The organism is Adhaeribacter rhizoryzae (assembly GCF_008629685.1).
Classification (GTDB): domain Bacteria; phylum Bacteroidota; class Bacteroidia; order Cytophagales; family Hymenobacteraceae; genus Adhaeribacter; species Adhaeribacter rhizoryzae.
Genome location: NZ_VWSF01000005.1, coordinates 1 through 57671, shown reverse-complemented (window position 1 = coordinate 57671; position 57671 = coordinate 1). Strand labels below are relative to the sequence as shown.

47 protein-coding genes (1 of these 47 running past the window's edge) are annotated in these 57671 nt (G+C 43.2%); 11 read left to right on the top strand and 36 right to left on the bottom strand.

What is annotated here, in order from left to right:
• The 6 genes from F0145_RS08860 to F0145_RS08835 all read right to left on the bottom strand — a co-directional run.
• Nucleotides 1–524 carry the 5' end (the start) of a M16 family metallopeptidase gene (locus F0145_RS08860; RefSeq protein WP_150088020.1) on the bottom strand. Its footprint begins 760 nt before the window's first position, so 524 of the gene's 1284 nt are visible here — the first part of the coding sequence; its start codon is at nucleotides 522–524; the stop codon falls past the left edge of the window.
• Nucleotides 525–545: 21 nt separating this feature from the next.
• Nucleotides 546–1679, bottom strand: a complete 1134-nt coding sequence (porV, locus tag F0145_RS08855) for a type IX secretion system outer membrane channel protein PorV (RefSeq protein WP_150088018.1) — start codon at nucleotides 1677–1679, stop codon at nucleotides 546–548.
• 34 nt (nucleotides 1680–1713) lie between these two features.
• Nucleotides 1714–5193, bottom strand: coding sequence for a type IX secretion system sortase PorU (gene porU / locus F0145_RS08850; RefSeq protein ID WP_150088016.1), 3480 nt, complete (start codon nucleotides 5191–5193; stop codon nucleotides 1714–1716).
• Between the two features lie 81 nt (nucleotides 5194–5274).
• On the bottom strand, nucleotides 5275–5526 hold the full coding sequence (gene purS, locus F0145_RS08845; protein WP_150088014.1) for a phosphoribosylformylglycinamidine synthase subunit PurS: 252 nt from the start codon (nucleotides 5524–5526) through the stop codon (nucleotides 5275–5277).
• Between the two features lie 12 nt (nucleotides 5527–5538).
• Entirely contained in the window at nucleotides 5539–6255 is a 717-nt protein-coding gene (gene pssA, locus F0145_RS08840; protein ID WP_150088012.1) for a CDP-diacylglycerol--serine O-phosphatidyltransferase, read from the bottom strand.
• Nucleotides 6256–6294: 39 nt separating this feature from the next.
• Entirely contained in the window at nucleotides 6295–6930 is a 636-nt protein-coding gene (locus F0145_RS08835) for an MBL fold metallo-hydrolase (protein WP_150088010.1), read from the bottom strand.
• Between the two features lie 84 nt (nucleotides 6931–7014).
• Between F0145_RS08835 and F0145_RS08830 the strand changes: the two genes are divergently transcribed.
• Together F0145_RS08830 and F0145_RS08825 are read left to right on the top strand one after the other, a co-directional pair.
• Complete coding sequence (locus tag F0145_RS08830) at nucleotides 7015–8085, top strand: NAD(P)/FAD-dependent oxidoreductase (protein ID WP_150088008.1); 1071 nt, start codon at nucleotides 7015–7017, stop codon at nucleotides 8083–8085.
• Between the two features lie 7 nt (nucleotides 8086–8092).
• Nucleotides 8093–11365: a PD40 domain-containing protein gene (locus F0145_RS08825; RefSeq protein WP_150088007.1), complete on the top strand. Its 3273-nt coding sequence runs from the start codon at nucleotides 8093–8095 to the stop codon at nucleotides 11363–11365.
• A gap of 129 nt (nucleotides 11366–11494) precedes the next feature.
• Here F0145_RS08825 and F0145_RS08820 read toward each other — a convergent pair whose 3' ends face one another.
• The 11 genes from F0145_RS08820 to murI all read right to left on the bottom strand — a co-directional run bounded on the left by F0145_RS08820 (nucleotide 11495) and on the right by murI (nucleotide 24967).
• Nucleotides 11495–13390, bottom strand: a complete 1896-nt coding sequence (locus F0145_RS08820) for an amidophosphoribosyltransferase (RefSeq protein WP_150088005.1) — start codon at nucleotides 13388–13390, stop codon at nucleotides 11495–11497.
• A gap of 4 nt (nucleotides 13391–13394) precedes the next feature.
• Nucleotides 13395–14921, bottom strand: coding sequence for an NADH-quinone oxidoreductase subunit N (locus F0145_RS08815; RefSeq protein WP_150088003.1), 1527 nt, complete (start codon nucleotides 14919–14921; stop codon nucleotides 13395–13397).
• 46 nt (nucleotides 14922–14967) lie between these two features.
• Nucleotides 14968–16665 carry a complex I subunit 4 family protein gene (locus tag F0145_RS08810; protein WP_150088001.1) on the bottom strand — a complete coding sequence of 566 codons (1698 nt, stop codon included), beginning with the start codon at nucleotides 16663–16665 and terminating at the stop codon, nucleotides 14968–14970.
• A gap of 36 nt (nucleotides 16666–16701) precedes the next feature.
• The gene (locus F0145_RS08805) at nucleotides 16702–18891 is read right to left on the bottom strand and encodes an NADH-quinone oxidoreductase subunit 5 family protein (RefSeq protein ID WP_223815907.1); all 2190 of its coding nucleotides are present in this window, start codon (nucleotides 18889–18891) and stop codon (nucleotides 16702–16704) included.
• A gap of 14 nt (nucleotides 18892–18905) precedes the next feature.
• Entirely contained in the window at nucleotides 18906–19220 is a 315-nt protein-coding gene (gene nuoK, locus F0145_RS08800; protein ID WP_150087999.1) for an NADH-quinone oxidoreductase subunit NuoK, read from the bottom strand.
• Nucleotides 19213–19674: an NADH-quinone oxidoreductase subunit J family protein gene (locus F0145_RS08795; RefSeq protein ID WP_223815906.1), complete on the bottom strand. Its 462-nt coding sequence runs from the start codon at nucleotides 19672–19674 to the stop codon at nucleotides 19213–19215. Before F0145_RS08795 ends, nuoK begins: the two co-directional genes overlap by 8 nt.
• Nucleotides 19675–19936: 262 nt before the next feature.
• Nucleotides 19937–20560, bottom strand: a complete 624-nt coding sequence (locus F0145_RS08790; RefSeq protein WP_150087995.1) for a 4Fe-4S binding protein — start codon at nucleotides 20558–20560, stop codon at nucleotides 19937–19939.
• A gap of 3 nt (nucleotides 20561–20563) precedes the next feature.
• A complete protein-coding gene (locus F0145_RS08785; protein ID WP_150087993.1) occupies nucleotides 20564–21667 on the bottom strand; it encodes a complex I subunit 1/NuoH family protein in 1104 nt (367 codons plus the stop codon).
• A gap of 113 nt (nucleotides 21668–21780) precedes the next feature.
• Entirely contained in the window at nucleotides 21781–23001 is a 1221-nt protein-coding gene (locus tag F0145_RS08780; protein ID WP_223815905.1) for a glutathionylspermidine synthase family protein, read from the bottom strand.
• A gap of 387 nt (nucleotides 23002–23388) precedes the next feature.
• Complete coding sequence (locus F0145_RS08775; RefSeq protein WP_150087991.1) at nucleotides 23389–23979, bottom strand: hypothetical protein; 591 nt, start codon at nucleotides 23977–23979, stop codon at nucleotides 23389–23391.
• A 169-nt stretch (nucleotides 23980–24148) separates the two neighbouring features.
• Entirely contained in the window at nucleotides 24149–24967 is an 819-nt protein-coding gene (gene murI, locus F0145_RS08770) for a glutamate racemase (RefSeq protein WP_150087989.1), read from the bottom strand.
• 250 nt (nucleotides 24968–25217) lie between these two features.
• Here murI and F0145_RS08765 point away from each other — a divergent pair, with 250 nt between their 5' ends.
• Nucleotides 25218–25634 (top strand): SPW repeat protein, encoded by a 417-nt coding sequence (locus F0145_RS08765; protein ID WP_150087987.1) that lies wholly within the window; start codon nucleotides 25218–25220, stop codon nucleotides 25632–25634.
• Between the two features lie 168 nt (nucleotides 25635–25802).
• Here F0145_RS08765 and F0145_RS08760 read toward each other — a convergent pair whose 3' ends face one another.
• The 5 genes from F0145_RS08760 to F0145_RS08740 form a co-directional block, all read right to left on the bottom strand.
• A complete protein-coding gene (locus F0145_RS08760; RefSeq protein WP_150087985.1) occupies nucleotides 25803–26000 on the bottom strand; it encodes a hypothetical protein in 198 nt (65 codons plus the stop codon).
• Nucleotides 26001–26085: 85 nt separating this feature from the next.
• A complete protein-coding gene (locus tag F0145_RS08755; protein WP_150087983.1) occupies nucleotides 26086–26484 on the bottom strand; it encodes a hypothetical protein in 399 nt (132 codons plus the stop codon).
• A 225-nt stretch (nucleotides 26485–26709) separates the two neighbouring features.
• The gene (locus F0145_RS08750) at nucleotides 26710–28548 is read right to left on the bottom strand and encodes a sialate O-acetylesterase (RefSeq protein ID WP_223815904.1); all 1839 of its coding nucleotides are present in this window, start codon (nucleotides 28546–28548) and stop codon (nucleotides 26710–26712) included.
• Nucleotides 28549–28728: 180 nt separating this feature from the next.
• Nucleotides 28729–29028 (bottom strand): helix-turn-helix domain-containing protein, encoded by a 300-nt coding sequence (locus tag F0145_RS08745; RefSeq protein ID WP_150087979.1) that lies wholly within the window; start codon nucleotides 29026–29028, stop codon nucleotides 28729–28731.
• A 66-nt stretch (nucleotides 29029–29094) separates the two neighbouring features.
• Nucleotides 29095–29700 (bottom strand): FmdB family zinc ribbon protein, encoded by a 606-nt coding sequence (locus F0145_RS08740; RefSeq protein ID WP_150087977.1) that lies wholly within the window; start codon nucleotides 29698–29700, stop codon nucleotides 29095–29097.
• Nucleotides 29701–29902: 202 nt separating this feature from the next.
• Here F0145_RS08740 and F0145_RS08735 point away from each other — a divergent pair, with 202 nt between their 5' ends.
• The gene (locus F0145_RS08735) at nucleotides 29903–31780 is read left to right on the top strand and encodes an ABC-F family ATP-binding cassette domain-containing protein (protein WP_150087975.1); all 1878 of its coding nucleotides are present in this window, start codon (nucleotides 29903–29905) and stop codon (nucleotides 31778–31780) included.
• A 158-nt stretch (nucleotides 31781–31938) separates the two neighbouring features.
• Here F0145_RS08735 and F0145_RS08730 read toward each other — a convergent pair whose 3' ends face one another.
• From F0145_RS08730 to F0145_RS08720, 3 genes are all read right to left on the bottom strand, one after another.
• Nucleotides 31939–32616 (bottom strand): hypothetical protein, encoded by a 678-nt coding sequence (locus F0145_RS08730; protein ID WP_150087973.1) that lies wholly within the window; start codon nucleotides 32614–32616, stop codon nucleotides 31939–31941.
• 118 nt (nucleotides 32617–32734) lie between these two features.
• On the bottom strand, nucleotides 32735–33487 hold the full coding sequence (locus F0145_RS08725; RefSeq protein WP_150087971.1) for a YebC/PmpR family DNA-binding transcriptional regulator: 753 nt from the start codon (nucleotides 33485–33487) through the stop codon (nucleotides 32735–32737).
• A 150-nt stretch (nucleotides 33488–33637) separates the two neighbouring features.
• The gene (locus F0145_RS08720) at nucleotides 33638–36106 is read right to left on the bottom strand and encodes a T9SS type A sorting domain-containing protein (protein ID WP_150087969.1); all 2469 of its coding nucleotides are present in this window, start codon (nucleotides 36104–36106) and stop codon (nucleotides 33638–33640) included.
• Nucleotides 36107–36558: 452 nt separating this feature from the next.
• Here F0145_RS08720 and F0145_RS08715 point away from each other — a divergent pair, with 452 nt between their 5' ends.
• Nucleotides 36559–37926 (top strand): DEAD/DEAH box helicase, encoded by a 1368-nt coding sequence (locus F0145_RS08715; RefSeq protein WP_223815902.1) that lies wholly within the window; start codon nucleotides 36559–36561, stop codon nucleotides 37924–37926.
• 21 nt (nucleotides 37927–37947) lie between these two features.
• Here F0145_RS08715 and F0145_RS08710 read toward each other — a convergent pair whose 3' ends face one another.
• The 3 genes from F0145_RS08710 to argS are packed head-to-tail and all read right to left on the bottom strand — an operon-like array spanning nucleotide 37948 to nucleotide 41336.
• Complete coding sequence (locus F0145_RS08710; protein WP_150087967.1) at nucleotides 37948–38862, bottom strand: 1,4-dihydroxy-2-naphthoate polyprenyltransferase; 915 nt, start codon at nucleotides 38860–38862, stop codon at nucleotides 37948–37950.
• 28 nt (nucleotides 38863–38890) lie between these two features.
• Entirely contained in the window at nucleotides 38891–39532 is a 642-nt protein-coding gene (locus tag F0145_RS08705) for a glutathione peroxidase (RefSeq protein WP_317133170.1), read from the bottom strand.
• A 16-nt stretch (nucleotides 39533–39548) separates the two neighbouring features.
• Nucleotides 39549–41336, bottom strand: a complete 1788-nt coding sequence (gene argS / locus F0145_RS08700) for an arginine--tRNA ligase (RefSeq protein ID WP_190277507.1) — start codon at nucleotides 41334–41336, stop codon at nucleotides 39549–39551.
• 269 nt (nucleotides 41337–41605) lie between these two features.
• Between argS and F0145_RS08695 the strand changes: the two genes are divergently transcribed.
• The gene (locus F0145_RS08695; RefSeq protein ID WP_150087965.1) at nucleotides 41606–43003 is read left to right on the top strand and encodes a type III PLP-dependent enzyme domain-containing protein; all 1398 of its coding nucleotides are present in this window, start codon (nucleotides 41606–41608) and stop codon (nucleotides 43001–43003) included.
• A gap of 72 nt (nucleotides 43004–43075) precedes the next feature.
• Nucleotides 43076–43231, top strand: a complete 156-nt coding sequence (locus F0145_RS26160) for a hypothetical protein (RefSeq protein ID WP_190277506.1) — start codon at nucleotides 43076–43078, stop codon at nucleotides 43229–43231.
• 38 nt (nucleotides 43232–43269) lie between these two features.
• Here F0145_RS26160 and F0145_RS08690 read toward each other — a convergent pair whose 3' ends face one another.
• Nucleotides 43270–43803: a D-glycero-alpha-D-manno-heptose-1,7-bisphosphate 7-phosphatase gene (locus tag F0145_RS08690; protein WP_150087964.1), complete on the bottom strand. Its 534-nt coding sequence runs from the start codon at nucleotides 43801–43803 to the stop codon at nucleotides 43270–43272.
• Nucleotides 43804–44025: 222 nt separating this feature from the next.
• On the opposite strand from F0145_RS08690, the gene F0145_RS08685 reads away from it, so the two are divergent.
• Both F0145_RS08685 and F0145_RS08680 read left to right on the top strand, forming a co-directional pair.
• Nucleotides 44026–44757: a polyprenol monophosphomannose synthase gene (locus F0145_RS08685; protein WP_150087962.1), complete on the top strand. Its 732-nt coding sequence runs from the start codon at nucleotides 44026–44028 to the stop codon at nucleotides 44755–44757.
• Between the two features lie 187 nt (nucleotides 44758–44944).
• Nucleotides 44945–45895 carry a TerC family protein gene (locus F0145_RS08680; protein WP_150087960.1) on the top strand — a complete coding sequence of 317 codons (951 nt, stop codon included), beginning with the start codon at nucleotides 44945–44947 and terminating at the stop codon, nucleotides 45893–45895.
• Nucleotides 45896–45959: 64 nt separating this feature from the next.
• Here the strand turns inward: F0145_RS08680 and F0145_RS08675 are convergent, their stop codons facing one another.
• Nucleotides 45960–47963, bottom strand: a complete 2004-nt coding sequence (locus tag F0145_RS08675) for a biosynthetic peptidoglycan transglycosylase (protein ID WP_150087958.1) — start codon at nucleotides 47961–47963, stop codon at nucleotides 45960–45962.
• Nucleotides 47964–48219: 256 nt separating this feature from the next.
• Here F0145_RS08675 and purB point away from each other — a divergent pair, with 256 nt between their 5' ends.
• On the top strand, nucleotides 48220–49569 hold the full coding sequence (gene purB / locus F0145_RS08670) for an adenylosuccinate lyase (protein ID WP_150087956.1): 1350 nt from the start codon (nucleotides 48220–48222) through the stop codon (nucleotides 49567–49569).
• 87 nt (nucleotides 49570–49656) lie between these two features.
• A complete protein-coding gene (locus F0145_RS08665; RefSeq protein ID WP_150087954.1) occupies nucleotides 49657–50772 on the top strand; it encodes a glycosyltransferase family 9 protein in 1116 nt (371 codons plus the stop codon).
• On the opposite strand, the gene F0145_RS08660 is transcribed toward F0145_RS08665, so the two are convergent.
• From F0145_RS08660 to F0145_RS08635, 6 genes are read right to left on the bottom strand one after another with little or no spacing between them, the layout of a single operon-like run.
• Nucleotides 50714–51877 (bottom strand): glycosyltransferase, encoded by a 1164-nt coding sequence (locus F0145_RS08660; RefSeq protein ID WP_150087952.1) that lies wholly within the window; start codon nucleotides 51875–51877, stop codon nucleotides 50714–50716. The genes F0145_RS08665 and F0145_RS08660 overlap by 59 nt on opposite strands.
• A 4-nt stretch (nucleotides 51878–51881) precedes the next feature.
• The gene (locus F0145_RS08655) at nucleotides 51882–52853 is read right to left on the bottom strand and encodes a glycosyltransferase family 2 protein (RefSeq protein WP_150087950.1); all 972 of its coding nucleotides are present in this window, start codon (nucleotides 52851–52853) and stop codon (nucleotides 51882–51884) included.
• Nucleotides 52854–52858: 5 nt separating this feature from the next.
• Nucleotides 52859–53401: a DUF4199 domain-containing protein gene (locus F0145_RS08650; RefSeq protein WP_150087948.1), complete on the bottom strand. Its 543-nt coding sequence runs from the start codon at nucleotides 53399–53401 to the stop codon at nucleotides 52859–52861.
• Nucleotides 53402–53427: 26 nt separating this feature from the next.
• Complete coding sequence (locus F0145_RS08645) at nucleotides 53428–53937, bottom strand: DUF4199 domain-containing protein (protein ID WP_150087947.1); 510 nt, start codon at nucleotides 53935–53937, stop codon at nucleotides 53428–53430.
• A 36-nt stretch (nucleotides 53938–53973) separates the two neighbouring features.
• Nucleotides 53974–55245 carry a dihydroorotase gene (locus F0145_RS08640; protein WP_150087945.1) on the bottom strand — a complete coding sequence of 424 codons (1272 nt, stop codon included), beginning with the start codon at nucleotides 55243–55245 and terminating at the stop codon, nucleotides 53974–53976.
• Nucleotide 55246: 1 nt separating this feature from the next.
• Entirely contained in the window at nucleotides 55247–57274 is a 2028-nt protein-coding gene (locus F0145_RS08635) for a BatA domain-containing protein (protein WP_223815900.1), read from the bottom strand.
• Between the last annotated feature and the right edge of the window lie 397 nt (nucleotides 57275–57671).

Below are 57671 nucleotides of genomic sequence, written 5' to 3'. Positions count from 1 at the left end.
TCCAGACCGGCCACGTACGGATGGCTGCCCCCAAAAATACTTTCGGTTAACAATTTAGTAGCCAGGTAAGTATTTTTTTGCTTTTCGATGGAAATATTCTGCAGCGTTCTTTTCTTTAAAAGCAGAAATTCATTTTCCGGAAAAGTGGGCTGTGTAATAACATCCTGCAACAAAGGCAATAAATTTAACAGGTGTTTTGCCAGGCAATAAAGCGTAAGTGTTGCCCTGTCAAAGCCGTGGTTACACTCCAAGGAAGCCCCGTAATAAGCAATCATATCGGCAATTTGCTTGGCCGTGTAGTTACGGGTGCCCTCTAAAAGCAACTTAGATGTAAAATAAGAAACACCCGGTGATTGTTCGTACCATTTGCCGGCTTTAAAAACAATTTCGAGTTTTAAAACCGGCTGGTTGTAATTATATAAACAATGCAGCCTTGCCCCATTGGGCAAGGCTGTAATATCGGCAACCGGTAACTGTATAGATGATATTTTTTGTATAGCAGGGGCTACGGTTCTGTCCAGCATAGTTAGTTTTAAATCCCAGAATTATTCTTCTTCTTTGTCGATGTTTAATACCAGGGTAAAACGCAGGGTATTAGCTAATGGGTTGTTACGCGAATTAGGTACCAGGTAAGCTACGTCGATGCCAAATTTCTGGTAACGCATACCTAAACCCATACTCAGGTAATGACGGTCGCCTTTGTTGGGGCTCTCGTAAAAATAGCCGGCACGGGCCGCAAAAACATCGTTATACCAATATTCTAATCCGGTAGAAAGGCTTATTTCCTGCATTTCTTCGCTAAAGCCGTTACGGGCATCGCCGAAAGAACTAAAAATAGCCCGCGGTACACTAATATTTCCGGTGTTAGTAGAGTCCGGTGAAGGCACCAGTAATTTATTGCCATCGATGGCCAAAGTAATTTTATTGTAAGGGTCCAGGTTCATGGTAAAAGCCGTACCCAGGCGTAAATTGGTGGGTAAAAAATCTTTCTGGTCGGCGTTGGTGTAAGCTATTTTGGCCCCAATGTTCGAAATATTACCGCCAAACGATAAATTGTAATCGCGCGCGCCAATGGTCAGGTCGTTGGTATAGTAAACGCCAATATCTACGGCCGCCGAGTTGCCGGGCCGGGAATCGCTAATACCCGCCGATAAGTTGGAATGAATAAAACGGGCCCCCACGCCAACACTTAAATTATTGCTTAACTGCTGACCATAAGCCAAGTCAAAAGTATATTCTTTGGGGTTATGAATATTTAAGGGGTTTCCTAAATCATCGGTAAACTGAATATCGCCTAAATCGAAATAAAGCATGGAGGCCGAAAAAGCGCCCCGCTGGCTTACCCGCTTGTACCCCGACAAATAAGTAAGCGACATATCGTTAATAATATTGCGCAACCACGGCGAATACGACAGGCCTACACTCATGTCGTTTGTAACAAAACCAAGTTTTGCCGGATTCCAGTGAGCGGTATTCGCATCGGGGCTAATGGCTACACCGGCATCGCCCATACCTGCCGAACGGGCATCGGGCGAAACGGTTAAAATAGGTACCGCAGTAGTTATAGTCGTAACATCAGAGCCCGTAGCGCTTTGATTTTGTGCCACAGCACCCGTAAAAATTAATGATAAAAAAACTAAAAATGGCAGGCTTTTTTTAATGCCGGAGTTGTATTTCATAGAATATTACTTTTCTGGGGTAAATATAACTATATTAATTTAATATCATCAATTTTTTCGCCTGTTCGGTCCAAATTCCTTTTGTTAAGGACCTAATTTTAACTTTATATAGATAAACACCATTTACCAGCTTATTACCGGCATCGTCTTTCCCATTCCAGGTAATATCGGCAATACGGTTTTTGCTTTTATCCCGTTTCTCCCGAATGGTTTTCACCAATTGCCCCATCAGGTTAAAAACCTGAATTTGAATTTCTACTTCATCGCCCGCCTGGTTATGGTTTATGCCAAAGGTAGTTTGGTTAGCAAACGGATTCGGATAATTCTGAATATTTTCGATTACAAAATTCTGGTTCCCGGCAACAACAAAGGGTAAACGTGCTTCCGACGAATTATTATATATATCCCACGCTTTTATCTTTAATTCGTGCGGACCCGGCGCTAAATTAGGTAATAAATAATTAATACGGCCAGCTTTAAAATTATCCTTTTCGGTGGTATAGAATTCGTTCAGGATAATGGCTTGGGCATTATTGTTATCCAGGGTTAGGGTAATTTCGTGGCCAATGCCGGTTGTGGTGGTATTGATGCCGCTTTCGTCGGAAAGTTTAACCAGCAATTGGGGCGTATTACTGGTTAAGCCGCCGGCTACAAAAGATTCATCATCGAGGTAAAGCTTAATGGTGGGCGGCGTAGTATCTGCGGCCGGATTGGGATGAGAACCGCCTACCGCCACCGTGGTGTTGGCACCCAGCGCATCCGTAACATTATTAAAAGCATACAAACTTATTTTGCCTTTACCAATTGGGTAGGCAATATCTTTGGGTATTTTAAAATTTACCGTAAATACACCGTTTTTTACGGTAGCCAAACCATTATATAAAATATTCTCCTGCACCGCCACTGCCTGAATATTGCCGGCACCCGGCGTGCCTTCGTCGCCGAAGGTTTTAAGCACAGCGGGCTTATCAAAAATTTTAATGCTAACCTGGCCGTTAAAGCTAGTTATTAAATTTTCGTCCGCATCGGTAATAGCCCCACTAATAATTACATCCGAAAGGGCTTTTAAGGTATCGGTTATGCCGGTGCTTACAGGTTTTTTATTAATTTGGGTAATAATGGCTTTTAAAGCGGGGTAAGCTAACTTTTGGCTGGGATCGCCGAGCAAAGTAAAATTGCGATTGTTTATCTGGTTCTGGCTTTTATTTTTGGTAATGCGGTAAAGGTCGCCGAGGCGGGGCATCCGGCCGTTAATAGGCGTAAATAAATTCTCGAAAAAATGCCGGTTTAACAGGCGATTATCTCTGGCGTATACCGGCCGGGTGGTTGATAGCAAACCCATCGCGCCGCCCTGGTTGTTTAGCAAAGCTACTTCGGCACCCGAACTGCGCCGGGGATCGTCGTAGCGGCCAAACTCGCAGGTAGCCGTAAGCATAAAAGTAAGCTGGTCGTAATTTTTCCAGTTTTGCAGTTGCGGCATGGTTAATATTTGCTCGTGGGCCAAACTAATTTCGTTGCCGTGCCCGGTATAATTCAGCAACAGCGTGCCTTTTTCTATAGTTTTATCTAAAGTGGTGTTAGTTTCGGGCGAACGTTGGCCGTTGGGTACGGTGGTTTGTTTAAATAAATCGAGGTAAACTTTTTTGGCGTGGTAAGCGGGTTGGTTTTCTTCGAGGTAGTTAGCCAGGTTTTCGGCATCGCGCAAGTGTTCGGCCCCATCTCCGTCATCGGCTAAAAAAGTAATTTGGTTGCGCCAGTTTCCGAAACCCGCGGGGCTGTCGTAATGAATTAATTTATTTACCAAAGTTTGCGCTTCGGTTAAGGTTTTTGCGGGCAAGCGGCCAATGCCAATATCTATTAGTTCGGAGGTGTTAAAATTTTCTTCCAGCCACAAACCTTCGTGCGGGTCCAGGAGGCCAAAATAATCTTCGGAAGAATAACTGCGCAGCGGGTTCAGGGATTGGCGCGATTCGTAAACCGGGACAAAATTAGTATTAAAGGGCGTGCGGGTTTGAGCCTGGCCCGGCGGTGATTTATAATCGTAAGAAGCATCGCCGAATAAAAGCAAATAAATTACTTCGCCGGCCGGTTTTTTACTGCGGTTGTACAGCATTTTCATAAAATCCCGAATGGCGGTTACATCGGTTGCCCCCGAAGAAAATTCGTTATAAACCTGATTTACCGTTACTACTGCTACGTTTAAATTATCGCGGGTGCGGCGGTGATTGGCCAGTTTTTCGGCGGCGGCTACAAAAGCTGGATGCGTTAGAATAACTAGGTCGAGGGTACCGGTTACGTTTAAAGCGTGTAAATTTTGGTTCGCTACTTTGCCGGCTAAAGCTGGTTTAGGAAAATCGCTGCCCCTAAAAGAGATAAATTCCCGTAATGTATCGGTTTTTACGTTGAAAGTGGCGGTATTATTTTGCTTTTGCAAAACCATAACCTGCGGATTAGTAGCTTGCGTAACATCCCAAATAATGGTTTCGGGGGTAATATTTTCTATTTTAAAAGTAGATACGGCACTGGGCAGAATATTTTGCAGGGAGCGGAATGCTATTTGATTTCCTGAGAATTTCAGGTAACGCTCTGAAGTAACTTCCAGGTAATTTAAATAACCGATAGCATCGGTTACGCCTTTGTTGTTGAAAGCTATATTTAGCGTGAGTTCGGCACCACTCTGCAGGCTATTGCTGTTCAGGGTAAAATGCGTAAGGTTATCTTCACCAACCGGGTGATAATTATGCGTACCCTGCCCGTTAATAGACTGGTTGCCTACGGCAATATTATTGGCTTTCAAAACAAACTCACTCCCCGCCCGGGAACTACCCATTACCGCCGATGTAATTTGGATGGGGCTGCCGGGTACTAAGTTAGTAATCGGAAATGTAAAATTGCGCGTGGGCGTAAAGGCTGTAAAATCTTCGCCGTACCACTCCCGGCCCGATTGCAACGGACTAATTAAATCTTTTTCGTAAAACTGATGCTCCAGGTAGGTATCGATGGTAACGGTAGAATTGGTTACGGCTGTTTGTTCCGATACGCGCCGGCCGGGCGTAGTTCCTACGGTAATAAAATAATAAGCGGTATCGGCATAAATATTAAACGCATGCCGAAAGCGTTTGCTGTTGGGGTCGTAAGTCCAGCGGTGCGGGCCTTGGCCGTAGAAAAGAATATAATCGTTCGCGTCAAATTTGCCATCGGCTTCGCCCGACACCAAAATAGCATTTTCTACCAGGTCGTCCGGGCGGGGCGTGCTGTTTAATTGGGGCAGCATACCGCCACCGTTGCCGTAAACTTTAATATTTTTTGGATTAATGGCATCGGCTGCTATGCCAGCGGCTTGCAATAAATTTCTATCAATTTTGTAAATGCCCGTGCTGGTAATACCCAGTTTAAACCATTGGCCATTATTTAAAACTGAAGTTTCTTTTGGCAGCGTAGTTTGCGCGTAGTTTACCCCTGTCAGCAGTAAGCTTAAGATAAGAATCAGGCCGCCGGTAAACTTCTTGAGCATACAGCAATATACAAAAAAAACCTTGCTACTTATTCAGTTACAAGGTTTTGAGCTTATAGGTAAGTCTTAAATAATATTTTACTAGGCAGGAGTGAGTTCAAAAGTGTAAGATTCCATAATTAAGTTAGCCAATAGTTTTTTGCAGGCTTGCTCTACTTTTTCCTGGGCCGCTTGTTCATTTTCAGCTTCCAGATTCAGGCGTATGTGCTTGCCAATCCGCACATCGGCTACCTGGTTTAACCCCAGGTGTTCCAGGCCCAGCATCACGGCTTTCCCTTGGGGGTCTAATAATTCGGGGCGCGGCATAATATCAATTTCGGCGGTAAATTTCATAATTATAGGTATCTATATATTTTGTTTCGGTTGCGCAAAAAACGATAAAAGTACATACAGTACAATTATTACGGGTACGGCGGCAAATTTAAGGAGAAACAATAAGGGAATTGCAATTAATAGAAAAATAAAGCGCGTAGCATTATCTTTCCAGGCCAGGTTTTTAAATTTTAAGGCAAACAACGGAATCTCGGCTACTAATAAATAACTGAGGAATAGTGTTAAACCTAATAATATATATTGGTTCATGAAATATTGACTCAAATTATATTGGTCGGAGGCTAATATTAAAGGCAGCGAGGCCACAAACAAAGTATTGGCCGGCGTTGGTAAGCCAATAAATAAAGTAGTTTGCCGGGTATCGATGTTAAATTTTGCGAGGCGCAAAGCCGAAAATATGATGATAATAAATGCTAGGAAAGGAAACAGTTCGGCTTCGTACAAAGAGGTGTTAGGATTGGCCATGGCGCTTTTGCGCATCAACTGAAACATAATGACGCCCGGCAGCACGCCAAACGATACCATATCGGCCAAAGAATCGAGTTGTTTACCTATTTCGGAATAAGCGTGCAGCAGCCGGGCTATCATGCCATCTAAAAAATCGAAAACGGCGGCAATACCCACCAGGTAAGCTGCGAATTCCAGGTTACCCTGAAACGCAATATATACCGCCACGCAACCAGTAAATAAATTAAGGCAGGTAATAAAATTAGGAATATGTTTCTTCATAGTTTTTGGTAGCTACCGCACAGAAATCACCTAATTAGGCTAGCGCAAAAAAGGATTGTATTTTTTTTCTGCGCCAATGGTAGTGCTGGGGCCATGACCCGGATATACGGTAACTTCGTCGGGCAAGGTAAATAATTTGGTGCGAATACTCTGGAGTAAAGTTTGGTGATTGCCGCCGGGTAAATCGGTGCGGCCAATGCTGCGCTGAAACAAAACATCGCCGCCAATACAGGTTTTAGTTGGTTCGTGGTAAAAAACTACGTGCCCCGGCGCATGTCCCGGCGTAAAAAATACGTTTAACTCGGTGTTGCCAAATCTGATAATATCGCTTTCGTTTATAAAACCAGTAGGTGTAGCGGGGTTATATTGCGGAAAACCGTAAGATGGGGCATAAACCGGCACGGCTTGCAAGGTAGCTAAATCGGCCTGGTGAATCAGGAACGGTACTTTATAGGTATCAATAATAAATTGGTTGCCAAAAACATGATCGATGTGGCAGTGGGTATTCAGCAATTGCACCACTTTTAATTTATTATCCCGGATAAAGTCCGTTAACTCGGCCTGTTCATTTTTCTCGTAACAACCTGGATCTACAATTACGCACTCCCGGGTTTCGTCGTGCAGCACGTAAGTATTTTCTTCGAAAGGGTTAAAGGTAAAACCACTTATCGTCATAAGCTGTAGGTAAATAAGGTTTAGGAATAAGAATATCCTATTGTACGTTACAAATTTAGAATATAGTTCTGTTAAATTGCCCGAATGATTTACGATTTTATCCTGGTAGGCCACGGACTGGCGGGCAGTATTCTGGCTCAAACCCTGGTAGCGCATAATTTTACGGTATTGGTAATCGACGAACCCAAAGCTAATTCGGCTTCTAATGTGGCAGCGGGTTTAATGAACCCCCTGGCGGGTAAGCGCTTTGCCAAATCGTGGTTGGCCGATGTGCTGGTACCCTTTGCTACAAATTTTTACCAAGCCTTAGAACAAGACCGGCAAATAAAATTATTTCACGCCAAACCTATACTTAAATTATTTTCATCGGTAGAAGAGCAAAATAACTGGATGGGCAAAAGCGCCGGCCAACCGTACGGCGATTTTATTAAAGCCGTTTATACTTCCCTACCCTCTTCCAAAATTATTAAACAAGAGCAAGGCGGCATTCTAATCGACAAAGGCGGCTACGTGCACGTGTCTTTGTTACTAGAAAATCTCCAGCAAATCAGAATTGAACAAAAAGAGTTGGTAACCGATCGGTTTGATTTTAATTATTTAACCTTAACCGATAGTGGCGTGCAGTATAAAGAATGGCAAGCCCAGAATATTATTTTTTGCGAAGGATTTCAGGCTGCCTTAAACCCTTATTTTAGCTGGCTGCCTTTCTCGTTAAACAAAGGCGAAGTACTTATTATTAAAACCACCGAACAACTTGCCACCGAACAGGTTTACAACAAAGGAGTTTATGTGGTACCGCAACCAGATGGGGCATTTAAAGTGGGCGCTACCTACAACTGGCGTACCGTAGATGAAATGCCTACGGAGGCTGGCAAAGAAGAACTTTTTAATAAAATAAAGGATATACTAAAAGTGCCATTTACCGTAGTGGATCATAAAGCGGGTATCAGACCGGCTGTGCGCGACCGACGGCCCTTAATTGGTATTCATCCTAAGCACGAAAGAATAAAAATATTTAACGGCATGGGTTCGAAGGGCGTGATGATGGCACCTTACCTGGCCCACCATTTTGTACAGGTTTTAAAAGGAGCCGAAGAATTGCTTCCGGAAATAAATATTTTAAGGTATATTACGTTGTATAGAGAGCATTATTAACGCAACAATGGTAAAGTTTTACAAGTCTCTTCTGGCTGTACCGGTTATTGCTGCTACCCTGCTGTTTTTAGGGGGCCATAACCCCGTACAAGCGCAGGTCGCGCCCGAAACTTTCGGCATGAACCGCATTCAGTATAAGCAATTTAAATGGCAATATTTAAGTACGCAAAATTTTAATGTGTACTACTACGGCAGCGGCCGCGAAAACGCCCGCCTTACCGCCGAATACGCCGAGAAAGAATTAAAACGGATTACCAGCCTCATTGGCTATTTTCCGTATTCCAAAACCACCCTTATTTTGTATGCTTCGGTGGCCGATTTGCGCCAAAGTAATATTGGCCTGAACGACGACCAATTCCAAACCGGCGGCGAAACCCTTTTTCTGAAAAATAAAATAGAGCTGGCTTTTGAAGGTTCGCAAACCGAATTTAAGAAAACCTTAAGCCTGAATGTAGCCCAATTGTTGCTGCACGATATGATGTACGGCGGCAGTTTAAAAGAAGTGTTGCAAAGCAGTTATATGCTGCGCCTGCCCGAATGGTTTCTGAACGGTGGCGCTTCTTACATTGCCGAAGGCTGGAACGTGGAAATGGATAACTACATGCGCGACATGGTTATTAAAAACGTAAACAAAAAGCCCGATGTATTATTTGTGCGTAACCAGCGGCTGGCCGGGCAATCGGTCTGGAATTATATTTCGGAGCGCTACGGCTATACCTCTATTCAGAATATTTTAAACTTAACGCGCATTACCCGCGACATTGAAGTGGGCATTGCCAGCAGCCTGAACGTGCCTTACAAAAAGTTTATGCGCGACTGGCAAAAATATTATACCCAAATGAACCCGTATCCGGGTACGCAACTTACCTCCTTAGACCGGAAAAATTTATTAACCACCCGCAACCGCCGGAACGAAATATTTAGCCAGCCTACGTTTAGCCCCAATGGCAGCAAGTTAGCTTTTGTGCAAAACGACCGCGGCCGGTACGAGATTAAGGTAATAGATGTAAACCGCAAAAGAACCTTTAAAGTACGGAAAGGCGGGCACAGAACCCCCGACCAGAAAGTAGATTTTAAAGCCCCTTTACTCACCTGGAAATCGGATAGGCAACTAAATATTGTGGAAGTGAAACGGGCGCAACCCGTGGTAAATACCCATTATTTCGACCGGAAAAATCATGCCTTTTTTAATAATTTAAAAGAATCGGTGTTTGGCGGTAAAACCCGGAGTATTTTAGCGCAGTTTACCCAAATCCTGAATATTGAATATTCCGAAGATGGCCGCCAAATGATTATGACGGCGGTTAAAAACGGCCAAAGCGATATTTTTCTTTTTAGTGGCAACAGCCGGCAAGCCCAGCAACTCACCAACGATATTTACGACGACAAAAATGCCAGCTTCCTGAAAGGCCGGAACGCCATTGTTTTTAGCTCTAACCGTTGGCAAGATACCCTGGGCACAGAAAAGCCTGCCCTCGACAAAATTGTTGATAATTTTGATTTGTATTTACTGGACCTCGACCGGAACGGTGCCCGGCCGAAACAACTGGTTTCTTCTATTTCTAACGAGTTAGCGCCTGTAGCCGAAGACAACGAGAATATTCTTTACTTAAGCGAGCAAACCGGTATCCGCAGCTTGCACCGGTATAATTTAACTACCGGCGAGCGGCAACGGGTAAGCAATTTTGTGCAGAATATTAAAATGTTCGATTACGATCCGGTAGCTAAAAAGCTGGCTTTTATTGCCGCTGACCGCAACAAAGAATACGTTTATTATTTCCCGAACTACGCTTTAAACGCCGTTGCTGCTGATTTTAAAACCGTACGGCAAAAAACCTTAGAAGACCGAACCTTACGGCCCAACCGGCCGGCAACTACGCCGCAGAATAAAGCACCGGAACCAACCACGCCAACTCCTGACTCAACCGCGCAAACGCCCGAAACCATAACCAAACAAGGCGAAACCACGCAGGATAAAACCGTTAACCCCGAAAATTACCAGTTCGATACCGAGCCTAAACAGCCTGTTGCCACCACGCCGCAAAAGCCAATTGTGGCTAGGCCGGCCGCACCTGGCCCCGAATCGGTACCCATAGCGGGCCCTTTAAAATACGATTTACGGTTCAGCATCAACAATGTGGTGTCTTCGGTTTACCAGGATGCGCTCATGGGGTTTGGTTTAATTGCCGAAGTAGGCATGTCAGATATGTTTGAAGACCACCGCATTAACGGCGGCGCTTTTATTGTGACAGATTTGCGCACCAGTAATTTTTACGCCGAATACACCAACTTTAAGAAGCGCTACGATTGGCGGATATCTTACTTGAAACAAACAATTTTTCAGAACTTTACGACTAATTCGTTGCGGTACAGCCGCCAGGAATTTACCCCATCTATCAGCTATCCGCTAACCCATACTATTAGCGTGCGGGCTTTACCTAAAATATTGCATACCCGTTACAGCATTACTAATTTCTTATCGGAGCCCGATAGTGTAGATATGTTTGCGAGTTTAGGCGGCGAATTTGTTTTTGATAACTCTATTTCAACGGGCATAAATATGATGGAAGGTACCCGCATGAAAGTAGGCATTACCTCCTTTAAAGAGCTGAATGAGAAAACCAAAAACTTTAACCGCATTTACGTTGACCTGCGCCACTACCAGAAAATACACCGGCAAATAATCTGGGCCAACCGGGTTAGCTACGGTCAATACGCTGGGAACGCACCCAAACGGTATTTATTGGGCGGGGTAGATAACTGGCTCTTTAACGAAGAAGACGAGGATACGCAATCAGCCGACCGGATTTTTCACGGACAATCGCCGGCCGATTTGTTTTACCAGCAATTTGCCACCCCTATGCGCGGCTTTGATTACAATGCCCGTCGCGGCAATAAATTATTGTTATTTAACTCCGAACTGCGGATGCCCATTGTGCAATATTTATTCCAGAACTCTACCTTGGGCTCAGGCTTCTTCCGGAATTTACAGTTAACGGCTTTCAGCGATGTGGGTACGGCTTACAACGGCAGCAATCCGTTTAGCCGGCGCAATTCCTTTAACACCCAGGTACTGGGTGGCCGGAGCGGCGATGCGACCAATACCAATCCATTTCAGGCTATTGTTATTAACTACCGCAACCCATTCTTGTTTGGCTACGGCGTAGGCGCCCGCACTACCCTGCTGGGCATGTACGGCAAAGTTGATGTAGCCTGGGGCGAAGAAAACTTTGAGCGCAACGGCCCTAAAATATATGTATCGTTGGGTTATGATTTTTAATTCTAAAGAAACTGCAACAAAAAAGGTCACCCAAATGGGTGACCTTTTTTGTTGTTCAAATTAGCTGGATTTGCTTATAATTCTAAATATTTCATATCTGGAACTTGCTTTAAAACCAACCAGAAAATATTAATAAGCCCTTACTTCTTTCCGTTCCATAAAGTTCATGAAGGCGCGGTTTACCACTTTGTTGCCGCCCGGCGTTGGGTAATTGCCGGTAAAATACCAGTCGCCGGTATGGTTGGGGCAAGCTTTGTGCAGGTTATCGATGGTTTGGTAAATAACTTCTACCTCGGCATTTACTTCCGGCGCTTTTACAATTTCGCTTATCTTGGCTGAAATCTGCTCCGGCGTAAATAAATCGAATAATTCTTTTACAAAGTTGGTACGCTTAAATATGTCGCGGTCGGCATTGGCCCGGCACTTATCATAAACTTCATCTAGTTTATAATCCCAGCCGTTATCTTCCAGCAAATGCAGCATGGCCCGGAAAGCTACAAATTCTTTCAACCTAGACATATCAATACCATAGCAATCGGGATAGCGGATTTGCGGGGCACAGGAAACCACAATAATTTTCTTCGGTTCCAGGCGGTCGAGCATCCGGATAATGCTTTTCTCCAGGGTAGTGCCGCGGACAATAGAATCATCTATCATCACAATGGTATCTACGCCTTTTTTAATTACCTCGTACGTGGTATCATATACGTGCGCCACCAGGTCATCGCGGTTATCATTATCGGTAATAAAGGTGCGCATCTTTGCATCTTTAATTACCAGTTTTTCGGCCCGGGGCTTTAAAGCCAATATGCGTTCCAGTTCTTCTTCCGATTCTATTCCGGCCTGAATGGCTTCACGCCGGTATTCGCGGAGATGGTCTTCAATACCTTTCATTAAACCTAACCAAGCGGTTTCGGCGGTATTGGGAATATAAGAGAAAATGGTATTTTTTAAGTCGTAATCAACGGCTTTCAGAATTTGGTCGCAGAGGAGGCGGCCCATGTTTTTCCGCTCGTTGTATATTTCGGGATCATTGCCGCGCGAGAAATAAATGCGTTCGAAACTGCAGGATGTTTTCTCGGCTTCGGGTAATATTTCGAGTTCGCGCGAACCGCCGTTTTTATTAATAATCAGCGCGTGGCCCGGCGTAATTTCTTTAATCTGGTCGTACTCTACACCAAAAGCAGTTTTAATGGCCGGCTTCTCAGAAGCTACTACCACCACTTCTTCATCAATATAATAATAAGCTGGACGAATGCCGTGCGGGTCGCGGACCACGAAAGAAGCGCCGTAACCCGTTAATCCTACCATGGCATAACCACCGTCAAAATCTTTACAGGCGCGCCGCAGAACGCGTTGCAGATTCAGGTTATCTTCTATTAATTGGGTTATCTGAATGTTGGTGTAGTAAGATTTTTTGTAATGCTCAAATAAATCCTGATTTTCTTCGTCAAGGAAGTGACCTATTTTTTCGAGTACGGTTACCGTATCACTGGTGTGGCGCGGGTGCTGCCCGATTTCCATTAGCGCCTGAAATAATTCATCGGCGTTGGTCATGTTAAAGTTACCAGCTACCGCCAGGCTCCGGCTCCGCCAGTTATTTTCGCGCACAAACGGGTGGCAATTATCGATGCTGTTAATGCCGTGGGTGCCGTAGCGCAGATGGCCCAGGTATACATCACCCAGAAAAGGCATATTCCGCTGCAGCCAATCCAGGTCCTGCACTTGCTCCGGATATTTTTTTCTTAGTTTATTATAAGTATCGGATACTTGCCCGAAAATATCGTTAATAGCCCGGTTTTTAACCGATCGGTACCTTGAAATATATTCGGTGCCGGGCTGGGCATGAATTTTTATACTGGCTACCCCCGCACCGTCCTGGCCGCGGTTGTGTTGTTTCTCCATTAACAGGTACAGCTTGTTAATGCCGTACATGGCGGTGCCGTATTTTTCGGCGTAATACTGAATGGGCTTCCGGAGCCGGACCAAGGCAATGCCGCATTCATGTTTTATCTCATCACTCATAATATTATTTAGAATAAAGAACAACCTGCCGTATCAGTTCTGTCAGCCAAGCCGGCTGAAAGAAAAATAAAAGCAAGGGAAAAGAAATAAAGGCTAATACAATATCTTCTCTTCCCAGCACAACCTTTTTTTCCGGGTTTAAATTCCTTTTGAAAAACAAGAAGTAAGGAATCCGGATATAATAGAAAAAAGCTACCCCGGTAAGGAGCAAACCAACCAGTAAAAGGGTAAGTAAGAGTTGGTTACCAGTGGCACTATAGTTTTGCCAGATGTTGGTAAACAGCAATAATTTACTTGTAAATCCGGCCGTAGGTGGCAAACCGGTAAGGGAAATCAGAATAATAATGGCCAGCACGCCTAACAACGGATACGTTTTACCTTGTCCAGCCAAACCCTTGATGTCGAATATTTGCAGCCGCTCTTCAAAAACCTGCACGAGTAAGAATATGCCGAAGTTCATAAAGAGCAGCACCGAAAGGTAAAACAAAACAGCCTCGATGGAATTAGTTGCCAGCGCGGCCAAAGCGGCCAGTAAAAAACCGGCATGCGCCACCGAAGAGTAAGCCAGCAGGCGCCGGGCCCTGGATTGCCAGAGCGCAGTAAAATTGCCGATTACCAGGCTTAGTAAGGAAATACCCCCTACCAATAGCATTACGTCATCTTGCAGGGTAGTGGCTAAATTATTTTTTATTTGCAGTAAAAACCTGATAATCACCACAAACCCGGCAATTTTAGGAGCCGTAGCAAAAAAAGCGACAATGGGCGTGGGTGCGCCTTCGTACACATCGGGTGCCCAAAAATGAAAAGGGGCGGCCGCAATTTTAAACAGAAAACCGGCAAAGGTTAAGAGGAAAATAACGAGAAAAAAAGGACTATCTAAGCGGCTGAGATTAGCCCAGAAAGCAGTATCCAAAAAACTGAGCGACCCGCCAAAACCGTACAGGAAAGACATGCCATAAAGCATTACCCCAGACGCCAGGGTGCCGTACAAGATATATTTCAGGCCGGACTCCATGGCATCCTGCTGCCTTTTAATAGCCGTGGTTAACAAATACGAACCAATCGAAACCAGCTCCAACGCTACAAACAACATTAGCAGGTTCACCGATTTTGCCATTAAATTTAAGCCTGCCAGTAAAACCAGGATGTAGGCATAATATTCGCCGCGGCCGGAAAACTTTAGTTGCAACTGCTTGCTTAACACCGACAACACAATGGTGAGAATACCCGCTACCGAAAACAAAAGGCCGGCGTAAAGTGCCAGCCCATCGGTAATTAACAATCCGGAAAAAAATAGCTTCGCCTGCTTTGCCTGATTATTATTCAGAAAATAAATCTGGCTAATTAGGGAAATAAGGATACCCGATAAGGCCACCCAAGGCAAAGCAGCTTTAATTAATTTGGATTTAAATAAATCCAGAGCCACGATAAGCAGGAAAAATAACGCCAGCATTAACTCTGGCCCTAAAAAGGCAAAGCTGCCAAGAATTTCGGTTAAGGAAGTTATTAACGATTGCGCCGTAATATTCACGGGTGCAAAGTTACAATATTACTCTTAAATCCGAGCGACTTTATTATTACCGGTTTTGTAAAACCGACTGCAAAAAATAGTTGATATCGGGGCTAATTTTATTTAACAGCAACGATGGGAATAAGCCAAATATTAATACCAATATAGCCAGCGGCACCAGCATTAAATATTCCCGTTTAGTCAGGTCGGTCATTACGGGTTCTCCTTTTAATTCGGGATGTACCCAATGCTTGCCAAAAAACATGCGCTGCAAAGCCCACAAATAATAAGCAGCGCCTAACAACAAACCCCCGGTGGCCACAATAGCCAGCCAGCGAGGCAGCATACCCGAAACCGCCGACGAGGAGAAAGCGCCCAGTAATACCAGCAATTCAGCAATAAATCCGGAAAATCCCGGCAAACCTAACGAAGCAAAAAACGCGACCACCACCAAAGCCGTGAAAGCCGGCATTGAAAAAGCCAAACCCCGGAAATTATCAATCATGCGGCTGCCCGAGCGGTCGTAAATTACACCCGTAATAATAAAGAGCATGGCCGAAATTAACCCGTGGCTAAACATCTGGTACATGGCGCCGTTGGTACCCTCCGACGTAAGCGAAGCCAAACCCAGCAACACAAAACCCATGTGTGATACCGAAGAATAAGCAATCAGCTTTTTTAAATCGGCCATAGCCAGCGCACACATAGCGCCGTAAATAATAGAAAGTACGCCTACTAATCCCACAAAGTAAGCATAATAGGCCGCCGCTTCTGGAAAGACAGGGTACACAATCCGGAATAAACCGTAGCCCCCTACTTTCAACAGCAAACTCGCCAGCAGCACCGAAATAGGCGTAGGTGCTTCTACGTGCGCATCGGGTAGCCAGGTATGCACGGGCACCACGGGTAACTTAATGGCAAAACCAATAAATAACAATAAGAAAGCTAAATACCGCACCGGAATGTCCCACAATTGCTTCTCCGATAAAATATTTAAAATACTGCCCGGAATAAAATTAGCGGCTTGCTGCATATCCGGAATAGAAAAAGTATGAACTATGCTGGCACCAGTCAGGGTACCCGCGGCCACTTGCCGCTGCACCTCAGCCACAACTTCTGCCGAAACAACTTGGCCAGCCGGAGCCAAATTAGCTCTTACGGCGGTAGCAGCCGGATCAAACGCAGAGGTATACAAGCCAATCATCACAATCAGGATGAGCAAAGAACCGATCAGCGTGTAGATAAAAAATTTAATGGCGGCATATTCGCGGCGCGGACCTCCCCAGATACCAATCAGGAAATACATGGGCAGGAGCATGAACTCGAAAAACAAATAAAACAGGAAAAAATCGAGGGCCAGAAAACAGCCCATCACGCTGCCAACCAACAGCAAATACAGGGCAAAGTAGCCTTTTATGTTTTTCGAAATAGTCCAGGAAGAGATTATCCCAATTACGCTAATCAGCCCGGTTAACAATACCATACTCAGGCTGATACCATCTACCCCTACAAAATATTGAATTTGGAGCAGGCCCAGGCTTTGCAGGTTCAGGCTAATCCAGTTAAGTTGTTGCACAAACTGGTAACCTTGTACTGTGGCGGATGCATCGAAAGCAGAATATAACCAAACCGATAATATTAATTGCAGGCTGGTCGCCAGTAAGGCCACTAGCTTAATACCTTGCGTAAAATGTTTTGGTAAGCACAGGATAATGAGTACCGCCAGTAAAGGAATAAAAATAAGGCTGCTTAAAATATAATCCATTTCTCCAGTTGCGCACGCCGGAATTTAATCCGGTATTTAGAATGCAAGTATATATAAAAACAATAATATCAGGCCTAAAAGCGAAAAGATATAGTAAGATTGTACCTTTCCGTTTTGCATAAAACGCCCCAATCTTCCGATTAGACCGGCTACTTTAACCAACAGGTGCACCGTACCATCTACCAACCACCGATCTACCCAGCCAATTAGCTTAGCCAGCACTACCATTATTTTGGCAAAAGTATTCAGGCTATAATCAATAAAATTCTTATCGAAAGCAGCTGCTCCGCCCGAAAGCCGCATAAACGGATTAATAATTACTTTCTCGTAAAAAGCGTCTAGGTAAAAATGATAATACGCTAAGCGGCTAAACCCGGAAGTTGGAGCCGTAATGGTACTTAAACTGCCCGCCGTAACTGCTTTTTTATAACTAAGCCACCCCAACCAAATACCGACTACAGCCAATAAAACCGAAAGAATAGCCGTAACCAAAGAAATATAAGAAGCATCGTGTAAATACGTAGTTATGGCCGGCAACAAACCACCCGACAAGCCGGGCTGCCCGGTTAAAAGTTTTTGCCAGCTTACGCCTTGCATTACCCAGCTACCAGCATAGCTAAAAGGATTTAAAGAAAAGAAAAAGGCCAGCGATAAGACCGCTAAAATAGCAACTGGTACCAGCAACAGCCCGGAAGCTTCGGCCGTTTTGTTTTCCCGCAATAATTCCGGTTCCTTATATAATTTGCTTTCGCCGAAGAAAATATAAAAGCAATGTTTCGCCATGTAAAACCCGGTGAGCAGCACCGAACCAAAACCAAAAACCGGAATTAAATAATATAGCAGATTGCCGTTCTGGCTCATCAAGCCTGCCCAGGCCCAAGCCCCTGTCAGGATAGCATCTTTCGATAAAAAACCGGAAAACAAGGGCAAACCCACCAATGCGGCGGCGGCCGGAATATAGGCGTAAAACGTAAAGGGCAATATTTTGCGGAAGCCCCCCATGTTGCGAATATCCTGCACATCGGAGTGCTCATCCGAAAATTCGTGCGCCGCGTGGTGCATGGCATGAATAACAATACCCGCATTCAAAAATAAGGAAGCTTTAAAAAAGGCATGGGTTACCAGGTGCAGCAAAGAAGCATCGTGCGCCCCAACGCCCATGCCCATTACCATATAACCGAGTTGCGAAATAGTAGAAAATGCCAATATTTTTTTAATATCGTACTGCGCAGTAGCTGCCAATGCCCCGAGTAAAGCCGTTAATGCGCCAATTATGGCAATTACCAGTAAAGCATCTTCGGTGAAAAACGGGAAGCACCTTGACAATAAATATACCCCGGCGGCCACCATAGTAGCGGCATGAATGAGCGAAGAAACGGGTGTTGGGCCTTCCATGGCATCGGGCAACCAAACTTGCAACGGAAACTGGGCCGATTTACCCACACAACCGCAGAAAATACCTAATCCGGCTAAAGTGAGCAAAGTGTAACTTAAAGTAACTGAATCAGCCTGGCCGGTCAAAACCGGAAAAATAAATGTACCACCTTGGTTTACGCCGGTAGCAATAGCATTTTTTAATAGGGTTAAATCGAAAGTCTGCAAGTAAGTATAAAGCAGAAATATACCGAACAAAAAACCAATATCGCCCACCCGGTTAAACAGGAAAGCTTTTTTGCCGGCTAGCACGGCGGCATCTTTTTCGTACCAGAAACCAATGAGCAAGTACGACGAAAAACCCACCAATTCCCAAAATATAAACAGCAGCAGCAGATTATCCGACAAAACAATACCCAGCATACTAAAGGTAAAAATGCCCAAGTACCCGAAATAATGATGATAACGCCATTCGCCGTGCATGTAAATAACCGAAAACACCTGCACCAGCAGCGAGATAAACGTAACAATAACCAGCATCAGCACCGCCAAATTATCAAGGTATACGCCGGCAGTAAAGGAAATAATGCTGGTTTTGCCGGTCGCCAGTTGGAACCAGGACCAGCTTACGTGTACGGTTTTATTTTCCCAAACCTGAAAAAATAAATACAACGCTAAAAAGAAAGCTAAACCAGTAGTTGCAATAGCTAACCAATCGCCTTGCCGGGGTAATTTTTTACCGAATATTAATACCAGCCCGCCCGCAATAAGTGGCAACACCAAAACCAGCAACGCCCATAAGGCCAGGCTATTTTGTTCGGGTGTTAATAATGGAGCAGCTACTTGGTTCAAAATTATTTAAGTGGTTAAACGTCGGATTCGTGCCGGATCTGGTCCAGGTTAACGGTTTTAAAATAACTGTATACTTTTAAAATAATAGCCAGCGCCACCGCCGATTCCGCAGCCGCAATTACCATAACAAATACTGAAAAAACCTGGCCTTGCATCAGGTCGGGTTGGTGCCGGTTAAAAGCCACCAGGTTTAAATTGGCCGCATTAAATATTAGTTCGATGCCCATTAATACCACAATGGCGTGCCGCTTGGTAATAACCGCCAGAATGCCCAGGCAGAAAAGCACGGCTCCGAGTAATAAAACAGGTATTAACGGAATATTATTCATGTTTATCTTCGGTACTGATATAAGCAGCTCCCATTAAAGCAATAAGTAAAATCAGGGAAGCTACTTCAAACGGCAGGGCAAAGTTAGTAATCAACCGGATACCAATGGCAATAATGCTGCTTTTTGTATTTACCGGGGCAGCATCCGCCACGTTAATGCCTTCGAGGTATAAATAATCAGCGGATAATATTAAATAAGCTAAACCGCCAAAAAGAATGCCCGCTACCAAAGCACCGCTTATGCCGTTCACGGACTCGGACTGCACGGCCCGGCCCTGTACCTGGTTACTCAGCATAACCCCGAATAAAATGAGCACCAGCACTCCGCCTACGTAAACCATGAGTTGGGTAATAGCTACAAAATCGGCAAAAAGCAGAACAAAAATAGCGGCCAGTGAAAGCAAGGTTACCAGCAAACCAAAAGCCGCGTACAACACGTTTTTTGTGGCGAGCATAAAGGCTGCTGAGGCGATGGCGAGAAAACCGAAAACATAAAAAAATATGAGAACTAGGCTCATTTATATCTGTAAATTTTTATAATAATTAATTCAAATCTAATTAGCCATTCAAACTTAATTGCTAATAGCAAATTTTAATCCGGTTGCTTTCGCCTTGCCGACTATTACTTTTCTCCTTGCTGAAATTAACCCTTCCGCCCGCCGGGCACCTGCCCTAAATTATAGAAGGAGTTTTGAAAGTCTCCAGACAAACGTAATATTAAATATTGCCTTTCGCGGCTTCTTGCTTGGCCCGGAGGGCGGCGGCTTTGGCTTCGGCGATTTCGGCTTGCTGCTGTTCGTATTTTTGTCTTTTTTCCTGGGCTTGCTCCGGCGATAAATCCGTATAATGGTAAATCATATTTTTTATATCAACTTCCGGAAAATCGTACACCTTCGTCATGGTTAAGCAATCGGTGGGGCAAACCGTGGTACACAAACCGCAATAACAGCACTTAGCTAAATCAATATTAAATACGGCAGCGTGTAAGCGTTTTTTGGTACCATCCGAAGTAATGCCAATATCTTCGGTGGCTTTGATGGATTCTATTTCGATGCAGTTAACCGGGCAAATTTTGGCGCACAGGTCGCACACAATGCAGTCGTCAATTTCGTTGTGCAAGCGGTAGCGGCCCACTTCGGGCACCGGCAAAGATTCGTACGGATAGGTTAAGGTTACCAGTCCTTCGGGTTGCTTAAAATAATTCGGGTCGCTTACGAAGGTGGGCTCCCGGCGTTTGTTGGCCCGGAAGAAATGCTGCAAGGTTAGTTGCATACCTTTCAGGAGGGCGCCCACCACCGAAAAAAAGCTGTTATTATATTTGTTTGAAATATATTCTTTCATAAACTAAATCATCCATAAACGCCACAATCCGGCTAGCAGTACCAAGGCCAGCATGATCGGCGTAAAAACCTTCCAGCACAGGTGCATCAGTTGGTCTACGCGCAAACGCGGATAAGTCCACCTGATCCAGATTTGGGTGTAAAGCAATAGAACCGTTTTAGACAGTAACCAGAAAGCGCCCCATAAATGGCCGGTCAGCGCACCCGGCGTGCCAGTCGTCCAGGAAGCCAGTTGTACGCTGCCAATATTCGGAAGCGGCGTGTTCCAACTGCCTAAAAACAAAACTACGGCCACCAAACTTACCAGCACCATCATCGAATATTCGGCCAGGAACAAAGCCGCAAACCGGAAACCCGAATATTCTACGTGGAAACCCGCTACCAGCTCCGACTCCGCTTCCGGAATATCGAAAGGCGCGCGGTTGCATTCGGCCAGCGACGAAATAAAGTAAATAATAAAGGCAATAAATAAAAACGGCATCCGAACGATATTCCAGGTAGTTATGCCGCCCACGTTGGTTACATCCAGGTTCAAAGCTTTCAGGCCGAATAAATAATTAACTTCCTGCTCCAGACCGGCAAACTGGTTCATTAAAATGCCCTGCTGAAAGCTTATTTCCTGCAAATCCAGACTCTGGCAAATCATGACTACACTCAGCACCGCTAAACCCGCCGGAATTTCGTACGACACAATCTGCCCCACCGAACGCATAGCGCCCAACACTGCGTATTTATTATTGGAGCCCCAACCCGCCATCAGCAAACCAATTACATCGAGCGAAATAATAGCCAACAGGTAAAAAACACCTAAGTAAGCACCCGAAGCAATAGCCGAAGGCGTAATTGGAATAACCGCAAAACCCGCCAGCACCGCCGCAAACATTACAATCGGGGCCAGTGCAAAAAGCCGTTTATCAGCCGCCGACGGAATAATGTCTTCTTTCTGCAGCAATTTTACCACATCCATCACCGATTGCAGAATGCCATGCGGGCCGGTCTCCGTTGGCCCCACCCGGTCCTGGATAAAGGCCGCCACCTTGCGTTCGGCGTAAGCCGTTACAATTACTAGTAGCAGTAAGAATACAATGCAAAGGATTAATGCCAGCATAATAATCCGAAATGGTGGGGCAAAGTTATTTCATTTGGATGAATAAAATAGAATAAGTCTTAATAATCTTACCCAAATGATGGCTTTGTTTAAAAGCAAAGGAATATTTATTGTTATTCTTCCAACAAATGCGCTAAAAACTGGGAGGTATTGTTGATGATACCGGGTGCGCGTCGGTACCCAATGGCACATCCTTCACCGGCCCAAAACACCCCGGTTTGGTAAAGATTACCGGCTTCGTCTTGCGGAAACTGGCAATAGCGCTGGTAAATTTTGGGCTGGTCGGCAAATTCGCCTTCGGTCCGAATAACAGATTCGCCGCTTTGAATTACTTCTACGTTCTGGCCTTCGCGGCCGTAAAAAGGTTTGGTTACGTAATGACCGCCCAGCCGACCAAAAGAAGTTTCTAACAGCAAGGGGTGGTACGGAAAGTTTTGCCACAAATAAGCCAGCATGCCCTTGCTTTGTAATATTAAGGTATAAGCCGGGTTGGCAATTACGACGTTGCGGGTGCGGAGTAAAATATCTAAATCTTTAATCAGTTCCGGTTCTTCCCAGGCCAGTTGCTCCCAGGGCAATAATTTATATACAAACGAAAAACGCTGCCATTCGTCGGTGCTGGTTTGGGCCCAAATGCCGCGGTCTTCGCCAAAGGCTGTAAAAGTTACTTCTTCTATCGCACAAAGATGCGTATCGAAACCTGCCTCCTGGGCAACCTGTGCCAAAACTTCGCAATTGGTATAATCTTCGGCGCTGGCGCCTATGTAGGTTATCAGCAAGGCCGGTTCCAAATCATTATTTTTCTCTAACCACCGACTAAATTGCGCTACCAAAGCCTCGTACAAACCAGAGGCCTGGGAAGCATCATTTTTACCGGCGGCGGCTAAGCTGGCCCATTGTACCACAGCTGTTTCGGGAATACCAGTGGCGGTATCAGCGTTAAATTCTATTAGTTTAGGACCATCGGTAGTCTGGGCCAGGTCGAAGCGGCCGTACAAATGCCAGTGCCGGTCATCGTTCCAGGAATGCCGCACCAAGCCCCACAAGTTTTCTGGTATTGCCAATTGGCGTAGGAAATCGTCGGGTAAATCATCGGGCACAACGCCCACCATCATTTCGTAAAGCTCGTCGGCCGCGCGTAATAAATCATCAGCCTGGGCCTGGGGCAACACTACGGCTTCGCCGGGCAAATAATTGCTGCATTCATCTTCGAGTACCCAATTCCAACCCAACCCGTGCAAAGCCGAAGCAATATCGCCGCCGTGGCTTACCAGTTTTATTTTATTACTCCAGTTGGTTGAACCAATATTTTTATCTGCAGAATAGATGGCCACTTTTTTTGTTTTTAGGTTTAAAATGCCAGACGGTATGAAGGCTTTAAGTTGAAGCTAAAAGCTGTTTCGGAAAATTATTAAATGGTGTTACGCAAAAGTTCGGCAAATATTAAATTTTGGCATTTTGAACCCACTCGTGTCATTCCGTAGGAAACTATTGAGCATGCAGCCAAATAGTTTCCTCCTGAATGACAGAGATGGATTGCTTAAATCCATATTATTTAAAATTTTATTATTTAAACTTTTGCCTAACAGCAGTTAAATAAAACAGCTATAAAAAACCCGGCAAATTTCTAAACTGCCGGGTTTGCTGGTAAAAGTATTTTCTGGTTGAAATTTAGATCATCGAAAAATATTCAGGTGAAGACAACAACAACCAAATAATCATTACGAATAAAAACCACCACTGCGGCCGGAGAAAACACCGGAGCGGCCGGCTGGAGCTGCCGTACGGCGGCTGGTATTGGTACCCGTACCGTAAGTAGCGCCCCGGCCCCGTTGCTGCGAAATATCGTTGCGCCAGGCGCTGGTGCGGTTCATTACGTTGGGGTTGGCATAATACCGAGGGTTCGGCGACATCATCCGGCCGGCCATGTACCCAATACTGCTCCACATAAGTACATCCATCATGCCAAAACCGTTGGTGTTAGTAGGGTGCACCGAAGCATATTGTTGCATTTGCTGTTGCAGGGCTTCGCCTTTCAGGGTATCTATCTGGCCATCGTAATGCCGCACAATGGCGGCCACTTCACCAACACCAGCCGGACGCTCATCGGTTATCTGCCATTTATCGGGGCTTACCTCGGTTAGTTCGGTAATTACGCCTTTGGTATTAGTTTGTCCACCCGACCAATCGGCTGTGGCGCCCTGCTCCGTTTGGTTACCATTATCACAAGCGGTCAGGCCCAAACAGGAAGCAGTGGCTACTATCAGCACATTGCGTTTCCAGTCGCCAATCCGTAAATATCTTCTTTTCATAAATTCAGTCGGTTATGTGCAGCCCGAAAGCTGCAGTCTTGTATTAAATAGAACGTTTATATCACCGTAATATTTAGGTTTTTGATGGATTTTACAGTTTTAACAGGTAATATATTACAACCCATTTACACGGGAAGCCAAAAATATTGTTTCTATAGCTAAAAATCGCCTACTCCCACAGCGGATAATGTTCCAGTTGTACTTCGCGCCCGAAGAAAATGCGGGTAGAAGCTTCAAAGGACCGGGTAAAATCGGATACGTAAAAAGTATGGTCCTTTGTTAAGGCTTCGGCCGCTAAGTTTTCTTTTTCCAGAAAAGTTTTCACGTGCTGCGCCACAATCTGCGAAGCATCCACAATCTCTACCCGGCCCTGGTAATAATTACTTATCTGATTTTTGATCAGCGGATAATGTGTACAGCCCAATATAAGCGCTTCTATATCCTGCAGCGATGCATCGGACAAATAAGCCTGAATAATGCTCTCGCTAATATTATTATTAAAAAACCCTTCTTCAATCATAGCAGCCAGCAAGGGCGTAGCCACCGAGTGCAAAGTAATATTTTGGTTAAGGTCGTCTATTTTTTTGCGGTAAACATTAGAGTTTACCGTTTGCTTGGTGCCAATCAGGCCAATGGTTTGGTTGGGGTAATGTTCGCCCACGTACGCAATTACCGGGTCAATTACATTTAAGGCTTTGGCTTTGCTGCCTACGTATTCGCGCACCAAATCGTAAGCCGCTGCCGAAGCTGAGTTGCAGGCAATTAAGATAACCTTACATTTTTGCCGCACCAGCAAATCGCAGATTTTAACCGCGTAAGCCTGGATGGCCGCCGTGGATTTATCGCCGTAGGGTAAATGCGCGGTATCACCAAAGTATAATATTTGTTCATGGGGCAATAATTCGGTAATAGCATGGGCTACCGTAAGGCCGCCTATGCCGCTGTCGAATATGCCAATAGGTTGTTTTTTGCGTTCTGTTTCTGCCATTTTCTGCACTGCTGAAGGGCAAAGTTAAGAGAATAAATTATGGTTTTTAGCTTATCCGTAGTTTTACTAACGGTATTTTTACTGATTGTTTTTTATAATTAATCCAATAACAATATTCGTTATTTAAGTATTTATCAGCTAGTTAATTATAATAAATTTTATAATTAAACTCTAACTATTTGAACAACGAGGGCGTATAAGCCCATACAGTGAGTTTATTACTGTTAACTAAAAAAGGAGATAATAATATATGAGATTTATTTCAACAAGGGTCCATGGGATAATGGATTATCTGATGGGCGTTTTATTAATAGCTTCCCCTTGGATTTTTAATTTTGATGCCGGTGGTGCCGAAACCTGGGTACCTGTTATAATTGGTATCGTCATGCTGTTGCAAGCCATCATGACCGATTACGAAATGGGTATGATTAAAACTATTTCGATGCGTACCCACTTAACCATGGATTTATTGGCTGGTCTTTTCTTAGCCGCTTCACCCTGGATTTTTGGTTTTAGTGATACCGTTTGGGCGCCGCACGTAATTTTAGGTCTGATGGAAGTTGCTGCTTCTTTAATGACCCGTACCGTGCCAACTTATGCACACTCTAGAAACCCGGTTAGCAATGCCGTTAACGACATTACTGGTAACCATCATAACCGTTTGTAATAAAACGGTAATACAAACAGACAAACAACTTTAATTAAATAAAAAAGGCCGGCTAATCCGGCCTTTTTTATTTTCCTGTTTTCAAGTAATTAACTTAGCCTAATGCACGTAAATAATTTATTTTTGTGCGTCTTAGACTCATCTTCAACAATAATAAGTAAATTATTGCTAGCCTATTTGGTTAAGCTCTGATTGAAATTCATCTTCTTCTTTTGCTTCAACCAGTTCTATTTTTATTCCGTTGTCATTCTCTTTTCTTTTATTTGGTGATACAGGAACTGGTCCGGCCAAACTCATTCCAATGGAGGCCAGCACCATCAGCAACACCACCGCCGACAACTTCAATATTCTTTTGAAGTTTTTCATGATTGTACAAATAGGGATAAGTTGCCACCGTATCAGCAGCAACTAATATTTAAATTATTTAAAATAGAATAAGCGAGGAAAGTGGTTATCCCAAAAGGGAATGGGGCACGTCTTCAGCTAATCTTGGCGGGATAGCTTTTAAGTATAAAAATTTAACAGGTGGGCTGAGCGAAAAAGCTTGCTTAATCAGCAGGGCTATTTTAGTTTTTACAAGATTACTATAAATAATTAAGGCTTTCCTGAATTCGGTTCTGCTGAAAACTACGGTAGTGTTTGCAGTATGAAATTGAGAAGCACTCTTGTAAGAAACCGTTCGTTTAGCAGTAGACCTAGTTGCAGAAACCCACTCTATTGTTGTTTTCGGTTGGTGGTTTATTTCGGAACCACTTGTATAACCCGAAAAAGCAAAAACATTCAGAAACAGAACTATATACAATAGTCCTGTTTTAAATTTCTTTTCCTGCATAACCTTTTCCGTTTTCATGCAATAATTTTCAGCAGTACAGGCCTTCATTTTGTAGCTGATATTACGAAATATTTTTGAATTATAAGCAGGCTACTCCAATATTCCAGCAGAATACAGCCTAGCAGTCAACTTATTAGCATTCGCCGGCAGCAAAACCTCTAATTACTTAAACTCTATTTCTAATCAATATTTCCAACGAATCTTTTCTGTATTACTTAATCAATAACCCAACCTATAGTGCTTTTATTTAGACTTAATGCTTGCTTCGAACGGCGAGGCCGGCAATTGCGCTGTATTATACAGGTTAGCTCCTTCAGGGTTATCGGCCCAGGCATACCTTACGGTTACCGGATTAGCAATGCCCTCCTGCCACACAAATACCTGATTGCCTTTTATTTCGGCTTTGGCCCACACAAACTTTTTATCCTCCCCGGAAATCGCAAAATACTTTAGTTCTTTATTACCCAAGGCTACTAAACCGCTGCCGGTATGCGCAAACGATATAATGAGTTTATTATCCTCTCGTTTTACCGATTTAAAAATTGGACCTGATGGTATTACTTTTTTGTCGTTATAGGCGAGGTTCATGGCTTGGAGAGCCAGGCGTTTGCCTATGGTTTGTTTATTTAACGGGTGAATATCGTTCCATTCGCCGGCATCTATGGCTACGGCCAAACCGGTGTTCGGAACAGCCAGGGTATTTAATTGCGCTTGGCGTAAAGTTGCCCAATTACTTTCGGTTGGCTTATCGCTCGTTTCCATAAAATTAGCTAGCTGTACCATAATAAAAGGGAAATTTCCTTGGTTCCATCGCGTCCGCCAATCCTGAATAAGGGTTTTCATTAGGTTGGTGTAATTGCCCGGATTGTCGGTGTTAGATTCACCCTGGTACCAAACCACTCCTTTTATGCTATAATTTAGGAGGGGAGCAATCATGGCATTAAATAATCCGGTAGGTTTCCACCGCACGGTTGTTTGCCCCGGCACTGGCTCCATTTTAGCCCCGAGTTTATATTTCCACAGTCCGGTTAAATCAAGCGAGTCCTGGCCTAGCACCAGTTTATAAGGTTTATCCGGTACAAACCCGCCCTTCCCCGATTGGCTAATAACCCGAACTGCAATTATATTTTTACCCTCTTTTATAATATTGTTTTGCAATGGATATTTCCGGGGCGGATATTGGTAACTGGTTGTACCCACGAAAACCCCGTTTATAAAAACTGAATCGGCATCTACAATTCTGCCGAGCAATAGTTTAGCCGGTTTACCCATTAACGTTTTAGGTACATTTACTTCTTTCCGGAACCAAACCGAGCCATTTACCGCTCCTAATTTATCATCGGCCCAATACCCCGGAATATTCATCTGGCTCCAGTCTGCATCATTCAAAACCGCCCCAGACCACTTTTGCTTTACACCTGCATCGGTTTGGTTTAAAAGCGTATGCCAACTATTATTTACCTGGCGGTTACTTTCTTCTATTTGGGCAATCAGGTTATCGTCTTTAAACTTTTGAGCTTCCTGGTATTGCGCCGGGAAACTTTTCAGGGCGGTTTTGCTAATCCAGGCTTCGGCAGGCGAACCACCCAAAGCCGAATTAATTAAACCAATCGGAATTTTGTATTTGGTATACAAATCATTGGCAAAAAAATAAGCTACCGCCGAAAACTTATAAATATCTTTTGCATTTACGCTTATCCACTGGCCGGCTTGTAAATCTTTATTCGGACCTTTAAAATTATATTTATCCTGCACCTCAAACTGTCGAATATGAGGGTTATCTGCTTTGGCTATAATTTCAGCGTATTTGTCGCTAACCCTGGCCATGGGCAGTTCCATGTTCGATTGGCCGCTACAAATCCAGACATCGCCAAAAAGAATATCTTTTACGGTAACAGCATTGCTGGCCGAGAAGACCATTTCGTGAGGTCCGCCCGCTACTTGGGGCGGCAATAATATGGTCCAATTGCCTGCTTTATCGGCGGTGGTACTGTACTGTTTATTATTGAATTTTAAACTAACTTTTTCGCTAGGTGCAGCCCAACCCCAAACTTTGGTTTTGGCATCTCTTTGTAAAACCATGCCGTCGCTTATCAGGCGTGGTAACTTAATTTGGGCTATAGTCTTTGTACTTGTAAAAAGAAGTATTAAAAGTATTAATGACTGGATTTTATTCATTTATAATGAAGGATGTTATTGCTGATTCTGTCGGACAATAAGAAAAATAAAGGCCTGAAATGTACAACTATTTAGAGGAGAAATTTAAAGGAAAGTCAGGCCGATTTTCTTGTTAAGATCCTTTTCAAATATTCTAATTAAGGTTGAAAGTTGTATATCACCTCTTGCATTTTCGATTCTGGAAATGTAGCTCTTTTTAGTCCCTGCTTTCTGAGCCAACTGCTCTTGCGTCATCTTTGCTTCTTTGCGGGCTTGCTTCAGCATCTCACTTAAAATAAACATCTGAGCGCCTTCTTCATATTTATTGAGGCTGTCTGTACCAATTTTTCCGTGTTCCCTTTCGATCAGTTCGTCGAACGTTTTAACTCCTTTATAATCTGTCATGGCTCTTTCCTCTTAAGTGTAAAATATTCATTTTTAGTCGCATCGTATTAAGTTAGGCAACGTTTCCTATCTTTTTTCTAACTTTTCTATAGCTTTTAAAATAGCCTCCCTATTCTTTGCTTCCTTTATGAAATTTGGTAACCGCTCAACCATTGTTGTATGGGTGGTGGTTTGCCTTTCCCTCAATTTGGAACTCACATAATTTTTTATTTCTTGGAGATGGCGTCTATTATAAGCCCAGAACAGATTTCCTCTAACATTCTCCTGAAACCATAAAGCCAATTTAAATATAGGGTCAATTGCCTTTCCTGAATTTTTATAAGCCAATTTGACTGCATCATTCCTGGCTGTGAATGTCCGCATAACACCACAATGAGGGCATGCAAGAGAAACTTCGTTAACTTTTTCTTTTAAATTAGGAATGACTTTCTCAAAATGCTTTCCACAATTGTCGCAGTTTCGGATAATTGTCACATTATACCTTATTAAATCCTTTGCAAATTCTAAATGGCTACAATTTGAACAATACAGTTTACCATTATTCTGAAAACAGGAATCATCAACTGTAATCTCTGCTGCATTTGCACACTTAGGACATCTAACTAAAAAGTCAGTCATGTACCATTGATGAGCGGCTGGTAGTCCTGAATATCTTAATTGTTCGTTTATCATTATGAATGCTACCTAATTTGCTTATAAACAAAAGTATTACGTTTAACCCTCCAATTTAGAGAAATATAAGCAAAAGTTTATATTAGAATTTATACTTATCTCTTGTTCGAGAAATATCAAATACTTAGAAATCTCCTTACATCTCTGCTCTAGTTTTACTTTCTCTTTTCCAGCATTAAGCTATTTTAGGTAACTTTGTAGTATGAATTACCTTTCGGCTGAATCTATTTCTAAATCTTACGGCGAAAAACCGCTTTTTCAGGATCTTAACTTTGGCATTAGCCAAGGCCAGAAAATTGCTTTGGTGGGCATAAACGGCTCCGGCAAATCTACTTTACTAAACGTACTGGCGGGTAATATTCCGCCCGATAGCGGCTCGGTGAGTGTGCGCAAAGGCGTTAAAGTAGGCTTTTTGGGGCAGCAACCGGTTTTTAACGAGAGCTTTACCGTGCAGCAAACCATTTTTGCTTCGGGTAACCAAATATTAGATACCATTCAGGAATACGAACGCTGCCTGGAAAACCCAAATACCAGCGCGGCTAAAATGCAGGAATTAATTGAGCGCATGGATGCCCTGCAAGCCTGGGAATACGAGTTAAAAATAAAGCAAATATTATCGCAGTTAGGTATTCATAACCTCGATAGCCAGATAAGTACTTTGTCGGGGGGCCAACGGAAGCGGGTAGCGATGGCGCGGGTATTAATTGATGAGCCTGACTTGCTTATTCTGGATGAACCAACCAACCACCTGGACCTGGATACCATTGAGTGGCTAGAAGGCCTATTAGCCTCTTCGCAGCAAACCTTGTTAATGGTAACCCACGACCGGTATTTTCTGGACCGGGTGGCTACCGAAATTGCTGAACTGGAACGGGGCAATATTTACACCTACAAAGGCAATTACAGCTATTTTGTTCAGAAAAAAGACGAGCGCGAGCAGCAGCAGGACGCCGAAATTGAAAAAGCCCGGAACCTGATGCGCAAAGAACTGGAATGGATGCGCCGGCAACCACAGGCCCGCGGCACCAAATCCAAATCCAGGATTGAAGCTTTTTACGATTTAAAAGATAAGGCGAATTCTAAAGTAACAAAAGCCAACTTAGAATTATCGGTAAAAACGACGCGGCAGGGCGGCAAAATTATCGAAGTAGAACACATCAGCAAGGCTTTTGGTGAGAAGAAAATATTAGAAGATTTTTCTTACACTTTTAAAAAGAAAGATCGCATTGGTATTATTGGCAAGAACGGGGCGGGAAAAACCACTTTCCTGAATATGCTAACGGGCAAAATTAAACCCGACAGTGGCGTAGTTGAAACTGGCGAAACAACCGTTTTTGGCTACTATACGCAGCAGGAACTTACTTTTAAAGAAGACCAGCGCGTAATAGATATTGTGAAAGATATTGCCGAAGTAGTAGAAACCGGCAACGGCGAAACCATAACGGCGGCGCAGTTTTTACAGCATTTTCAGTTTAGCCCGGCCATGCAATATACGTTTGTGAGCAAACTTAGCGGCGGCGAAAAACGGCGGCTTCAGTTGCTGCGGGTACTTATTAAAAATCCCAACTTCCTGATTCTGGATGAGCCGACCAACGACCTGGATATTATTACCCTTAATATTCTGGAAGACTTTTTACTAAACTTTGGCGGTTGTTTATTAATTGTATCGCACGACCGGTATTTTATGGACCGGCTGGTAGAACACGTATTTGTATTTGAAGGCGATGGTGAAGTTAAAACCTTCCCCGGCAATTACACCGATTACCGCGAATATTTAGCGGAACAGGAAACAGAAAAAAACCAAATCAAACCCGCTCCTGCCCCAACCACCCAAGCGAACAACCAGCCCGAAGCTAATAAAAAGAAAAAAGCTTCTTTTAGCGAAAAACGGGAATTTGAGCAGCTAGATTCCGAAATTGCCGAACTGGAAAATCAGAAAGCAGCCTTGCTCCAGGAGATGAACAGCGGAAACGCAGATCATCGTAAAATTACTGAAGCAGCGGCTTTACTAAAGAAAGTAGAATCAGAACTAGATGCTAAAACCGAGCGTTGGCTGGAGTTATCGGAATTAATGGACTAATCCCAGACTATCATGCTTTCGGCCCAACTAAAAGCAATGGCTGTTTAGAAATATTTAATATTAAACAGAAAATCCCCTCCTGAGAGGGGATTTTCTGTTTATAGCTTATTTTAAAGGTGTAACTTTTTGTAAAATATTCTTTTGTAAAAGTACGGGTCTTACATCTGGCTTTGCTGTTCGTAGCTAAAACTGAAACCCAGCTTTTGGCCGCGGCTTACCTGCTGGTTTTCCATCTTCTGCTTCACGGTTATACGCTTAATATCATCCAGGTCGGGGGCCATTAAGTCGTTGTTTACCGAAGCAATCATGGTGCTTTCTATAAAAAGCCGCAGCGCCTTGTCGTCAATAATACTGTTAGCAATATCGGTATATTCCAAATCCAGTTGCGTAACGCCTTCCAGGTGAAAATGACTTTCGAAGTTTACCAGGAAACGGGCCAGCAAATAACCCGGATCGGTCATGCGGCCGTATTTTATAGAATCGGCCATAAAATTATAAGCCATTATGTGCCCAAAAAACCGCCGCCGAAAATCTTCTTCTACATAAGGGTTGCTCATTAATTCATGATCTTCCGGAAAAGTAATTACGTTAGAATGCATTACAAAAATCAGCAGATCGCCCGAAAACTTTATCTGAAACTCAAAATCATTAATATTCCGGTATTCAATAATAACACTCGAATCAACCTCGGTAATTTTTTGGCTGAGCTGGTCCACAATTTCGGACGCAACTACCCGCAGTTGATCAAAGGTTTCTTTGGTGTTACGATATATAATTTGCTTAGTAGATGATTTCTGTTTTAAACCCTCAAAAATAACTTCAAGTCTATCGTCCATTATAAATCCTTTATTTTACTACAGAAATCACAATTATTTCTGAAATACGTTATACGTTAAAAAATTTCTAATTTATTAAGAGTGAAGTTAAATAATTTTTTAAAAAGATAAAATTTTGTTAATCCAAAGCTGCTAAGGCTTCTTCGTTCAATTCTATGTTATGATATACTTTTTGTACATCATCGTCATCTTCCAGAACATCAATCAGTTTCATTACTTTCTTTAATCCTTCAGCATCCAGAGCCACGGTAGTTTTGGGTATGCGTTGCAATTCTGCGTTCTCCACTTCCAGTTTTAGCGCCTCGGTTTTCTTTTGCAAAGTGCCAAAATCTTCCATCGAGCAGTATACGGTTACATATTCTTCTTCAAACTCTATGTCCTCGGCGCCGGCATCTATCATTTCCAACGTAAAATCATCTTCGTTTAAGGTTACATTATCGCTCAGTTTAATGGTAAATACGCCTTTCCGGTCGAATATAAACTCCAGCGAGCCTTTGGTACCCAGGTTGCCACCGTGCTTGTTAAAAGCCGATCTAACATTTTGTATGGTCCGGTTTAAGTTATCGGTAAGGCATTCTACAAAAACAGCTACGCCGTGGCTGGCATAACCTTCGTAAAAAACTTCGTGGTATGCATCACTATCGGCGCCGCTGCCCTTTTTAATGGCCCGTTCTACGTTGTCTTTGGGCATGTTGGCCGCTTTGCTGTTCTGGATAGCTAACCGTAACCGGGGATTGCCATCCGGGTCTGGGCCGCCTTCGCGAACCGCTACCGTTATTTCTTTTATTATTTTGGTGAACACCTTAGACCTTTTCGCATCTAAGGCTCCTTTTTTGCGCTTAATCGTCGACCACTTACTATGCCCTGACATAAAACTTAATTCTGGTTGGTTGTAAAAAAGTGGTTCAATTTACTAAAATTTACCAGCAAAAATACAGGCTAAGTTGTCTAAAAGTCAGCGGCAGCCGCCCGGTTGTTTAACCAGACGGCTGCCGCCTTTGTAAAATATTCAAAAACAGTTTTACCGCACAATCATTTTGGCATGGCTTACATTGGCCCCATCTATAATTTTAATTATATAATTACCAGCGCGTAATTGCAGATTTTGGGTCGAGAAACTTGCTTCCGTAACCCCAGCTTCCAGGTTTTGAGTGGCCATTAATCGGCCATTTAAATCCAGAATCTGTAACTGGGCGTTGGTTGCTGCTTCGGGTAAGCGCAAGGTAAACTGGCCGCTGCTTACCGGGTTAGGTGCCACTACCAGGTTGGCTCTGCCCAGGCCGAAGCCATGTTTTACCGCTATTACATTGCTGTAGGTAAATGTTCCGTCTAAATCAACTTGTTTCAGGCGATAATAATAGGTACCCTGGCTGGCGCGGTTGTCGCGTAACGTATACATCTGGCGGCTGTTGGTGGTACCTTTTCCTTTTTCCTGACCTATTTTAGCGTAGGTTTTACCATCGGCGCTCCGCTCCAGCTCAAAATAATCGTTGTTTTTCTCAGAAGCCGTACTCCACGTCAGCAATATTCCTTCTTTTGTAGATTCACCGGCAAAACTGATTAATTCAACCGGCAGCGGCTCCAGCGGCGTACAATTTTCATCTACCAGTGGGCTTACCGCATCGGTAGCTTCGTTGCAGCGGTTTGTAACGGTTACAATTACCGGCCCGGATGAGAAACCAACGCTCACAACTAAAGTAGGCCCGGTTTGCGAAAGAATAAACCAATCTTCCGGTACTTCCCAGTTATAAGTAATATCAGAAGTAGTATTTGTAACCTTAGCCGTAAATGTTACCGGTTCGTCCTGGAAAGCACAGATACTGGCTGGGCCCTCAATCGTTACCGTTGGTGCCTGACATGTTGGCGGCGTATCGCAGTCCGTTCTGAGTTCCACATTGCGGGAAGCCGTAGCCTTACTACCACAATCGTTATCCAGGGTTAATGCTACTTCGCCGGTTGTACTACCTACCTTAACTTCAATTTCGTTGGTACCGTGGCCGCTTACAATTTGCCAGCCCGGCGATACCGTCCAGTTATAGGTAACGGCTGCCATGCCCTGATTAGTTACCGAAGCCGTATATTTAACTAACTGGGCTTGGTTGGCGCATACAGAACCCGGACCATTAATAACTACTGTTGGATTAGGGCACTCCGAGGTAGGAACCGGACAGTTGTTGCCAAAAGCAATCAGACGCGAAGCCGAAGCTGACCCCGAACAATTATTGGTAACCTTAACACTAACCTGCCCCGGCATGTTGCCTACGCGTACCTGCACCCTATCTGAACTAGCGCCGGCAATAATTTGCCAACCGGCCGGTACATCCCAGTCGTAAACCAGGTCGGAAGTACCATTGGTAACTTCGGCCACATACGTTACTAAATCATCCCGCGAAAAATCTTCGGGTGCCGGGCAAACCATACCCGGACCGGTTATAGCTACCGTAGTAGCCGGACATTCTGAAGTAGGAACCGGACAGTTGTTACTAAAAATTATGGCCTGAGTAGCGGTAGCTGGTGACGTTGCACAATTATTATTTACGCTAACTTTTACCGAGCCGGGAGTTGTACCAACCCGCACCCGAATGGTGTTAGAACCGGTTCCCGAAACTATTTGCCAGCCGGTGGGTACCTCCCAACCATAAGTTAAACTAGCGTTGCCATTGGTTACCTGCGCAGTATAGACTGGTAAATCGTCCAGTTCATAATCAGTTGGTGTTGGGCAAACGCTGGTAGGCCCGGCAATAGAAACCGTAGTAGCCGGACAAGGCGGTACACAATTATTACCTAAACCAACCTGCAAACTAGCATTAACAGTGCCGCCGCAAAAACCAGTTATAGGACCTACACCTCTGCCATTATTGCCGGGTCCGCTGTTCTGGCCCGGTACATTTACCGATACGCTTACGGTACCACCTGTAAAGCCAGGTGCAGCACTAACGGTTAAGGTACCGGAATTTTGGCCACTAACTACTGTAAATCCGGTTACGTTCCAGGTAATATCCAGGTCATCAAGGCTAATATTTTTCCCTCCTTTATTTCCGTTGCCCAGGTTATTTACTACTAATTTATAAACCTGTTGGGTGCTAGCACAAACAGCATTCGACCCATTAATTGATATTTGTAACTCGCGTCCCGGATGCACCGGCAAGGTTTCGACATTAATTGTTCCTGGGATTGGTGTGGCTTTTACTGTACCTGGTTTATCACCAACCCGGAAAGTAGCTTTTGTTTTGTCGTCAGATAGTGATTCCAGTACCCAAGGAATATCACCGTCTGCCCGAGGAGGTTCCCATTTCCAATCAATGGCATTGTTGCCAGGGTGAGGTGTAATAGTATATGTTTCTAAAGAGCCGATACACGGTTGCTGATTTCCAAGTATTTGGTACTTATTACCGCCATTATTACCACCGCCCTTGCCTTGGGCTAACAAAGAGAAAGATAAAAATACTGAGAAGAGAAAAGTAAATATGGGAAGTAGGTATTTATTCATAATAAAAAAGCATTAATTGTTCTACAATCTGTTCGTTCTGCACAAGTTTCCACGTTAAAGATTTGGTCGTTACATTTGATGTTAGAGCTGTTTTGGTTATAATTACTTTAACGATTGCGCTATTTAACAGTTGCACTTTTTTATATATTTAAAATTTAATTTACATATTTAATCAACCCAAAATCACACTCTATTATGTATATACAGCAATATTTTACTTATAAATAGTAAAAATCATATATTTAGGTTACATATAATAATAGGATTTAACTAACAAATTAGTAGTAATATATATTTATTTTACCAATTCTGTAAAGCGCCTTAAACTGCTTTGGCAAGTTGATGTTATCTTATTGGTAAGTTCTGGAATAAGAACTTGTAGAACTGGTCAGAATAAAATAGATTAATAGAAAAAAGTTATATTTTTACAGATTAATAAATAATTAACTTTAATGAGTGTAGAAACATTTGAAGCTTTTAATCTCCACGAAGATTTATTAGCCGGCATCCAGGCCATGGGTTACAAAAGTCCAACGCCTATTCAGCAGCAGGCCATTCCCGAGATATTAGCGAATAAAGATATGATTGCCTGTGCCCAGACCGGTACTGGTAAAACGGCAGCTTATTTACTACCGCTGCTCGATAAAATATCGCACGCCAACCACGACCATACCAGCACGCTAATTTTAGTACCTACCCGCGAACTGGCCAAACAGATAGATGAACAGATAGAAGGCTTTGCCTATTTTGTACCGGCGCAGAGCATAGCCATTTACGGCGGCAATAAAGGCGATAGCTGGGATGCCCAGAAAAAAGCCATAACCAGTGGTGCTGATATTATTGTGGCCACTCCGGGCCGTTTTATAGCCCACATGAACATGGGTTATGTAAAGCTGGAGAAGCTAGAGTACCTAATATTAGATGAAGCCGACAAAATGCTGGACATGGGCTTTATGGACGATATTATGCGCATTGTACGCCACCTACCCCAACAAAGACAAACACTATTATTTTCGGCTACCATGCCGGGTAAAATAAGGGAACTGGCCCGCAAAATATTAAAAGACCCCACCGAAATAAGCTTAGCGGTTTCGAAGCCCGCCGAAGGCATTGATCAGCGCAGCTACGTAGTGCACGATAAGCAAAAATTGCCTTTGCTGCAGCACCTGATAAAGGAACTGGAAGTGCAAAGCATGATTATTTTTACCTCGCGTAAATCGGCGGTAAACGAAATTGTGAAAGCGCTACGGAAAATGGGCCACACGGCCGAAGGCATTATGTCGGACCGGACTCAGGAAGAGCGCGAAGCGGCCATGCAGGGTTTCCGAAACAAGCAATTTAAAATATTGGTGGCTACCGATATTTTGTCGCGCGGCATAGACGTAGATAATATTAGCCACATTATAAACTTTGATGTACCGCACGATGCCGAAGATTATGTGCACCGCATTGGCCGGACGGCGCGAGCTGCTACCACCGGCACGGCTATTACTTTTATTAATGAAAAAGAGCAATACCGGATAAGCCGTATCGAGAAATTAATCGAAAAGGAATTACCCAAACTACCGGTTCCCGAAGAATTTGGCCCGGCTCCGGAATATAAATCTGGTGGCGCGAAACCGGCCTCCGGCGAAAACCGCAACCGTAATCGGAACCGGAATAATAAAAGCAGCAGTAATCGTAAAAGTAGCAACGGTACTAAAAGTAGCAGTACGCCCAGTAATGCTGCTGAGCGACCAAAAAAACCTTTTCAGCCCCGGAACAATAAACCGCAGGCCAAAGACAGCGCCGCCCCCACACCGCCCGTTACTGAAAGCTAAGCTAAAAGATTAAGAAATTTATTAGAGCAATAATCCGATCCCGAAAGAAACGACGAATACCAAAGTGGTAAGCGCCATTTGTTTTAAGTAGGGGTCTAAAGCTTTTGATTGCCGAATACGCCAGACCTGCCAACCGTTAAACCCCAGCAAGGGCAAGGCCAACAAAAATAAAAATTGCCAATTATTGTGGGAAGTAAGCAGCACAAAAAACAGGGAAGCTAAAAAACCCGCCGTTAAAAGCACTAAATGGTAAATCCGGGCTTTTATAGGCCCCAACCGAACAGGTAGGGAATATTTCCCCGCTAATCGGTCCGATTCAATATCGCGGATATTATTTACGTTGAGTACCGCCGTGGAAAAAAAACCCAGACTTGCTGCCGGCAACAAAATACGATAGTTCAGGCTTTGAGTCTGTAAAAAGTAAGTACCGCCTACTCCTACCAAACCAAAAAATAAAAATACCGAAATATCGCCTAAGCCGGCGTAACCGTAAGGTTTTGCCCCGGCGGTGTAATTAATAGCTGCCCAAATAGCGGCTAAGCCCAACCCTAAAAAGAGAAGAAAAAGGTATAAGCCTTCGTGCCCGAAAGCCGTCCAGAGCAGCATTAAGCCCGAAAAAAGCGATAATAAGGTAAATATTACCATGGCTCTTTTCATTTGGCCTGGTGTAATCAGTCCAGCTTGTACCGCTCGCTGGGGACCCTGGCGGTGAATACTGTCAGCGCCGTGCTTGGTATCCCCGTAGTCGTTGGCTAAGTTCGATAATATTTGTAAGAGCAGCGTAGTGAGCATACACCAACCTACCACTGCCAGGTTAAACTTACCTTCAGCCGCAGCTAAAAAACTACCCATACCAATACTGGCCAGGGCCAAAGGCAAGGTGCGCAACCGAAAGGCCGATATCCAAGCTTTAACCTTACTACCCGAACTACTCACAGAAAATATTTAAGCAAAAAGCAATCATTTAATTTACAATAGCATCCACAATCTCGGGACTAAGCGGAGCCACCTTGGAAGGAAAAAACTTTACTACATTACCATTTTCATCGATCAGGTATTTGCAAAAATTCCAGTTGGGTGCTTCGTCTGTTACCCCGTTTAATGATTTATTCGAAAGGTATTTATACAAAGGATGCATCTCAGAGCCGGTAACCGATATTTTTTGGAACACCGGAAACTGCACGCCGTAATTGCGCTCACAAAAAGTGGCTATTTCTTCATTAGAACCGGGCTCCTGGCCACCAAAATCGTTAGCCGGAAAACCAAGTACTACTACTCTATCGCCGTATTTTTCGTAAAGTGCCTGCAGTTCTTTATACTGCGGGGTATAACCGCATTCCGAAGCTACATTTACCAGCAGCATTTTGCGGCCTTTAAACTCGTTTAGCGCGATTAATTCTCCTTGCAGGGTCTTAAATTCAAAATCATAAACCGAAGGATGCTGGGCATTTTCGCTGGCCTGAATAGTGGTATTATCTTCCATTGTAGTTATGTTTTTAGTTTCAGAAGTTTGCTGCCCGCAGGCAGCCAGTTCCATACATACTACTAAAACCCAAAATTGTTTATACCAGCTTTTGCCCAGCATTATTTGCCACCAATATTTCATGCCAGATAATATTCAGTTACATCCGATCGGGCACGTTAATCCCCAGCAACCGCATCGCGTTTTTAATCTTTTCGGCTACTTTGCCCGAAAGCGCTACCCGGAAAGCCAAAGCCGCCGGATTAATTTCCTGGAAAATAGAGACTTCGGTATAAAAACGGTTGTAAGCTTTGGCTAAATCGTACGCATACTGCCCAATAACCGATGGCGCAAATAAATTAGCCGCCTCGGCTACTACTTTGGGGTAAGAGGCTAACAAAGCCACTACTTCGGCTTCGGTTTCGTGCAGGTTAGTTAAATTTTCAAACCTGTTTACCTCGGCGGTTATACCCAGTTCGGCAGCTTTACGCATAATAGCCGCAATCCGGGCGTGGGTATATTGAATAAACGGCCCGGTATTCCCTTGGAAATTAATAGATTCTTCGGGGTTGAACAGCATCCGTTTTTTCGGATCGACCTTCAGCAGGAAATATTTGAGCGCCCCCATAGCCAAAGTTAAATAAAGTTGCTGCGCTTCCAGTTCAGATAAGCCTTCAATTTTACCTAATTCATCGGTGCGCTGGCGGGCAGTTTCCACCATTTCGGCTACCAGTTCATCGGCGTCTACCACGGTACCTTCGCGCGATTTCATTTTACCCGATGGCAAATCTACCATGCCGTAAGATAAATGCAGAATACCTTGGGCGTAAGGCTTGCCCATTTTTTGCAGAATAGATTTTAATACCTGCATGTGGTAATTCTGCTCGTCGGCAATTACGTAAATAGAGGTATCGTATTTAAAATCGTCGTACTTCAGTTGGGCGGTGCCTAAATCCTGGGTAATATACACCGACGTACCGTCGGCGCGGAGCACCAGTTTTTCGTCGAGGCCTTCTTCTTTTAAATCTACCCAAACTGAACCATCGGGTTTCTTAAAAAATATTCCTTGCGCCAGTCCTTCGGCCACAAAGTCTTTACCTAATAAATAGGTTTCGGATTCGTAATAAAATTTATCAAAGTCTACGCCAATGGTACGGTACGTTTCGTCGAAGCCGGCGTACACCCAGCCGTTCATGGTGCGCCAGAGGTTCATCACTTCTTCATCGCCTTGCTCCCACTGTACCAGCATTTGCTGGGCCTGCTGCATTATAGGCGCCTCTTTTTTGGCTTTATCAGGCTCTATGCCCTGCACCACCATTTCCCCTATCTGTTCTTTGTATATTTTATCGAAAGCCACGTAATATTTACCGGCCAGGTGGTCGCCTTTGATGCCCGCCAATTCCGGCGTTTCGCCGTTACCTAATAATTGGTAAGCCACCATCGATTTACAAATATGAATACCGCGGTCGTTTACCAGATTTACTTTTACTACATCCTTGCCGTTTTCTTTTAATATTTCGGCTACGGAATAACCCAAAAAATTATTGCGCAAATGGCCCAGGTGCAGCGGCTTGTTCGTATTCGGCGAAGAATATTCCACTACCACCTTCTCCCGCTTACCGGTCTCAGCAGTTTGTTCGTTAAATAAATTTCCGAAAACGCCCACCCAGGTTTCATCGCTGATTACCAGGTTCAGGAAACCTTTTACCACATTGTAATCGGCTACTTCGGGTACATTCGTTTTTAAATATTCTCCCAGAGCATTGCCAATTTGTTCGGGGCCTTTACCCAGCGTTTTGGTATAGGGGAAAGTTACAAACGTAAAGGTGCCGGCAAAATCTTTACGGGTAGGCTGCAAGTTAACTTCTTCGGCCGCCAGGCTTACCGAAAACAAGGTTTGTAAGGCACCACTAACCGCTTCGGCTATTTTCTTTTCTAAGGCTATCATATCTGCTTTAAACCGCTGCGTTTAAATTAACCGCGGCAAATATTTAATATTTAAGTTCCGGGTAATAAAAAAATTATTACCCCGTTTATTCGTTTATTTGTTTGGCTTAGTATAAGTAAGGTATAACTAACTTAGCTTTATTAAGTACAATAATTACCCGTTTTAAAAGGTAAATACAGTTGTTATTTTAATTACCGCCGAACAAAGTTTTTGCAAAGATGGTAAAATACAAACAATTTTACACGACCAGTTAGGACTAAACACAAAAGATGGATAAATACATAGATCTGATAAATCAGACGTTTGATTTCCCGACCGAAGAATTTCATGTGGAAGATGACCAAATGATTTTCAACGGTATTCCGTTAATGGAAATTATTAAAGAATACGGTACTCCTTTAAAACTTACTTACTTACCTAAAATCAGCTCCCAAATTCAGAAAGCTAAAAAGCTTTTCCGGGAGTCGATGGAGAAGCTGAATTACCAAGGCAAATATACTTATGCGTACTGCACCAAGTCGTCGCACTTTTCTTTTGTGCTGGAAGAAGCTTTAAAAAACGATATTCACATTGAAACTTCATCCGGTTACGATATTCCGATTATTCGGTCGCTTTACGAAAAAGGTAAGCTGCGCAAAGATACTTACGTGATTTGCAATGGCTACAAACGCGAAGCTTACCGCCGCAATATTTCGGATTTGCTGAACGATGGCTTTTACAACTGCACGCCCATACTGGATAACCTGGACGAGATAGATTATTACAAAGAACACGTAAACCAAAAGTGCCGCCTGGGTATACGGGTAGCTTCGGATGAAGAACCCAAATTCGAATTTTATACTTCGCGGCTGGGTATCCGCTACAACGATGTGGTAGATTTATACCTGAACAAAATAAAAGACGACGCTAAGTTTGAGCTGAAAATGCTCCATTATTTTATTAACAGCGGCATAAAAGATACCAGTTATTACTGGAGCGAACTCAGCCGGTTTGTGCATAAATATTGCGAACTGAAAAAGGTTTGTCCCGAATTAGATTCGATTGATATTGGGGGTGGCTTTCCGATAAAAACTTCTATCCAGTTTGAGTACAATTACCGGTACATGATAGAAGAAATATTGCGCACCATTCAACGGATTTGTAAAGAAGAAGGTGTGCCGGAACCCAATATTTTTACCGAGTTCGGTATTTTTACCGTAGGCGAAAGCGGGGCCAATATTTATTCTATTCTGGATTTAAAACTCCAGAACGATAAAGAGCTTTGGTACATGATAGATGGTTCGTTTATTACCAACCTACCCGATTCCTGGGCCCTGAGCCAGCGCTATATATTATTGGCTATTAACCATTTGCGTAAAGAATACCAGCGCATTCAGATTGGCGGTTTAACCTGCGACAGCCAGGATTATTATAACTCCGAAATACATTCGTTCCAGGTTTTTTTACCCAAGATAACAAAACAGGAACCTGAACCGTTATATATCGGGTTCTTCCATACAGGCGCTTACCAGGAATCGTTGAGCGGTTACGGCGGCATTAAGCATTGCCTTATTCCGGCGCCCAAACACGTTATCATCGACCGGGACGAAACGGGTAATTTAAAAAGCTGGCTGTTTGCCGAAGAACAAAGCAGTGAATCGATGCTGAAAATACTTGGTTATAAGTAAAATATTTATTTAACTATATTTTGCTTATTATAAAATAAATTATATTTTTGGCTTTATAATACAACCAGATACATGAAACTATTAACTTTAATTGCGGCGGTTTGCCTAATGGGTACGGCCTCTTGCTCTCAAAAAACCTGTCCGGCTTATTCTAAGAGTAAGGAGCAGGCTCCAACCCACTTCGCTAAAGATATATCTGGCGTAAAAGCCGATGCTAACCGTAGCTAAGCATTTGCCTTTTAGCCATTAACACATAAAACCGGTAATTATTTGCCGGTTTTATTGTTTTGGGTAATTAGTTTAGCCGCTGCTAATAAATCCGGCGCTACTAAAACGTCTGTTAAAGGCGCTGTTGGTTCGTTTTTTATCCAGATTGGTTTTACCCCTACTTTCTGGGCCGCTAAAATATCGCGGTGCTGGTCGCCTACCAACCACGATTGCGTTATATCCAGGTTAAAGCGGGCAATAGCTTTTTCCAGCATTAAACTATCGGGTTTGCGGGCCAAAGACGCCGATACCGATGGGTGCGCCGGCGCATAATAAATAGCATCAATTAAATAATTACAAGCCTGCTGCAATTTCTGGTGACAAGCCAGCATATTGGTTTTAGTGTACAAGCCTTTGGCAATGCCGCCCTGGTTTGTAACTATTACCAACCGGTAACCGGCTGCTTTTAATATTTGCAAGGCTTCCGGCACCCCGGTAATAATATTAAAATCTTCTACCCGGTAGGTATAATCGCCCCGCTCTTCGTTCAGCACGCCGTCCCGGTCCAGAAATACACATTTATTTAATTGCATTAAATTCTCTAGCCTGTTGTTAAATTTTAAAACAGCGGTGCCAAGATACAAAAAGCAATATTATTTTAAGGTATGGTGGGCAACCAGCCAAATTATCAATTTTGCTAAACCCAATTAATTAGAACAAACTTCAGGAAAGGTTACGGCCGCTTAACAAGCATTTTGTAAGATAAAATTTAACCGATAAAAAAGGAATCAGGTTGTTTTGCTATATTTGGGCGTATGAATGATTCCCTTGTTGTAATTCCCACCTACAACGAAAAAGAAAACGCGCCTGATATTATCCGAAAGGTATTTTCGCTGGCTGTACCTTTCGATATTTTAGTAATCGACGATAACTCACCCGACGGAACGGCCAACATTATTCGGGAGCTTCAACAAGAATTTCCGGACCGGTTGTTTTTGGAGGAACGCAAAGGCAAAATGGGCTTGGGAACGGCCTACATTCACGGTTTTAAATACGCGTTACGCCGCGGTTATGCCTATATTTTCGAGATGGACGCGGACTTTTCACATAACCCCGAGGACTTAATTAAGTTGCGGGCGGCTTGTGCCGAAAACGGTTACGATTTGGCCATTGGGAGCCGCTACATTGAGGGCGTAAACGTGGTAAACTGGCCCATGAACCGCGTGCTAATGTCTTATTTTGCCAGCTTTTACGTGCGGTTAATCACCGGAATGCCCATTCAGGACGCTACCGCCGGGTTTATCTGCTACACCCGCCAGGTACTCGAAACCATTCCTTTAGACGAAATCCGGTTTATTGGTTATGCCTTCCAGATCGAGATGAAATTCCTGACTTTTAAATTTGGCTTCAAAATAAAAGAAGTGCCCATTATTTTTACCGAGCGGGCCAAAGGTCAATCTAAAATGACAAAAGGCATTATTAAAGAAGCCTTCTACGGGGTGCTTAAAATGAAGATAAACAGCTACTTTCGCCATTTTACGCGGTAAGCAACGTGCCCCACTTTTCTCCTTTAACTGGTTTGGCAAAGCATATTTGCAGACTTGCCTTTGGTTCTTGCACTTACCAGCCTGGTTTGTGTTAGTAATTTATTTATTATAATTAGCGTTCAAACGTAAGAACTACTTAACCGGTTGGTTATAATTTACTAATCCGGACCGGACTTACTGCAAACCAATGAACGAAAACATATATTTCTGGATTATTTTCAACCTCTTTGTACTGGGTTTACTGGCCCTGGACCTGCTGGTATTTCACCGGAAAGCCCACGAAGTAAAAATAAAGGAAGCTATTTTTTGGACGTTGTTCTGGATTGCCCTATCGCTAGGCTTTAACCTGTATATTTATTACCAGTACGGCACCGAACCAGCCCTGGAATTTTTAACGGCCTATCTCATTGAGAAATCATTAAGCGTAGATAACCTTTTTGTTTTCCTGATGATTTTTAATTATTTCCGGGTGCCGCTGCAATACCAGCACAAAATATTGTTTTGGGGTATATTAGGTGCCTTGGTTTTGCGGGCAGCTTTTATCTTGGTAGGCGTAGCCCTTCTAGAAAAATTTCATTTTATTACCTATATTCTGGGAGCTTTTCTGGTGTTTACAGGTATTAAAATGGCTACCACCCAGCAAGAAGAAATTGACCCCAAAGCGAACCCTGTTGTTAAATTTTTTAGCCGGTTTTTCCCGGTAACTAATACGCTGGTTGAAGATAAATTCTTTGTCCGGAAAGATAAGACTTTATTTATAACGCCGCTTTTCCTGGTTTTGGTAATGGTAGAAACCACCGACGTAGTTTTTGCCGCCGACTCCATTCCGGCCATTCTGGCAGTATCTACCGATTCTTTTATTGTGTATACCTCTAATGTGTTCGCCTTGCTGGGCTTACGGGCCTTATACTTTGCCTTAGCGGGCATCATGAAATTATTTCATTACTTGCATTACGGGCTATCGCTTATATTGGTATTTATTGGGGCTAAACTACTGGTGGCCGGCTTCTATAAAATAGATATGGTTTATGCTTTGCTGGTAGTAGCTTTTATTTTAATAGCTTCCGTTGTACTCTCCCTGTTATTTCCCCGGAAAGATGCAGCAGAATTAAAACCGCCCGCCAAGGAAGATAAATAATTAAATAAAAAGAGCAGGCCGGTTTAAAACAGCCTGCTCTTTTTATTTATTTGATTCTACTTTTCTAATCCAGTAAATCAATGGGTGCATCAAAATCCAAATCAATATCAATGGGTACGTTATCTACTACGGTGGTATCTATTGGTGTAGCTGTTACAATTAAATCACGGGCGCGGCCCTGCAAATTAACCGCCGGATATAAACTGTTGTAATCGTAGTCAGAGATTAAACCTTTGCGCCGCATAATACCTGAGATTAACCGGAAATAATAACGCGGCCGGCTCCTCAAATTACCGTAGGCATCAAAAGAATACCGGTACAACTTCGGGCTCGGAATAATACTGGCTAAATACAAGCTTTCGGCTAAGTTTAACTGACTTGGTTGTTTGCTAAAGAAAAACCGGCTGGCTTCTTTTACGCCATAAATATTAGGCCCCCATTCAATAATATTCAAGTACACTTCGTACATGCGCTGCTTGGTGGTAATCCGGTTATTTTCAATTAACCACACAATCAATATTTCTTCGGCTTTGCGGGCAATTGTTTTTTTACGGGTTAAGAAAACGTTTTTTACCAGCTGCATCGAAATAGTACTGCCACCTCTTACAAATTCGTTCTTTTTAATATTAGCAATCATCGAGTGCCGGAAAGCACCCTGGTGAAAGCCTTTGTGCGTAAAGAAACGGGGATCTTCCGAAGTTAAAATCGCATTTTTCAGGTACGATGAAATCTGGTTGTACGGCGTAAAATTAGGGTTGGCTGGGCCAACTGTAAACGTGCGCAAAGGCTTACCGTATTCGTAAACTGTATGTTCAAAGGGCTGGTTTAATTTCCGGAAATCGGTTTTACCGTATTGCAGAATATTAAAATATTGGGCATCCAGGTTAGAATCAAACTTCAGGCTATCTACCTGCGCCATATCTACAAACAAATTCATATTGTAGGTCAGGAAACCTTGTGCTTGCAGGCCTTCAAACGATTCGAACATGCCTTCGGGCAGCGACTGAAAAAAGTCATTAGCCTCAGTTTTAGCCGAACGCATTTTAAGCGAAATTTTCTTGGAGGGTTTGGTTACCAGCGAAGCCTGCGGATAAACCACCATTTTATTTACCGTAACTTTGGTTAAAGAATCGAGCGAATAATAATTTTCGCCTAAAGTTATTACATAATCAATGGCACCATTATTTACGCGCACATCGGTATCGGCCACTTTGGGGTGGTTGAGTTCCAGATTATTTACCCGAGCGGTGCCTCTTACGGTCAGGCGGTCTTTCCGGAAAACTTTATCCTGTAAGCTTAAATGCAGGGTATCAAAAGATATTTTGGCATCAAACCTTTCTTTAATGTAAGGCAACCGGATACCGGCCGGATCTTCGGTGTATAAACTGGCTTTAATAAAGTACTCATCCGGATCAATAAATCCGTTAACGCGTAATTTATTTACCAAAGAATCGGTTTGTACCGAAATAGCCGTTTTAATCTCGCCATCTTCAATCGAGAGCTCCGGCATGGCAATATTTATCTGGCGGCGGTTACTTTCGTAAGTTCCTTTAAAATTGCGGAAATTAACTTTATCGGGTACGTTCTCAAAAGCCGTTTCAATTAAACGGTTCAGCAGGTCGCCGTAATTCCGCGATTTTGTAGTATCGCGCGGAGCAGCGGTAGCCTTTTTCTTCATCAGAAAGCTGTAGTTATCGGTGCCGTTGTCTTTTTTAGCCGTCAGGAAAGCATTTTCGATGGTAAGCTCGCTAAACACCGGCCGGAAAAATAACATTGATTTCACACTAATTTCTACATCTATGTTGCTGGTTTTCATCAAGGTATCGCGCCCAATTGGCACCAGCGCAATTTTTTCCATCCGAACGGTATTGTAATCGCTGAAATCGGCTTTGCCAATGGTAAACTTAACCGGATATTTGCCTTCTACCCGACTAATTACTTCTTTAACAACCAGTTTTAAAATGCGGGCCCTGAAAGAAAACAGTACAACCAGGGTAATAAATATTAAAGAAAAGATACCAATGGCCCAATACTTCCAGGTTCTTTTAATATATGCTTTCCAGTTCAAATCTTATAAAATTGAATAACAGTGCGAAATAACAGAATATGTGGTTAATATTTAGCAATTACTTACAAAAACACCAACTCCCATATATTCTGTTTAACCAATTACGTATTTCGCGTAAAATTTGCTACAGCACATTAGCAAATACAATGCCTTAATATTCAACCTTTTCTAAAACTGTTTTCTACAACAACGCCAAAACCGGCCAAAGGCTTATTTATTTTGATATAATTGCTAATTTTGGATAAAAATACCCGCTATGGATTTAAATACCCTCACGGCCATTTCACCGGTTGATGGCCGTTACCGGAACCAGTTAAAAGAATTAGCCCCATATTTTTCGGAGTTCGCCCTGATTCATTACCGGGTCCGGATAGAGATTGAATATTTTATCTCCCTTTGTCAGTTGCCTTTGCCGCAGCTAAAAGATATTCCGCATACGTATTTTTCAGAGTTGCGGTCTATTTACCTCAACTTTAGCCAGCAAGATGCTTTGTATATTAAAGAGCTGGAAAAAACCACCAACCACGATGTTAAGGCCGTTGAATATTTTATTAAAGAAAAGTTTAATGCGCTGGAGTTGGCAGGCTACAAAGAATTTATTCATTTTGGGCTTACCTCCCAGGATATAAATAATACGGCTATTCCTTTGTCGTTGAAAGAAGCGGCTCAGGAAATAATTATTCCGGGTTACGAGGCCTTGTTGCAACGCATTAAAGCCTTAGCCAACAATTGGGCTACTATTCCCATGCTGGCCCGTACGCACGGTCAGCCAGCTTCGCCTACCCGGTTAGGTAAAGAATTGCAGGTTTTTGCCGAACGCCTGGAGGCACAACTAGTATTGTTAAACCAGGTGCCGTACTCGGCTAAATTTGGTGGTGCCACCGGCAACTTTAACGCCCACGCTGTAGCTTACCCCAGCACCGACTGGAATGCCTTCGGAAAAAACTTTGTAGAAGAAATATTGGGCTTAAAGCGCAGTGTATATACCACGCAAATTGAACATTACGATAACCTGGCCGCTTTTTTTGATGGCTTAAAGCGCTTAAACACCATCTTAATTGATTTTGCCCGTGATGTTTGGCAATATATTTCGATGGGCTATTTCAAGCAAAAAATTAAAGCCGGCGAAATTGGTTCTTCGGCCATGCCCCACAAAGTAAATCCCATTGATTTTGAAAATGCCGAAGGTAACCTGGGTTATGCCAATGCGCTCTTCGAGTTTTTTGCGGCTAAATTACCTATTTCGAGGCTGCAACGCGACCTAACCGATTCTACGGTGCTCCGCAATGTGGGCGTGCCGCTGGCGCACACCCTGGTAGCTTTAAAATCGTTGCAGAAAGGGATTAACAAACTAGAATTGAACCAGCAGGCGCTGGAACAGGATTTAGAAGATAATTGGGCGGTAGTAGCCGAAGGCATCCAGACAGTATTGCGCCGCGAAGGCTATCCGCAGCCTTATGAAGCGCTAAAGGAACTTACGCGCACCAACAAAAAAATTACCGCTGCCAGCATCGCTAATTTTATTGATACGCTTAATGTAAACGATGCAATTAAAGCAGAACTAAAAACCATTACCCCAGCTACTTACACCGGAATCTCTTTTTAATTATGCATCAGAAATTATGATTTTTTATAAAAGTTGTGCATAGCTCCAATTCATAATTTCTAATACATAATTCATAATTTTTGCATCATGCCAGAAGTTAATAATATAGTAGTTAATACCGATTGTATTTATTTCCGGGGCGATATTCCGTGCAAACCCAACAAGGAAGAAGGGTACCATTGCGGCAGTTGTCCGGTTTATACGCCTGTTCAGAAACGGATTTTAATTATTAAACTGGGCGCTATTGGTGATGTAATTCGCACCACCCCGCTTATCCGGAAAATCAGAAGCGAATACCCCAATGCAAAAATTACCTGGCTCACGCATACCCCGGCTATTTTACCCAAAGGCGCTATTGACGAAATATTAAAACTGGATTTGGCGGCGGTTTTGTACCTGCAAAATACCAGTTTCGATTTACTCTTTAATCTGGATAAAGACAAAGAAGCCTGCGCCCTGCACGATACCATCCGGGCAACTGAAAAATACGGTTACCGCCTTGAAAACGGCGTGGCTTTCCCCTCTAACCATTTAGCTAACCATAAATATTTAACCGGTATTTTCGACGACATCAGCCTGGCCAATAAAAAATCGTACGTCGCAGAAATATTCGAAATCTGCGGCTGGCAGTTTAACGGCGAAGAATATATTTTTGACAACCACGAAGACAAAGGCTATCAATGGCCTTTGGATCGTACAAAACCTTTAATCGGCCTGAACACGGGTTGCGGCGACCGTTGGACGACCCGGCTGTGGTCGGATGAGAAGTGGGTTGACTTAATACAGTTGCTGCAACAGGAAAATTATACGGTAGTGTTACTGGGCGGTGAACAGGAAGATGCCCGTAACCGCCTACTGCAGGAGAAAACCGGGGCTACTTATTTCGGGTACTTTAAACTGGAGCAATTTATTAACCTGATGCACCAAATGGATGTAATTGTGACGCAGGTAACCATGGCGATGCATATTTCCATTGCGCTCCGGAAAAAAATTGTGCTGATGAATAATATTTTTAATGCGCACGAATTTGAACTGTACGGCCGCGGCTTTATTGTACAGCCTAATAAAGAATGTGCCTGTTTTTACCGGGGCACCTGTAAATATGGGGTGTCGTGCATGGAAGATTTACCGGCCGCCAAAGTATTTAGCTACGTGCAGAATTGCCTGAATGCGGCGCAAGAGACTGCGCCAATTGTTTCATAGTGCTCACCATACTTTCCCAGGAAAACTGTTTTTTGAGTTCCGGAATATTAGCAACCAGTTTGGCTTCGCGGTTACGGGTATAAAAATCTAGGAGTGCGTCGGCAATGGCTTGGGGTTGAGCCGCCGTAACGTAGCCAGCTTTACCATCTGGAATCAATTCGGCTAGCCCGCCAACATCGGTTACCAACATGGGTTTGTTAAAATGGTAAGCAATTTGGGAAACGCCGCTTTGGGTAGCGTGTTTGTAAGGCTGCACAACCAAATCGGCGGCGCAAAAATAATGTACTACCTGGCTGTTCGGAATAAATTCGGTGGCCCGCACCAGCCGGTGCTCTAGGTTATATTTTTTTATAATTTGTTCGTACGGTTGGGCATCTTCGTAAAATTCGCCGGCAATAATCAGCTTTACCGGCAAGGCCTGTAAACGTTCATCGGCAAAAGCTTCCAGTAATAAATCTAGCCCTTTGTACGCCCGAATAAACCCGAAAAACAGCAAATATTGGTAGGCGGGGTCTAAGCCTAAAGCTTTAATGGCTTCGGCTTTGGGCTCGGGCTCACCAAAATTATCGTAAAGCGGATGCGGGTGGTAAACTTTGGGCTTGTTTGGTTGTAGTTTTTCCAAATCCTGCAACACCGCTCTTGACATGGTGATAAAACCCTGGCAAGCCGATAAGAAATATTTGGTAAAGGGCACATCTCCGATTCGTTTCTCGTGCGGAATGGCATTATCGGTAAGGGCCAAGATGCGGGTATAATTATTTTGAGCGGCCAAGCGGGCAATGGTGCCAAAAGCCGGGCCCATAAAAGGCAACCAGAACCGGAATATAATAAAATCGGGCCGGCTCTTTTTGAGGTACAAACCAGTACTTACCCAGCTAAGCGGGTTAACCGAATTAATCAGGGCTTTTATCTGCAGATTAACGGGCGGTGCTTCGGTAGAATATTGGGTCTGGCCCGGAAACAAAAAACTTGGGTATTGCAGGCTGAAGGTAATTATTTCTACCGTATCGCCCTGCTCCTGAAAAGCCTTGGCCAGTCGCTCGTTGTAGGTAGCCAAACCACCGCGCAACGGATAAACCGGACCAATAATTACAATATTCGCCATAACGTTACAAGCCTACCCGATCGCGGACCAGATAATCGTTGCGCCGGGCCCCGGATAAAGAAACCATTTCGGCCAGAAAACCAGCTAAAAACAATTGTACTCCAATAACTAAGGCTACTAGGGCTAAGAAGAACAAAGGCTGATCTACCACGTTGCGCACCCGCTGGTGCAGGAAAAAAGAATAATATACTTTCTCGCCGATTAACCAGAGTGTAATTAAAAAGCCCGCCAGGAATGACAAGGTACCCATGGTGCCAAAAAAGTGCATGGGCCGCTTTTTAAACCTGGAAACAAACGTAATAGAAAGTAAATCGAGGAAGCCGTACACAAAGCGCTCCAGCCCGAATTTGGTAGTCCCGTATTTCCGTTCCTGGTGTTGCACTACTTTTTCGCCAATTTTGCCAAAGCCGTTCCACTTGGCAATAACGGGTATGTAGCGGTGCATTTCGCCGTAAACTTCTATGCTTTTTACCACGCGTTGGTCGTAAGCTTTTAAGCCACAGTTAAAATCGTGCAGGTTTATGCGCGAAATTTTACGGGTAACCGCATTAAATAATTTAGTCGGAATGGTTTTGGACAGCGGGTCGAAGCGTTTCTTTTTCCAGCCCGATATTAAATCAAAGCCTTCGTACTTAATTAATTGGTACAAATCCGGAATTTCGTCGGGCGAGTCCTGCAAATCGGCATCCATGGTAATAACCACTTCGCCGTTACTTTCGCTAAACCCCACGTTTAAGGCTGCCGATTTACCGTAATTGCGGTTAAACCGGATGCCTTTAATATTGCCGTTGATAATGGCTAGTTCCTGAATCACCTTCCAGGAGGTATCGGTACTGCCATCGTCTACTAAAATTATTTCGTAAGTAAAGCCGTTTTCCTGCATTACCCGGCTTATCCATTGCGTTAATTCCGGCAACGATTCGGCTTCGTTTAACAAAGGAATAACAACCGAAATATTAAGCGTATGGTGAATCATGTAAATTATTCAAACTCCGGCCGGGTTCTTTTAGTAAAGGCCGATACAATTAGCGATAAGATTAATCCGCCAATTAAGCCACTAAATAATCCGCCGGTTAATTGCTTAGAAGCGGTATTTTCTGCTTCCATTTTAGTTATAGCCTCTTCCATTTGTTCTTCCGGAAAATTCATTTTCTCCAACATCTGAATCTGCAATTCGGCCATTTTATCCAGAATGGTAGGATCTACAAACTGGATGTATAAAAAAGAAATAGTACCGCTAATTAAGCCGGCAATAACCGACATAACAATGCCACTGATTAAACCTTGCCCGTAAGACATATAGCCGCCGTTATTACTTTTATATTCCCGGTGCATCAACACAATACCTGTTATTGAAACCAACAAACCAACTATCATCCCCAGCCAAATATTACCAAAGTTTTCGGTCAGGAAAATAACTACGGTTACCAAACCCGATATAAGCCCAAAAATAACCCCATATTTAATTGCTGTGGGATACCAGGGAGCTTTAGGCTGCGCTACGGTTAAGTCATTGTCGTTCATGGTTGTGCTGGTTATAGGTTAGATATTTATTTCCGGAAATAAACTGCTGCTACAATAGAAATAATAAACCCCGTAAACAATTTCTTCATAAAATCATCCGCTGCCAAATTATAGGGCGTCGTCTTACTTAATTGTTCGAGCGTTTGGTTGTAATTGGCTTCACCTATTAGCTTAACGGTTTCGATTTTGGTAGCCTCTAATACTACTTTCATTTCGTTAATGTGCCGCTGAATGGCATCAAAACCCGCAAAAACCGAAAATATATACAAAAACATAGCCGAAGCCAAGGCGGCGTAAAAAGTAATTGCTAAAGCTACCCGTAAGGCTTTTAGAAAGCCAATATTCTGATCGTCGTACTTCTTAAAGTAAGCGCAACCCATAAATATAAAAGCGGGCATGGCCACTAAACTAAACAAACTGGTTTGCCCATAAGGATTATAACCGGCCAGATAAATAACTAAAGTAACTGCGAAACTCACCAGGGCACACATAACGCCGTACCTGATGCCGGTTCGCACTACTGCTTGGTCAAACATTAATGCGTAATTTTAAATTTATTGTACGAATATAGGCTAATATTCTGGATTAAGCACCAGATTGCTTTTGTGCACAATTCCAAATACCTGCCCTTGTAGTTCGGTACCGAAAAACGGACTATTATCGGATTTTGAGGCGGTGCTTGCTTTTTGCGGAACCCATTTTTTGGTTGGGTTAAACAAGGTTAAGTTAGCCGGCTCACCTTCGTTTAAGTTAGGAATTGGTAAATTCAAAATCTGGCGTGGGGCAGTTGTAAATTTCTGAATAATATTTTCCAAATTTAAGGCTTCCTTTAAACAGGTATTAGCTACCGCAAAAGCAGTTTCTAAGTTTATAATGCCAAACTCCGCCAAATCAAATTCCAGCTTTTTAGATTCGGTATCTTGGGGTTTATGCGCCGAAACCAAAGCATCAATGGTACCATCCTGTAAGCCTTCAATCAGAGCGGCTTTATCGGCCGGGGAGCGGAAAGGAGGGTCTACCTTATAGTTGGTGTCGAAGTCTATCATATCTTCGTCGGTGAAAGCTACCTGATAACTGGCAATATCGCAGGTAACGGCTAAGCCCTTTGCTTTGGCCTGGCGTATTTTTTCTACCGAACCAGCACTGGATAACAAAGAGAAATGCAGCTTGCCACCCGAATATTCCAGCAGTTGCAAATCGCGGCTAACAATTACTTCCTCGGCCAAAGCCGGAATTCCTTTTAAACCTAAGCGGGTACTTACAATGCCTTCGTGCATTAAGCCTAGTTGGCTCAGGTATTTATCGCGGGGCCGCTGCATTACTAAGCCATTAAAATATTGCACGTAGTGGAGGGCTTTCACCAGTACATCGGCTTGCTGTATGGTCGCTTCACCATCGGTAAAAGCTATGGCGCCCGCCTGGTTTAAATCAATCATTTCGGTTAAGTCCTTGCCTTGTACATCTACTGTAACCGCGCCGGCTGCATGCAGGGTAACTGGTAAGCCGACAGCACGTTGCTGCACATAACCAACAGCGTTTTTAGATTGAATTACCGGCTGCAAATCGGGCATTAGCATTATTTCGGTAAAGCCGCCTTTAGCCGCTGCTTGTGCCGCCGACCAGAAGTCTTCTTTGTACTCCAAACCGGGTTCGCCAACCCAGGTGCGCATATCCAGCCACCCTATAGAAACACACAAACCCGGTTCTGTTATTACCTGATCCGCTGTTTTCTCTTCGGGGCCAATATAGGTAATATGCCCGTTTTGGATTAAGATATTAGTAATTTGATTATGATAGCTTGATGCCGGATGGATAATCTGGATTCCTTTAAGCAGAATAGTCATGTTACATGAACCTGATTAACAGGATTTCGGTTAGTGCAAAAATTAAGCACAATATTAGGCAATATTTCCATAGCTGCGTGCCTAAGTTGTCTTGCGCCACCAAATTTTTTATTCCAATCTCGTCTGAAGCATCTAATATTTTAATATTTTTTGCATCGCCCACCATATTTTTTAAGTCGGTTAAGCTATAAGCATCCAGGTCAGATTCTTTTTTATTGTAGTTGAGCGCTACGGTAGTTAAATCATTGTTACCTATTTGCAGCTTGTAAAAACCGGCTTCGTTTAAATCGTCCGGTACAACTAAGTTGGCCATCCCATCTTTTACTTGTTGTTCCGGAATAAAAGTCAGGCTATCCTTCACCAACTTTATCACTTCTTTTAAATTATTGCTGGCCACCGGGTACTGAATGGTCGTGCCGCCTAAGGTGTAAGCCACTTCTTGTTTTTGCTTAAAACTTTGCATCGCCATTTTATACATAATGGGTACAAAAAGTGCGTGGTTAGCAAAATCTGTAAACTCTTCTTGTAGCGGCGACGCGAAAAGATAAATTTTACCTGTTCCTTTTCTGAATTCAGATAAGAAGTTATTGCCATTTCTGAATTTTAAAATATCGTCAGAAGAACGGTTCCAGGTTAACACCGGGGCAGCAGCCGGCATTTTCATCTTAGCAGAGTTAGCTTCGAATATATTTTTAAAGAATGGATTATTAACATCTAAAGCAGCTAACTCTACTTGTGCCGAAGCGTTATTATTTGCTATTGGTTGATAGCGAATATTATTTAAGCCAAGCTTTTGAAAGAATGTAGCATAAGTATTAGCCTCGCTTTTATTTGCCGGAACAAAAGCTACATTGCCACCACCTCTCACATATTCTTCTAAATTTTCGGCGAAAGCAGGTGTTAATTGTGTTACCGAATTTAAAATTACTAAATCGGTTTCTTTAAGCAGGGTATAATTAAACTGCTGCGGAGAAATTATCTGGTACCGGAATAGTGGTTCATTGGTAAACATCCGTGCAGTAGGGGCATTCTTATCATCGGCAACATCTACTACATTAATCTGGGCCGAAGCCTGCAAGGTAAAATAATAGGTATTATCAAAATCAATAGGATAATCTTGTAACACAATTCTACAAGATTTCAAATTAGTATCGGTTAAGCGATAAACTAAATCTACAGTTTTGGTTTGATTAGCCGGTACCGAAACACTTAAAGCTGATACCTGCTGTTGCCCGATAAAAAATTTAACATTACAGCCTTCAACATTTTCGCTCCCACTGTTTCTGATTCTTACTTTTATTTTATTGTTCGCATTCAATCGCACAAATTCATCTTCCAGGAAAATACTATCTACAAAAGCATTGTAAGTAGCGTTGCCTTTTAAATGAATCAGGTAATAATCGTTAGGCGTTTGGGGCAGATCAGTCAGGTAATCGGGATTAAAAGCATTTCGTTGAAAATCGGAATATATAAACGCATTGTAAGGCTGCGGACTGCCCATAGAAAAACCCGAAAGAAGCGCCGGAAAATTTTTAGTATTAGCTGATAGCTTTAACTCCGCTAAATAGTTCTTTGCCTTAACAGCAGTATAATCTGTATAACTATTAGTGCGTCTAAAGTTATCCTGGATATTTATGCGGTTAGAAGCTGGTAAATTGCCTAAAATTTTTTGACTATGACCAACCGCCTGATCCAATAAATTTCTATCTGCTTCTTTCGATTCGTTTTGCAAGCTCAGCGAATTATCAATATAAATTTTGTAATCGCGGGCATTATCTATGGTTGAATTTGCAGGTAAATACGGTTGCGCAAATACGAGTACCAGAAATATTATAAAACTTATTCGGGCAAGTAATATTAATAGTTGTTTAAGCCGCCGATGCCTTGAGGTAATATTTTTAACCTCTTTAATAAAAGAAACATTGGTAAATAATATTCTTTTGGCTCTTCTTAGCTCTACCAAGTGCAAAATTATTGGTATTGCTACTGCTGAAAGTGCATATAGAAATAGCGGTGCTACAAAATTCATAGAAAGAAGAGGTTGGTTAGGTTAGTACCTTATGTAAAAACGACATAATTACTAAATATTGTTAATTTAAACTTATTAGTAAAATTTTCGCTGGGCAATTTTATTCTTCCCAAAGAATTTTTAAGATTTGAAGATAGGGATAGTAGACACAGCAACGGCTACTTGCTTGAAATGTTTCTTTAAGTTAAAAATTTGCTTATGCAAGATTGGGTCTATTTAGAAAGGTATTTTGTAAAATTATAATATTAGCAAAGAGCTAAATTACAGAACCCCTTATAAAGCAAAAAGCCCCGTTACATTGCTGTACCGGGGCTTGAGGTTCTTACTTCTTACAACTACTACTTATTACTAATCAGTAGTCAAGCAGCAAAGAGGAAATAAATAAGGTTGGCGGCTA

What these genes read in the sequence shown, in the direction of transcription:
- porV (WP_150088018.1), bottom strand. Translation starts at nt 1,679, where the DNA reads ATGAAATACAACTCCGGCATTAAAAAAAGCCTGCCATTTTTAGTTTTT.
- porU (WP_150088016.1), bottom strand. Translation starts at nt 5,193, where the DNA reads ATGCTCAAGAAGTTTACCGGCGGCCTGATTCTTATCTTAAGCTTACTG.
- purS (WP_150088014.1), bottom strand. Translation starts at nt 5,526, where the DNA reads ATGAAATTTACCGCCGAAATTGATATTATGCCGCGCCCCGAATTATTA.
- pssA (WP_150088012.1), bottom strand. Translation starts at nt 6,255, where the DNA reads ATGAAGAAACATATTCCTAATTTTATTACCTGCCTTAATTTATTTACT.
- F0145_RS08835 (WP_150088010.1), bottom strand. Translation starts at nt 6,930, where the DNA reads ATGACGATAAGTGGTTTTACCTTTAACCCTTTCGAAGAAAATACTTAC.
- F0145_RS08830 (WP_150088008.1), top strand. Translation starts at nt 7,015, where the DNA reads ATGATTTACGATTTTATCCTGGTAGGCCACGGACTGGCGGGCAGTATT.
- F0145_RS08825 (WP_150088007.1), top strand. Translation starts at nt 8,093, where the DNA reads ATGGTAAAGTTTTACAAGTCTCTTCTGGCTGTACCGGTTATTGCTGCT.
- F0145_RS08820 (WP_150088005.1), bottom strand. Translation starts at nt 13,390, where the DNA reads ATGAGTGATGAGATAAAACATGAATGCGGCATTGCCTTGGTCCGGCTC.
- F0145_RS08810 (WP_150088001.1), bottom strand. Translation starts at nt 16,665, where the DNA reads ATGGATTATATTTTAAGCAGCCTTATTTTTATTCCTTTACTGGCGGTA.
- nuoK (WP_150087999.1), bottom strand. Translation starts at nt 19,220, where the DNA reads ATGAATAATATTCCGTTAATACCTGTTTTATTACTCGGAGCCGTGCTT.
- F0145_RS08795 (WP_223815906.1), bottom strand. Translation starts at nt 19,674, where the DNA reads ATGCTCGCCACAAAAAACGTGTTGTACGCGGCTTTTGGTTTGCTGGTA.
- F0145_RS08790 (WP_150087995.1), bottom strand. Translation starts at nt 20,560, where the DNA reads ATGAAAGAATATATTTCAAACAAATATAATAACAGCTTTTTTTCGGTG.
- F0145_RS08785 (WP_150087993.1), bottom strand. Translation starts at nt 21,667, where the DNA reads ATGCTGGCATTAATCCTTTGCATTGTATTCTTACTGCTACTAGTAATT.
- F0145_RS08775 (WP_150087991.1), bottom strand. Translation starts at nt 23,979, where the DNA reads ATGAAAAGAAGATATTTACGGATTGGCGACTGGAAACGCAATGTGCTG.
- murI (WP_150087989.1), bottom strand. Translation starts at nt 24,967, where the DNA reads ATGGCAGAAACAGAACGCAAAAAACAACCTATTGGCATATTCGACAGC.
- F0145_RS08765 (WP_150087987.1), top strand. Translation starts at nt 25,218, where the DNA reads ATGAGATTTATTTCAACAAGGGTCCATGGGATAATGGATTATCTGATG.
- F0145_RS08760 (WP_150087985.1), bottom strand. Translation starts at nt 26,000, where the DNA reads ATGAAAAACTTCAAAAGAATATTGAAGTTGTCGGCGGTGGTGTTGCTG.
- F0145_RS08755 (WP_150087983.1), bottom strand. Translation starts at nt 26,484, where the DNA reads ATGAAAACGGAAAAGGTTATGCAGGAAAAGAAATTTAAAACAGGACTA.
- F0145_RS08750 (WP_223815904.1), bottom strand. Translation starts at nt 28,548, where the DNA reads ATGGTTTTACAAAGAGATGCCAAAACCAAAGTTTGGGGTTGGGCTGCA.
- F0145_RS08745 (WP_150087979.1), bottom strand. Translation starts at nt 29,028, where the DNA reads ATGACAGATTATAAAGGAGTTAAAACGTTCGACGAACTGATCGAAAGG.
- F0145_RS08740 (WP_150087977.1), bottom strand. Translation starts at nt 29,700, where the DNA reads ATGATAAACGAACAATTAAGATATTCAGGACTACCAGCCGCTCATCAA.
- F0145_RS08735 (WP_150087975.1), top strand. Translation starts at nt 29,903, where the DNA reads ATGAATTACCTTTCGGCTGAATCTATTTCTAAATCTTACGGCGAAAAA.
- F0145_RS08730 (WP_150087973.1), bottom strand. Translation starts at nt 32,616, where the DNA reads ATGGACGATAGACTTGAAGTTATTTTTGAGGGTTTAAAACAGAAATCA.
- F0145_RS08725 (WP_150087971.1), bottom strand. Translation starts at nt 33,487, where the DNA reads ATGTCAGGGCATAGTAAGTGGTCGACGATTAAGCGCAAAAAAGGAGCC.
- F0145_RS08720 (WP_150087969.1), bottom strand. Translation starts at nt 36,106, where the DNA reads ATGAATAAATACCTACTTCCCATATTTACTTTTCTCTTCTCAGTATTT.
- F0145_RS08715 (WP_223815902.1), top strand. Translation starts at nt 36,559, where the DNA reads ATGAGTGTAGAAACATTTGAAGCTTTTAATCTCCACGAAGATTTATTA.
- F0145_RS08705 (WP_317133170.1), bottom strand. Translation starts at nt 39,532, where the DNA reads ATGAAATATTGGTGGCAAATAATGCTGGGCAAAAGCTGGTATAAACAA.
- argS (WP_190277507.1), bottom strand. Translation starts at nt 41,336, where the DNA reads ATGATAGCCTTAGAAAAGAAAATAGCCGAAGCGGTTAGTGGTGCCTTA.
- F0145_RS08695 (WP_150087965.1), top strand. Translation starts at nt 41,606, where the DNA reads ATGGATAAATACATAGATCTGATAAATCAGACGTTTGATTTCCCGACC.
- F0145_RS26160 (WP_190277506.1), top strand. Translation starts at nt 43,076, where the DNA reads ATGAAACTATTAACTTTAATTGCGGCGGTTTGCCTAATGGGTACGGCC.
- F0145_RS08690 (WP_150087964.1), bottom strand. Translation starts at nt 43,803, where the DNA reads ATGCAATTAAATAAATGTGTATTTCTGGACCGGGACGGCGTGCTGAAC.
- F0145_RS08685 (WP_150087962.1), top strand. Translation starts at nt 44,026, where the DNA reads ATGAATGATTCCCTTGTTGTAATTCCCACCTACAACGAAAAAGAAAAC.
- F0145_RS08680 (WP_150087960.1), top strand. Translation starts at nt 44,945, where the DNA reads ATGAACGAAAACATATATTTCTGGATTATTTTCAACCTCTTTGTACTG.
- purB (WP_150087956.1), top strand. Translation starts at nt 48,220, where the DNA reads ATGGATTTAAATACCCTCACGGCCATTTCACCGGTTGATGGCCGTTAC.
- F0145_RS08665 (WP_150087954.1), top strand. Translation starts at nt 49,657, where the DNA reads ATGCCAGAAGTTAATAATATAGTAGTTAATACCGATTGTATTTATTTC.
- F0145_RS08660 (WP_150087952.1), bottom strand. Translation starts at nt 51,877, where the DNA reads ATGGCGAATATTGTAATTATTGGTCCGGTTTATCCGTTGCGCGGTGGT.
- F0145_RS08655 (WP_150087950.1), bottom strand. Translation starts at nt 52,853, where the DNA reads ATGATTCACCATACGCTTAATATTTCGGTTGTTATTCCTTTGTTAAAC.
- F0145_RS08650 (WP_150087948.1), bottom strand. Translation starts at nt 53,401, where the DNA reads ATGAACGACAATGACTTAACCGTAGCGCAGCCTAAAGCTCCCTGGTAT.
- F0145_RS08645 (WP_150087947.1), bottom strand. Translation starts at nt 53,937, where the DNA reads ATGTTTGACCAAGCAGTAGTGCGAACCGGCATCAGGTACGGCGTTATG.
- F0145_RS08640 (WP_150087945.1), bottom strand. Translation starts at nt 55,245, where the DNA reads ATGACTATTCTGCTTAAAGGAATCCAGATTATCCATCCGGCATCAAGC.
- F0145_RS08635 (WP_223815900.1), bottom strand. Translation starts at nt 57,274, where the DNA reads ATGAATTTTGTAGCACCGCTATTTCTATATGCACTTTCAGCAGTAGCA.